Here is a 56871-nt window from a genome sequence, read left to right on the forward strand (position 1 = left end):
GCTAAGGATTTAACCAGGAGAGGAAAACCTGCTGGCTCTGTATTGCCCGAAGGTATTATTTTGAAGAAATACAAATAGCTAATAATGAGCAAAATGCTAAAAATAAAATTTGGATTACAACATAGAAGGGCAAGGGGTAAAAAATGAAATATTGACATTGAAAGCGAAGCAATCTAAAACTTATCTAAAATGAAAAACACCTGCTCAGCAAGAAAAGAAGCCCGAACCCTGCTGTTTAAATTGGGGTGCACCGGGGCAATATTTGCGGTGGTAAATAAAAACTTCGGACAGCGCGACAGTGAAGAGGAAAAGGCAACCGGACCCTTATGTGGCGAAGTTTTGCAAGAGAGCCATTTAATTCACCGGTTTTTTAATCCTACATAAACTAACATAACCAGCGGGCAATCGTATAGAGTACTATATATCAAAATCGGGGATTATGAAAACATTAGTACAAGTATTGACAGCGATCTTACTCAGTACAATCACTAGTACTGTGTTTGCACAAACCATTGGCATTAAAGCCGGATACACCTTATCGGATATGTTAATAAAAGAAGACGGGGAAATTATGAATGAAGCGCTGAATATGCGATCAGGCTTGCATTTTGGGCCAACTTTTGAGTGGGGAATTGGCGAAGGTGCCGGTATTGAAACCGCTCTATTGCTCACAACAAAAGGCATAAAAATGAACGAATCGGAGTCGTTCGAAAGTATAGCATATAGCATCAACTCGAAAGTAAACTTGTGGTACCTCGATATTCCGGTGTTTGGGAAATTGTATACCAACCTTAACGGCATAAAGGTTTACGGAATGTTTGGCCCGTACATTGGAATTGGCCTTAACGGAAAAACAAAAGTTGAGGAAACCAACGGCACAGAAAATTTCAGCGAGGAGTGGGACATTGTGTGGGGAGCAAACGAGGACGACGATTTGAAGCGCCTTGGGCTGGGTTTGGCTGTTGGTGGAGGTATCGAGGTCAGTTCGTTTGTAGTTGAATTTACGAGCCATTTTGGACTGAACAATATCTCGCCTCAAGCCGATGACGATGTTGTGGCCCGCAACCGTTCGTTTATGTTTTCGCTGGGCTACAAGTTTCGAAAATAAAGGTGAAACCAATTTTATTGAGAAAAATTCTATCAGACTATTTACCCTTTTTGTCTGTAGATATTCCTGCCTGCAGGCAGGTTCCCTTATAAAGGGAAAACAGCGTTAATGTAAAGTATATAAGCGGCCTGTAACCGGCTCTCATTATAAGGGGAGCTCTCGACAGAGTGAGGGGTAGATGGGAATATTAAAAGGTAGTCAGTCAGGGCTGCCGGTTATCAGCAAGTACAAAATGTAAAATATCCAATACCCAATCAGAAATTACCAATGTAAGAGTTTGTTGGAAATTGGGAATTGAAAATTCAGAATTGATTATTTGAGTAAGGTTCTCATTTTGCTCTGTCCTCCCCGGCGAAGTGCCTGTCCCGTTTGCAGCATCGGTAGAGAATTAGAGGAGGAGTGAATTTAATTTTTGCACCGTGGCTTTAGCCCGGTGATAAAAATGCACTTCAGGAAAGGGCTTTAGCCATTAACGACTAGTAAAGGCTAACAAAAACTTCGCATCCGAGTGGTATATTTCCACAAACCGGAAATTTACTAAGTTTGCACAAAATTACAACGATGAACATTTCAGGGAACTGGACATACAACGAAGATTTTGAATACGGAAACTCGGTAGGAGAGGTGGAGTTAACACAAAGCGGCAACGAGGTAAGCGGCGTATTTTCGTTTACCGAAGCGGTGGAAAACAACTACAGCATTCAGGTTACCGAAAAAGTAAAAGGCACTATCATTGACGGAAAACTGCTGCTGGAAAGCGTTGAAGTAAAAGCCCTGCAAAACGGCCGCGAAATCAGTTACCTACCCAATACTTTCGAAACGCACCGCATTACCGAAAACCAAATCATCGGCTCAACATTCGACAGCGAAAATGTGTGTGGCATTTTTGTGCTCGAACGAAAAGTTTGATTTTCACTTATTCTGCCCTAACTTGTAAGGAAATTAATCCTTATAAATGGCAAGACATGGGACTTGAAGATTTTTATAATCTAATTCGCCGGCAAGAGGAGATGGAAAAGCTTTATGCTGAGCGTTACGAGGGATTTAGCCGGGAGCTTCCTGCTGCTTTAACTTCTGTAGTATTCGATTACTGGCCTGAAATGGCTGAAAACCCGGTTAAATACAAGCCTTTGTTGTTCAATATTGGCGAAAAGTACATTCGCGAAATCTGGGAGGAATACAATAATTGTTACTCCTTAAACAGACGTAGCGGACCGATGGCCGATCTTCATCCGGTAGACACGATTGATAAATTAAAACTAAAATACGAAAAACGTTGCCAGGAATTAAAAAGAACTTACCCTGATGCAGGCGATGAATTTTGGGACGAGATTATCAAGGAAGATTATGAACGCGAAAAAAAGGATATTGTTTTTAAACTGGCAGTTCACGAGAAAATGAAAGCCGTATTTAATGCACATTATATCGATGATGTAATGGAATTTGAAAGCCATATTTTACGTTATTTCGAACGGGGAATGTACCTGATGTGTGCATTACGATATGTTGATGAGGTTTATTCGCTGAAGTAGAACCATTAGAATGCTTCAGTTGTTCTTCCCTCGCAATTGACAGTTCTGACAGGTATATTCCGGCAGCGGACAACGACCTTATTCATCCCTGCACAATACATTCCTGTCCGCTGCATTGATTCAATAAATAGCTCGTCATTACGATCCCGGTGAGTGAACGAATCGGGAGAAGTAATCTAATTTTAAGTCGCGGTATCATCATAACACTTCCTTGTGCATTAACGGACAACGAGGACAAAAAAAAGAGACGCGCACAAGGCAACGTCCCTCTTCAGATATATTAATCAACTCAAACACTATTCGTTATAACAATAGCTTCCGGGCAGGCAGAAGCCGCGTTTACTCCTCAACCGGTTCCGGTTTGCTTAATCGTTTGCGAACCGCCTGGTTGTTGTCGGCAATAATTTCGGCAACAGTGCGGGCAAAGGCACCAAAGGTTTCCACATCAACCACTTCCATGGCACGCAGATAGACCACAATTTTTTTGTTTACCAGTTCTAACACCTCCACTTTTATTTCCGAAGCGCTTTGTTGGGTGCTATCGTCGGCTTTTTCTTCTTCGTAGGCTATACGTGCTGTTTCGAAGGCCGTTTGTGCAAGCTGTAGCGCCGCAATTATTTCGGCACACCCCGACAGCAAGGCAATGGCATCCTGCAGTTTTGGCTGCGCCAGATCCTTAAGCATCGAGCTAACCAACGACGACTCAACAGCATAACTCTCTTTTGTTATTCCCATGCCATAACGTTCTATCACAGCGTTAACTTTCTCGGCTGCCGCCCGGATGGTGGCATCGGGGTGATGCAAAAATCCCGCAACCAGGTAGAATAACGAGCGCAATGGTTCATCGCGTTCTTCATCTTTTTCTTCCAGGTTGCTTTCGGCTGTAATGCGGTTAATCGATCCCGAAAGGCTAACCGACAGCGGCTCGAGGGCCGAAAACATAGCTGCCAAATGTACATCGGTGCTAAGGCTTGTGTTTTGGTATGCTCCAATAATACGCATACAGGCGGCGTCAACTTCTGTGACGCGACTTTTTGAGTTCAGTTTTTGAATCATTTTTTGTTGGATATTAGTGTTCGTAAAATGGTTACCATGAGCATCTGAAAAGGGTTCATCCTAAATTACAGGAGCTTAGTGGTAATTAATAATTGTCAATTTACGAGTTTTGAGAACTTTTGACGAAAAACGTTATTATGTTTTTCAACATAATACATGCTTGGCAGAATATAAAAGTAAGTTAAACATGCTTCTCGGGAGTATGCCCAAAACTAGAAACACGCGTTGAGGAGCCTTTGGGAGTATGCCCAAAGCAAGAAACCCACGTTAAGAACCCTTTGGGAGTATGCCCAAAGCAAGAAAACCACGTTGGGGAGCCTTTGGGAGTATTCCCAAAGCAAGAAAACCACGTTGGGGAGCCTTTGGGATTATGCCCAAAGCAAGAAACACGCGTTGGGGAGCCTTTGGGAGTATGCCCAAAGCAAGAAGCACACATTAGGGAACCTTCGGGAGTACTCCCAAAGCTAATGTTTTACAAAAATCTGTTATTTTTAAAGAATTAATACCCAAATTACCGGATACTTAAAGTTTTAACGCAGTGCAGACTAATAATGAAAACGTAATTTAAATAAACATAGAATGAAAAAATTAATTATTGGACTAATATTAATCTGGACAGGAGTGAATTTGTCCTACTCACAAAATTCCACTGCAGAACAGGAAGTTATTAATATCTCAAAAGAAAAATGGCAATGGATGGCTGACAAAAACGTGGAAAAACTAGCCAGGCTCTTTGATGATCGGTCAAAGTTCGTTCACATGAGTGGAACTTGGAATAAGGACAGAGAACTTGAAATCATTAAGACTGGAAGTATTTGGTACAAACAAGCCGATGTTCATGATGTAGTAGTGGAAATATTTGACAATACTGCTATCCTTTGGAATCGCATTACATTAGTTGCACATGTTAGAGGAGACGACGTTTCAAATGAATTTACAGTTACCGAAATTTATAAAAAAGGTAAAGAAGGATGGAAATTGTTAGACCTAACGTTTAGTAGTGTTCGAGACACTCATGAGATTGCAGCCAAAGTTAATCCTGAAAAACAAATTGTTGAACTCTCAAAGCAAAAATGGCAGTGGATGTCGGATAAGAATGTAGCAAAACTTAAGAATTTATTTCATGAGAATTCTGTTTTTGTACACATGGGAGGAAGTTGGGGAAAAGAACAGGAGATTAATATAATTGAAAGTGGTGGTATCCATTACAAAAATGCAGAAATTCATGAAGTTTCGGCTAATGTGATTGGAGACACGGCAATACTTTTGAATCGAATTACTTTGTTGGCAGTAGTCGGAGGAAATGAAGTTACAAATCCTTTTATGGTTACAGAAGTTTATAAAAAAGAAAATGATGAATGGAAATTAGCATCTTTATCATTTACAAAATTATTGAATTGATAAAAAAGCCAGCAGCTAACACGCGGTATTAGGCATGGCTGGGTTTGTGCGGATTCGACAAGTTGACGCTCTATACTACCCCTCGTTTGCAACGACTATGGTGTGTACACAACTTAAATATTCCCATTTTTCAAATGAATTTGCAACGATTTTTCGTTCGGAACAAGCTGACCAATTCGAATCAATTTTAGACGCCGAACGATTTTTTATCGATCTTTTACCCGGCGCTTTGTGTCTTCGTAAACTCAGCCATTCGCACCGGGCTATTGCCTGTCGCCCACTTCGGGGCTTTAAGCACCAAGGGTGCGTAATCAATAGCCCGGGGGAATCACCCGCAGGGAGCGCAGCCCCGGGGATAGGAGAGAAAAATGACAAAGGCGCAACTGCTTCCGGTTTTTGAAATACAACCCTACCTTGCGCCGCATATTAAAAAGTCGATTGTAAAGCAGAACCCCTAAAATAGTTGTGTGTACACCGTAGTTATAAACGCGGGGGAGATGGACTTATAATTTTCCAAAAACCAACGAATAAAAACCGTTCTTTATCAATCAATTTTCAACTCATCAAAAAAATGCAGAAATAGTTGCGTTTCCGCGGCTTGCCTATAAGCATGCATATTCGTTATAAGATTTTGAACATACAGACAAGTATTGGTGAGCTTATTTTTACAGGCTTTGCAAGATGTTGACTAATTTTGAAACCGAAGTTGACGCAAGTGTTGAACCGCATTAAAAATTTAAAATAAAAGATATGAAACGACTAAAACCGATTGTTGCAATAATACTCGCTCTTTGGGCATGGAGTACAAAAGGCGTATCTGCACAAAGCGGCGATCAGATGTTAGACGGTATTGGCGAAACCGGATTAATTGCCCGTTATACGCTGGAAGAAAATGCAAAAGACTGGTCGAGGAATAACCTGCATGGAAACATTCAGGGTTCCGGCTACGAATTTATCGATGATGAAATGTTCGGCAAGGTAATCGCATTGTCCGGCGACGGGAAAACTTATATAACCATCCCCGGCGAATTGCTGGCAGGCGAGGAGTCGCTGAGTATTTCGGCCTGGGTTTATTTGCGTTCGGCCGAAGGTGCTGCGCCACTTTTCGATTTTGGCAAAAACGGTAAATCGACTTTTAGTGCAGCTCCCGCCGGCGACAACGGTTTTATGGCACAGGTTGGTGCTTACAACACCAATTCGGAGGCAGCTGCATTAAATAAATGGAACCATGTGGTGGTGGTTATCAATGTTCCTGAAAAATCGTTTGCTACCTACCTCAATGCTGAAAAGGTTAGCGAGGTAAAAGATGTTGAGGTGGAGCTGAAGCAACTGTTCGATGGCCGGAAAGGCAACGATGATCAGTTTGTAATTGGGAAATCATTGGCTGCAAACAATGCTTCATTGGATGCAAAACTACACGATTTCCGTATCTACCGGATTCCTTTAAACGGAAGACAAATTGGATGGATCAACTTTAGCGCCTTGCATAAAGAGGAAGCCGAAGAGATGATGCGTAACCGACAAGAAGCAGAACTTCAGGAGTTTCCGGAAACAACTCCACAGTTGTATAACGTGTATTTAACCGAAGTTCCAACGATTGAAGTGGAAACCGAAGTGGGTTTTTTGCCGCGCTTGCCACGTTTTGTAAAAGGCGTTTACAGCAATAATTTCGATGGGCCCGAGGTACGTGTGCTCTGGCCGTCGCCCGAAGATAACAGCGTAGTACAAAAGCCCGGGAAATACACCGTAACAGGGCGGGTTGCCGGAACTGCTATTCAACCCAAAGCAATTGTTACGGTGGTTGAGCATAATCACGATCACGCTGCGCCACACCGCACACTGGAGGCTTTTAATTTGGATGAGGTACAGCTAACAGCAGATCTGCATAACCACGAAACAAAATTTATGGAGAACCGCGATAAATTCGTTAAAGGCTTGCTGGTAACCAATCCTGATAATTTCCTGTATATGTTTCGAAATGCTTTTGGTCAGGAACAACCTGCAGGTGCCGAGCCTCTGGGCGTTTGGGACAGCCAGGAAACAAAATTGCGCGGTCATGCCACAGGTCACTACCTCAGTGCTTTGGCACAGGCTTATTCAAGCGCTGCTTACGATCCTGCTATCCAGACCGGGTTTGCCCAAAAAATGGAGTACATGGTGAATACCTTGTATGAATTATCGCACCTATCGGGAACGCCTAAAACTGCAGGCGGTGAGTCGGTATCAGATCCTTTGGCCGTCCCTCCCGGACCGGGAAAAGTTGATTTTGATTCGGACTTGAGCGAAGACGGTATCCGCACCGACTACTGGAACTGGGGGAAAGGATTTATCAGTGCCTATCCGCCCGATCAGTTTATTATGCTGGAACACGGCGCAAAATACGGAACCGATAACGATAAGGTGTGGGCGCCTTATTACACTTTGCATAAAATATTGGCCGGTTTAATGGATATTTACGAAGTGAGTGGCAACAAGAAAGCACTTGACATTGTAGAAGGAATGGGAGACTGGGTACATGCTCGTTTAAGTGTGGTACCAACCGAAACGCTTATCAGCATATGGAACACCTACATTGCCGGAGAATTTGGCGGAATGAACGAAGCGCTGGCACGATTAAGCCGCTTAACGAATGAGCCTCGTTACCTTGAAACGGCGAAGTTATTCGATAATATCCGCGTATTTTTTGGCGATGCCGAACATTCACACGGATTGGCGAAAAACGTTGATATGTTCCGCGGATTGCATGCCAACCAGCACATTCCGCAAATTATGGGAGCACTGGAAATCTATCGCGATTCGAAGGACCCGGAATATTTCGATATTGCCGATAACTTCTGGAATAAAGCCACCGGCGATTACATGTACAGTATTGGTGGCGTTGCAGGTGCCCGTAATCCTGCGAATGCCGAGTGTTTCACTGCCCAACCGGCTACCTTGTACGAAAACGGTTTCTCGGTTGGCGGACAGAATGAAACCTGTGCAACGTATAACATGCTTAAATTAAGCCGCAACCTGTTCCTGTATAATCAGCAGGCCGAATTGATGGATTATTACGAGCGCGGGTTGTACAACCATATTCTGGCATCGGTTGATGAAGATAGTCCTGCAAACACCTACCACGTGCCGTTGCGCGCCGGTTCGGTTAAGCAGTTTAGCAATGCCGATATGGACGGTTTTACCTGTTGTAACGGAACAGCGCTCGAAAGCAACACAAAATTGCAGAACTCCATATATTTCCGTAGTGCAGATAACGATGCATTGTATGTAAACCTTTATGTGCCATCAATCCTGAAATGGACAGATAAGGATATTACGCTTACACAAACAACTGCTTATCCGAAGGAAGACCATACAACATTAACCATCAACGGTAGGGGTAAATTCGATTTGAATGTACGTGTGCCGCACTGGGCCACCAAAGGATTTTTTGTAACCGTAAATGGCAAGAAACAAGAGGTAAAAGCGGAACCGGGAACATATCTTACCATCAGTCGCAAATGGAAAGACGGCGATAAAGTGGAGTTGCGCATGCCATTTCACTTTTATTTAGAGCCGGTAATGGATCAGCAAAACGTTGCCAGTTTATTTTACGGACCTGTATTGTTGGCTGCCCAGGAAGACGGTCCACGCAAAGAATGGCGTAAAGTAACACTTGATGCAGACGACATTAGCAAATCGATTTCAGGTGACCCGCAGAAACTGGAGTTCGAAATTGATGGGGTGGTTTACAAACCGTTCTACGAAACCTACGGGCGTCATTCGGTTTATTTGGATGTAACTTTGAAATAGCCATACGCTGAGGGGTACAAACGCATTTATTGGAAAAATCCGATTCGTATAAAACAAAAACGAACCGGATTTTTTCTTTATGGCATTCGCCATTTTGTTGCATAGCCCTGCGGACTAGGCTTGATGACATTGCACCTTTGGCGCAAATTATTTTGTTTTAACTCGGAAACCACAAGGAATATCAAGCTCCAAAGGAGCGCAGTCACATAGCCTTGTCCGAAGGGCAAGGCAAGGTAGATGATAAAATGAAAATAAGCTCCAAAGGAGCGTAGTCACATAGCCTTGTCCGAAGGGCAAGGCAAATAGGATAATCCAAAATTAAGCGCCAAAGGTGCGTGGTGTTATACACATTTTGTATTTTAGAAAGAAAATAAAATGTTATGCCACAATCATTAGTCAAAAACTATGTCCATTTAACCTTTAGTACTAAAAACCGATATCCGTTAATTACCGAATCAATAAAAGCGGAATTATTCGATTATCTGGGAGGCGTTTGTAAAGAGTTGGAATCGCAGCCAATAATTGTTGGAGGAGTAAACGATCATGTTCATTTGTTGTTTAATCTATCGCGAAAAATTGCCCTTATGAGCCTTGTTGAGAAATTGAAAACACATTCTTCGAAGTGGATAAAAGGGAAGGGAGCCGAGTTTGCCGACTTTTATTGGCAACATGGCTACGGAGCTTTTTCCGTTAATCCGAAACAGGTTGAAATTGTTCGGGAGTATATTCAAAACCAGGAAATGCATCACAAAACAAGAGCATTTAAAGAGGAATACCGACAATTTCTGAAAGAGTATGCGGTTGAGTATGATGAACGATTTGTTTGGGATTGATCTGGTCTACTGCGCACCTTTGGCGCTTTATGGCTTTTGCCTTTAATGCGCATAGCCCTGCGGACTATGCTTGGTGACCTTGCACCTTTGGCGCAAATATGCATAGCCCTGCGGACTATGCTAAATGACCTTGCACCTTTGGCGCAAATCATATTCATAAATCTGAACCTTTAGACCAAATCAAGCTCCAACGGAGCGTAGTCATATAGCCATGTCCATCGGGCATGGCTAACGGTAAACGCATAAACAAGCGCCAAAGGTGCGTAGTCCGTTTATTGGGGCCACAGGAAGGAAAGATTAAATCCATTGGCACAAAAAAAGCCGCTTCAAACGAAGCGGCTTTTCTATATAGCTCGAATAAGCTCTATTCTTCTCCTTCTTCAGGTTTTGAATAATCCATAGCCGCCATACGCTGGTATGATGCGTAACGCCATTTTGCGTTATCTTCAGCAGCTGCGAACAATTCATCAGCTTCAGCAGGGAACGATTTCTTCAGTGAAGTATAACGAACCTCGCCGTTCAGGAAGTCCTGGAATTTGGTCCATTCCGGTGCTTTCGAATCCAATTGGAATGGGTTTTTACCCTCTTCTTCCAACAGCGGATTGTAGCGGAACAGGTGCCAGTATCCTGACTCAACAGCTTTTTTCTCCTCTTCCTGGGTACGTCCCATGCTCGAACGCAATCCGTGGTTGATACATGGAGAATAAGCGATAATGATAGAAGGACCCGGATAAGCCTCAGCTTCTTTCAGTGCTTTAAAGTACTGCGACTGGTTAGCTCCCATGGCTACTTGTGCAACGTAAACGTAACCATAGCTCATCATCATGGCGCCAAGGTCTTTTTTACGTACTTTTTTACCCGATGCGGCAAATTTAGCAACTGCTCCAACCGGAGTAGATTTCGACGACTGACCACCAGTGTTAGAGTAAACCTCGGTATCCATAACCAATACGTTTACATCTTCGCCGCTTGCCATTACGTGATCTAAACCACCGTAACCAATGTCGTAAGCCCATCCGTCGCCACCAAATACCCAAATCGATTTTTTAACCAGGTATTGTTTCAACGATAGGATGTCTTTTGCATATTGGCTGTCGCTTGCACCAATTGCGTCAAGAACTTTTTTAGAAGCAACTACAGAACCTTCGGCATTGTCTTTCTGCTCCAGCCATTCGCCAAATACTTCTTTTTCTGCATCAGAAGCACCATTTGAAAGGGCAGTAGTCATTATGTCGGCAATACGATCGCGTTGTGCGCTAACACCTTCAGCGAAACCAAAACCGTATTCGGCATTGTCTTCGAACAGTGAGTTAGCCCATGCCGGACCATGACCCGACTGTTTGTGTTTACAGTATGGAGTTGATGGAGCAGAACCACCATAGATTGAAGAACAACCTGTAGCGTTGGCAACCATCATTCTTTCGCCGTAAAGCTGAGTGATAAGTTTAATGTATGGCGTTTCACCACAACCTGCACAAGCTCCCGAGAACTCGAACAATGGCTGAGCGAACTGTGAGTTTTTAACTGATTTTGTTTTGTCAACAACAGTTTCTTTAACCGTAACTTTTTGGTCCATGTAGTCCCAACGACCAACTTCTGCCTGCTGTGTAGCAAGAGGCTTCATTACAAGGGATTTTACTTTAGAAGGACAAACATCGGCACAGTTACCACAACCTGTACAGTCAAGTGGCGATACCTGGATACGGAAATTCAATCCGCCAAATACTTTGGCCGGAGTTGCAGTTTTTGTTTCGGTTCCTGCAGGCGCTGCTTCAACCTCTTCTTCTGTCATCAGGAACGGACGAATAGCTGCGTGAGGACAAACGTAAGCACATTGGTTACACTGAATACAGTTTTCTACCTGCCATTCAGGAACGTTTACTGCGATACCGCGTTTTTCGTAAGCTGCTGTTCCCAATGGGAATTGACCATCTTCTGAACCTGCAAAAGTAGAAACAGGAAGATCGTCACCTTTTTGTGCGTTGATTACGTCAACCACTTTAGTAATGTATTCCGGACGATCGGCATCTACAGCTGCCTCTTCAGCAACAACGATGGCTGCCCATTCAGCAGGAACATCAACTTTAACTACGTTTTTACCACCGGCGTCAACCGCTGCGTAGTTCATGTTTACAATGTGCTCACCTTTTTTACCGTACGATTTTACAATGGCAGCTTTCATTTGCTCAACAGCCATTTCGTAAGGAATTACCTCAGTAATTTTAAAGAAAGCTGATTGCATAATGGTGTTGGTACGAGTTCCCAAACCAATCTCTTCACCCAGTTTAGTGCCGTTAATGATGTAGAAATTGATTTCGTTTTCGGCCAAATATTTCTTCATGGCATCAGGCAACTGTTTTTTGGTTTCTTCTGCGTCGTTGATAGAGTTCAGCAAGAAAGAACCACCTTTTTTCAGGCCTTTCAGCACGTCGTACATGTTTACGTATGCCGGAACGTGACAAGCAACAAAGTCAGGAGTTGTAACAAGGTAAGTTGATCGGATTGGTTTATCCCCGAAGCGTAAGTGTGAACATGTGAAACCTCCCGACTTTTTCGAGTCGTACTGGAAGTATCCCTGGCAATATTTATCTGTTGCGTCACCAATAATTTTAATCGAGTTTTTGTTTGCACCAACAGTACCGTCAGAACCCAAACCGTAGAATTTAGCCTGGTAAGTTCCTTCCGGAGTCATGTTGATTTCTTCTTTCAATGGAAGTGATTTGAATGTCACATCATCAACGATACCGATTGTGAAGTTGCCTTTTGGCTCTTTCATTTCAAGGTTTTCGTAAACCGAAAGAATTTGAGATGGCGTAGTGTCTTTTGAACCTAAACCGTAACGACCACCAACAATAACAGGAGCATTTTCTTTTCCGTAGAATTGCGATTGTACGTCAAGGAATAAAGGCTCTCCGGTTGATCCCGGCTCAGCAGCACGGTCTAATACTGCAATACGTTTTACTGAATCAGGCAATGCTTCAACAAAGTGTTTTGCCGAGAACGGACGGAACAAGTGTACCGACATTAAACCAACTTTTTTGCCTTGAGCAGTTAAGTAGTCGATCGTTTCTTTAATGGTTTCAGTAACCGAACCCATTGCAATAATGATGTTTTCAGCATCAGGGGCACCGTAATAAGTGAAAGGACGGTATTTTCTACCTGTGATTTCGCTAATCTGGTCCATGTAATCAGCTACGATATCAGGAACTGCATCGTAGAATTTGTTGGCTGATTCTTTTGCCTGGAAGAAAATATCAGGGTTTTGAGCAGTACCACGGGTTACAGGATTTTCAGGGTTTAACGCACGATTGCGGAATTCCTGAATGGCTTCCATGTCAACCAAAGGTACAATGTCTTCCTGAGCGATAGCTTCAATTTTCTGAATTTCGTGTGATGTACGGAATCCGTCGAAGAAAGCGAGGAAAGGAACTCTTGATTTCAGTGTAGCTAAGTGAGCAACACCTGCAAGGTCCATTTCTTCCTGTACCGAACCTGCAGCCAACATTGCAAAACCTGTTTGACGGGCAGCGTAAACGTCGCTGTGGTCGCCAAAAATTGATAATGCATGACCGGCCAGGGCACGTGCACTTACGTGAAATACGGTTGGTAATAACTCACCTGCAATTTTGTACATGTTAGGGATCATTAATAATAAACCCTGTGATGCAGTGTAAGTAGAAGTTAAGGCACCCGATTGCAATGCTCCGTGAACAGCACCGGCAGCACCGGCTTCACTTTGCATTTCTGCCAAACGTACAGGGCGACCAAACATATTTTTCTTTCCAAAAGCAGCCCATTCATCAACGTACTCTGCCATGGTTGACGACGGAGTGATAGGATAAATACAGGCGACTTCGCTGAACATGTAACTCATATACGCTGCTGCGTAATTACCGTCACATGTAACCATCTTTTTTTGTTTTGCCATCTTTATTCGTATTTAATTATTTAGTTTAAAATTGATATTTTTTGGTTGTATTTCTTGAGATTCCTCGCTTTGCTCGGAATGACAGTTTGCTGTGGATGAGTTATTGGGAGGGAAGTTTTGGCGGCCAAGCCGCCAAAACTTCCCTCCCAATAACCTTTTCACAACTATATTGTTGTCATTCTGAGCGAAATGCAATGAAGCGAAAGAATCTTTTCATAATCATCAAATTTTGTTTTCTAGTACAAAAATCCAAATAGCCACAACGGAATTTTATTTCCTTCGCCAACCTCAATTACATCAGAGGCAGCGTAAATTCCTTTTTCGGGTTTCAGTTTTCGTCCGCCAACATTGAACTTGTATTTTCCGTTGACACAAAAATCAGCAACCGGCGATTTCGCCAGCTCGCAGACATAACCTACCTGGTTATAAAAGAACGTTTGTCGAACCGTGGCTTTATCGAAGTTATTCGGAGCAATAGCGTTTAGCAGATTGGTGTTTTGCATATATACTTTGTCCGGCTTCTTCATCTGGTCATCATCACTTCCACCATTCTCATAAAGCAGGTTGATGAGTCGGGCGTGCTTCAGATATTTCAGGTAATTCATAATTGTTGCACGCGACGTTTCAACTGAACTTGCTAATTTACTAACATTTGGTGTAAAAGGCGTTTCAGAAGCGATGATGTGCAACAGCTTTCTGAGTTTTGGAAGGTATTTAAATTCAATCTGGTTAATGTACGGAACATCGATCTCAAGCGCCAGGTTGATATTCTTTAACAACTTGTCGATATAAAAATTCGGGTCGTGAATGTAGTAGGGGAAATAACCATGTCGCAAATATTCGTCGAAATACGCCAGCGGCCTGATTTCGTCAACCACTTTCTGAGCAATTTCAATGTGGTTGTTCAGTATTTCCTCCAGGGTGTATGTTCTAAAATTGCTTCCTGTTTCATGATTGAGGTACTCGCGAAACGATAATCCTTCCAGATGGTAAATGCTTGCCATTCCTTCCAAATCAGGATTATCTTCGGTAATACGCAATACCGGCGACGAGGTGAAAATAATTTTCAGGTCAGGAATTTCATCCAGACATTTACGCAAATCGGCCGACCAGTCGGGGTACTTTTGTATCTGATCGAGTAACAGTACTTTTCCTCCACGTTTGGCAAATTCGTCGGCAAATGAACTGATTTTGCGTTTGGTGAAATAAAAATTATTCAGGTTAAGATACAGTACATCGTTGCTGTCGGGGTGATGCGTTTTTATGTAGTCGAGCAAAAATGTTGTTTTTCCAACACTCCTGAATCCTTTGATACAGATAAGCCTTTGGTTCCAATCGATATTGTTCATCAGCTCTCTTTGGATGGTATCTTTTGAACCCTGAAGTAATGACTTATGTACTTGTTGAAAAAATTCCAATGTTTACGATTTTAGATTAAATTGAGTTTGTAGAATTTGTAATCTCTACATAGCAAATTTAATAAATTTATGTAATGTATGCATGTTTATTTTGTCAGTATAACCAAAATATTAAATGGTTAATATTGGATTAATCTGGGGCTAATTTACACTAAGCCAGAGAATCCCATAAAAGCCATTGCAAGAATACCCGCTGCAATTAACGCAATCGGGGTACCTTTTAATCCTTTTGGTACATTTTGCAGATCGAGGTGCTCGCGAATACCGGCAAAGATGATCAGTGCCAGCCCAAAACCAATGGCATGCGACGTTGAAAATATTACGCCTTCCAGAAGGTTAAATTCGTTTTGCACGGTAAGAATAGCAACACCTAAAATAGCACAGTTGGTGGTAATAAGCGGAAGGAAAATTCCCAGCGCCTGGTAAAGCGGAGGACTTACTTTTTTCAGAATGATCTCCACCATTTGCACCAACGATGCGATGACCAAAATAAAGGCTATGGTTTGCAAAAATCCTAATCCGAATTTTTCCAACACATAGTTTTGTATCAGGTAGGTTACAATTGTTGCCAAAATCATTACAAAGGCAACAGCGCCGGTCATACCAATTCCGGTCGATACTTTTTTGGAAACACCCAAAAACGGGCAAATTCCCAAAAACTGCATTAAAACAATGTTGTTTACAAGTATGGCGCCTATTACAATTACTAAATAGTTCATCTTCTATCCTCCTAATTCTTTTTCATTCGGTTGATCAATGCAATCAGGTATCCGAGAACAATAAATGCTCCGGGTGCCAGCACAAATACAAGTGTTACGTAGTTCTCGGGGTAAATGGTAATGTTGAATAATTTACCGCTTCCCAATATTTCTCTGATACTTCCGAGTAAAACAAGGGCGAAGGTAAATCCCAATCCAATTCCAAGTCCGTCGATGGCTGAAGAGACCACATTATTTTTTGAGGCGAAAGCTTCAGCACGACCCAGTACAATACAGTTTACCACGATTAACGGAATAAACAGTCCAAGGCTTTTGTACAAAGCAGGAACAAAAGCCTGCATCAACAGCTGAACTACCGTAACAAACGCAGCAATAATTACAATGAAACTCGGAATTCTGACTTTCTCGGGAATGGCATTTTTTACCAGCGACACTACAATGTTCGACATCAGCAAAACAAAAGTAGTGGCCAGTCCCATACCAAGTCCGTTAATTGCCGACGAGGTAACACCCAAAGTTGGGCACATTCCCAGCAGCAATACAAATACCGGATTTTCTTTTAAGAAGCCTTTTGAAAAGTTTTTCCACTGATTCATAACACGAAATTATTGTCCGGAATCTCCGGTGGTTTTATTGTTTTTATAAGTACTGTATGCTCTTGTTAATGCATCAAGAAATGCACGAGAGCTAATTGTAGAAGCGGTAATCGCATCAATGTCACCTCCATCTTTCGACACGGTAAAATTGGTCGTTTCAGGATTTTTGCCGATTACATATTGATTTGGTTTTTCAGGATTGCTGAACCAAACGCCCATTTTTGATCCTAAACCTGGTGTTTCGGCATGTTCCAAAACTGAATAACCCGAAAAGTTACCGTCTTTATCAATACCGGCCATAATGGAAATGAATCCGCTAAAACCGCTTTTTGTATAGGTTTTTATGGCTGTTCCTACCAATTCTCCGTTTTTATAGGCCGGGAAGAATTCCAATGAGTCTTGTCCTTCTCCGGGACTTAAAACCATTGTTTCTCCCAACTCGTCAAATTCGGGCAATACTGTTTTAATTGCCTCGGTTTGTGCTTTCAATTTTGCCACCTCGATCGGGCCTTTTGTAAAATCGTATACAAAACCCAAAACTGCTGCAGCAATACCTGTTACCAAAACAAGCGTAAGCACCATATTTATAAAACTCGATTCTCGTTTTGCCATTTTACTGTCCTCCAAATCGTTTAGGTTTAACATACATGTTGATCAGTGGCACAAACGCATTCATAATCAGAATTGCGAACGAAATACCTTCGGGATAAGCGCCAAACATACGAATGGAGATCGTGATCAAACCAATTCCAACGCCGTAGATCAATTGTCCTTTTCCGGTCATTGGTGAAGTAACCATATCGGTGGCCATAAAAATAGCTCCCAGCATTAAACCGCCGGTAATTACATGATAAACCGGGTTTACATACATTTCAGGGTTTATTAGCCAGAAAATACCTGATACCACCAAAACGGTAAGTATAATCGATACCGGCGTTTGCCAGGTAATCACTTTTTTCCACAGCATATACAAACCCCCAATAATCAGCAGTATTGCTGAAATTTCACCCATCGAACCATTGTTGAATCCAATGGCCATATCAGATAAATCAGGCAGCCCCTGAAGTTGCGAAACCGGAATGCCGTTTTTAATCCCTTCTTTAATTACTGCCAGTGGTGTAGCTGCCGAAACCGAATCAACACTCATCATGCGGGTTGCAGGCCACGATGTCATTTGCACCGGGAACGAGATCAACAGGAAAACCCTACCTACCAAAGCCGGGTTAAATACGTTTGATCCTAAACCTCCGAACGAAAGTTTGCCAACTCCCATGGCTGCAATTGCGCCAATAATTATAATCCACCACGGAAGGCTTACCGGCACATTAAAAGCCAAAAGCACACCGGTGATCAATGCCGATCCGTCGGTAATACTTGGTTTTACCTTCATTATATATTTTTGAATGAGGAATTCAATGGCCAGGCACGACAGGATTGAAATTAATCCAACCCGAACGGCATCGAGGCCAAACATATAAATACCCCAAAGCATGGCCGGAATCATCGCATAAACCACCCGAAGCATAATCTTCTGGGTTGATTCGCTCGAATGAACGTGCGGTGATGGTGAAACTGTTAATAATTTACTCATTACTCAGCTGTTTGTTTTTCTTTCTTTTTGACGTCATCCTGAACTTGTTTCAGGATCTGAAGTAGATTCCGAAACAAGTTCGGAATGACGATTGGTTTGATTTTTATTTTTTACGAGAACGAATCATCGCTCCAACTTTACCTTTTCCAAAACGGATATAATCAAGCAGCGGACGACTTGACGGACAGGTGTAACTGCATGAGCCACATTCGATACAATCCATTATACGTTCGTTTTCTGCACGATCGAAAATTTGCTTTTCACCTAAAGTCATCAGCAGGTATGGTTCCAGTCCCATTGGGCAAACCGACGTACAACGCGAGCAACGAATACAGGCTTGTATTTCTTCGCGTTTACTTTCTTCTTCCTGTATCAGAAGAAGTCCTGAAGTACCTTTTGTTACAGGAACATCGAGCGATGCAATGGCGCGTCCCATCATTGGGCCACCACTGATAATTTTACCTGTATTTTCAGGAACACCGCCGGCTGCTTCAATCAATTCCGATGTAGCAGTACCAACGCGCACCAAAAAGTTCGATGGTTTTTCAAGGCCTTTTCCGGTTACGGTAACTACGCGCTCAAACAATGGTTTGTTTTTCTGAATGGCTTCATAAACGGCAAAAGCAGTACCTACGTTGCTCACCACTGCACCAACTGCAATTGGCAGAGCGCCCGAAGGAACTTCTTTTCCTGTAACAGCATTGATGAGTTGTTTTTCACCTCCCTGCGGGTATTGAACTTTAAGTGGTTGAACGCTTACGCCTTTATAAGCGCTGCATTTTTCATTCAGCAGTTTAATCGCGTCGGGCTTGTTGTTTTCAATACCGATAACGGCTTTGTCAACGCCCATGGCTTTCATCAGCAACTGGATACCCACCATAATTTCGTCGGCTTTTTCCAACATTAAACGGTGGTCCGATGTCAGGTAAGGTTCGCACTCCACGCCGTTAATCAACAGCACTTCGGCTTTCATTCCTTTTGGCGGCACCAGTTTTACGTGGGTAGGGAAGGTTGCACCACCCAAACCTACGATTCCGGCTTCCTGAATCTTTTTCACGATTTCAGGTCCGTCAACTGAAATTTCTTTTACCAAATCTTCCGAGCGGTCAATTCCTTCAATCCATTCATCGCCATCAACAGCAATAAAAATACCTTGTTTGGGATAACCCGAACTGTCGGCTGAAAAGTCAACCTTGGTAACTTTTCCTGATACCGATGAATGGATATTTGTAGAAACAAAACTGCTGCTTTGCGCAATTACCTGACCTACTTTTACCTCGTCGCCTTTTTTTACTACCGGAGTAGCCGGCGCACCAATGTGCTGAGCTACCGGGATAAACACTGTTTTTGGAAGTGGCAGGACCTCGATTTTTTTATCTTTCGATAACTTATTTTCGGGAGGATGTACTCCGCCTATTTTGAACGTTTTCAACATCCTGTATTAATTTACTGGTTTAGTTTCTTTTTTTTCTACCGGTTTTACTTTCCGTGGAGGAAAGTTCTCTTCGATGATAGCACCTGTTGGGCAAACGGCCACACATTTGCGGCACAGTTTACACTTGTCGGAATCGATGTATGCCAGGTTGTTTTCCATGGTAATAGCGTCAAACGGACATTCTTTTACACATTTTCCACAACCGATACATGCAACGCTACAAGCTTTGCGTGCTACGCCACCTTTATCCTGGTTGCGGCACGATACCACCACTTTCCGGTTCTTTGGCATCTTTTTGCGCAACTCGATCAAGTCTTTCGGGCAAGCATCAACGCAGGCTCCGCAGGCCACACATTTATCGTCGATAATTTCCGGAATACCTGTTTCGGGATGCATAACAATGGCATCGAAATCGCAGGCATCATAACAATCGCCGTAACCCAAACAGCCATACTGGCAACCGGATTCGCCGCTGTAAACCGATGAAGCGATAGCGCAGGTAGTTGCTCCGTCGAAACTGCTTGTTTTTGGGCGGTGTTCGCAGGTGCCGTTACAACGAATGTAAGCCACACGCGGATCTTTCTTAACGGCTTCAAGACCAAGGATAGAAGCCACATTGTTCATGGTTTCGTTTCCACCAACCGGACAGTTTAAATCGCCCAATGCACTCGCTTTTACACAGGCTTCGGCAAAAGCTCTACAGCCTGCATATCCACAACCTCCGCAGTTAGCTCCCGGCAATGCTTCGTCAACATCGTCGATGCGCGGATCTTCAACAACTTTGAATTTCTGTGCCACAAAATATAGAATTACCGCTGCTGCGGCGCCAATTACGGCTAATGTGACAATTGTATATACAACCGTGATACTCATTTTATTCAGCGTTTTCTTCGAGTTCGAATTTCAATACTTTTTTTAATAAATGCCTAAAAAAATATAATGTTATATAGTATGGTACAAGAATGAATAAGGAGAGGAGCCCCGATTTTAGTTCGTCACCGGTAACTTCAAGGGCGATAATCAGGGTGCTCAAAACAACAAAAAACGGAACTACATAGCCCCAGGTAAGTGCGGTAAAACCTTTTGATTGTTTAAAAAGAATGGTAACCTCGTCGCCAATTTTGTAGTTGCCTTTATATTCAGTAACCTCAATTTCCTTGTCCTGGAAATCGGAAACCGAACATGCGCCTTGTGCGTGACAAGTTGAGCAGGCCGATTGGCTTACAATATTCACAGTAAGCGAGGCTTTTTTTATTGCCTTAACAAATCCTTTATGTCGAATTGTAGATTCCGTAGCTGTAAATTTTGCTATTTGCAGATGGCAAAACTATATAATAAATTGAATCTCGATATGACAAAAAAGCAATTTTTCTGAAAACAGGACTATTTATAAGTAGTCTAATTTAGATTGTCGAACGTTTCAATAATTGGTTCGAAAAAGTGCAGGAAAACGTTCTGAATTTAAGTTCAGATTTAAATTGTAAACTGGTCTTTAATGCTTGGTTTTGTGTTGTTAAAGTGTAGTTTGTTTATTGTCTGTTGATCTTGTTTTAGCTAAAAATGGAATAAAATCTACTCTTCCTTTTGGGCTTCATCTTTCAGCGAATCCACATCCCATGCACAATCAGTTTCGTGAATGGAATAGTTTTTTTCGGCCTGCAAGGTTTCTTTTACCTGTTCCTCAAAACGGCGGGTTTCCTGAATAAATTTGCCCTGATCTTCCAGCCAGTGGCGATAAAGTTCTTCGGTAACCTGGCTTTCGTGGTGTTTAAACATACGTGCTGCACGATAGGCTTCGTATTTTGAAAATCCCAGTTCTACGAGTGCTTTGCTGCCTAGTTCTGCTGCCGAATGAAAGTTTTCGCGTTCGGTATTGGTGATGTTCAGGTTGAGGTATTCAAATACATGGAAGATATCGTTGGCCCGCGCCAGTATTTTTACATGCGGGTATTTTTTATGCACAATTTCTGCAACTTTCAATGCATTTTCGTGTTCAGCCATACTAAGTATGAGCATGCGGGCTTTTTCAATTCCGGCTTTTTCGAGCATAGTGGGCCGGGTAATGTCTCCAAAATAAAGTTTGAAACCATACTTGCGCAGTGTTTCCACATTCGACGGATTATTGTCGAGAATCGTAACTTTAAACCCGTTTGCCAACAGAATCCGTCCAACGGTTAATCCAAAGCGGCCAAACCCCGCAAGTATTACCGGAGTTTCTTCTTCTTCAATTTCATCGTATTCCAGCTTGTTTTGCCAACGGGCTAATATCGGGCTTACTGCCTTGTCGTTAAAAATGAGTAATAAAGGAGAAATAGCCATCGACAGTGTTACTACCAGTAGCAGCATTCCTGATGTTTTATCGTCGAACAGTTTATTTTGTTTCGAGAAGGAGATGAGCACAAAAGCAAATTCGCTGGCTTGCGCCAACAAGAATGCAAAAAGGAACTCGAAACCTTTTTTCAATCGGAATATTCGTCCTAAAATCAACAAAACAACAAACTTTATAAAAATCAGTAGAAGTACAAATCCTATGATTACCCAGGGATTCTCAATCAATAAATTAAAATTTATACCGGCACCAACCGAAATGAAAAACAGTCCTAATAATAATCCTTTAAAAGGATCGATGGTAGTTTCCAGCTCGTGACGGTATTCGCTGTCGGCCAAAACCACTCCGGCAATAAAAGTTCCAAGTGCCGGCGAAAGGCCAATGGCATCCATGCCCAACGCAATGCCGATAACCATAAGCAGTGCCAGTGCTACAAATACCTCGTGCAACCCGGTTTCGGCCACCAAACGAAAGATGTGGCGGGCAGCAAAACGACCAATAATTACCAATACTACAATTGCTCCGATGATGATTAATAGTTGCAACCAGCCGGGCAGTTGAGCTACCTGGCCAATGCTTTTCATCGATGTATCGGAAAGTGTGGCAGGAGTGCCGAGTGTGGCAATTAGGGGCAATAATGCAAGAATTGGAATAACTGCCATATCCTGAAATAGCAATACCGAAAAGGCTGAGCGGCCAGCAATGTTACGCATAAGACCTTTTTCGCTTAACGTTTGTAAAACAATTGCTGTTGATGAAAGCGCAAGAATAAGCCCGATGGCAACCGCACGGTTGAGCTGAAAGTTAAAAAGCAGCGCTACGCCGGTAATTATTCCTGCCGTTATAAGAACTTGTAAACCACCAAGTCCGAAAATATTGCGCCGCATTTTCCATAAAAGTTTGGGTTCCAGTTCCAATCCAATTATAAATAGCATAAGTACAACACCAAACTCGGCAAAATGCATCACTTCGCCGGCTTCGTTTCCTACCAATCGTAATACAAACGGCCCGATAATAATTCCGGCGAGCAGGTAGCCCAGTACCGAACCAAGTCCCAGTTTTTTGGCAATCGGTACAGAAACAACTGCTGCACCAAGATAAATTAAGGCGTTTAAAAAGAATTCCTGATTATGCATTGTGCTCAATTATTTCGTTCATGTATTCCATTGTGTTCAGTTTCTCCGAATCGATCTCGTTATCGCGGAGCATTTTTATAACCTTACGATAGTCTTCGGCATATTTTTTTATGTCGTCTTTGTTTAAGGTATGCGAACCGTGCACCACAAAAGGAGGCAGATTTTTCATTCGGCAAAGATTAGCCGATTGAATAAAAGGTGCCAAAAACTCGTTTATTGTGTACCGGTTTTTCCCTTCGGCACTATATACTTCTTTTCGTCCGCCGGTTGAAATGCACGACATAGCCCATTTCCCTTCCAATGCCCGTCCGTGTGTGCCATAAGCAAAACCGTGTTGCAATACCAAATCCATCCATTCTTTAATTATAGCCGGTGCACTGTACCAGTAAAACGGATGATGCCAGATAATAATATCGTGTTCGGTCAACAGCTTTTGTTCAGCCGGTATATCCATAAAAAAATCGGGATACTTTTCATACAAATTATTAATGGTAACGCTTTTCAAATCTTTAATTGCTTCCATCAGCGTTTTGTTGATAAGCGACTTTTGAAAAGCAGGATGTGCAAAAAGTATTAATATTTTTTTCATTGGTTAAATCTGTTACATACTGTAAAACGATAATTAAAAATATCGAATAAATTTCAGAATGATAATGTTGTCAGGTACTAATATCAGCTTTTATCAGAAACTATAAAAGCATAAAACCCCGGAAAGCAAAAAAGTTTACGTTTTCCTGTTTCTATTTTTAATTTATCCATTTTGTTAAATTATGAATGCCATAATTGAGTGTTTCGTTAGTGTTGTTAATGTTATTTCACGCAAATGATATTAAAAAGTCATGAAACCGTTTCAGAAAACTTTGTAATTTTGCGCCTTGATTTAAAGGACAGATATGACAGAGATTAAGCTTAACACAATTCCTGAAGCCATTGCTGCTATTCAGAAAGGTGAAATGGTAATTGTTGTTGATGATGAAGATAGAGAGAATGAAGGTGATTTAATTGTTGCCTCGGAATTGATCACCACAGAAATCGTAAATTTTATGGCTTCGAAGGCTCGCGGACTCATTTGCGTTGCTTTAACAGAGGAGCGTTGTAAGCAGTTGGAGCTTGATTTGATGGTGGGGAAAAACACTTCGGCCAATGAAACGGCATTTACGGTTTCGGTTGATGCGATTCACCCTGAAGTAACAACGGGTATTTCTGCTGCCGACCGGGCAATTACCATTAAAATGCTGGTTAATAAAAAAACCCGTCCGGAACAATTGGGGCGTCCGGGGCATATTTTTCCTTTAAAAGCAATGGAACGGGGTGTGTTGCGCCGAACCGGGCACACCGAGGCTGCTGTTGACCTGGCTCGTTTAGCCGGTTTAAAACCTTCGGGTGTACTGGTTGAAATTATGAACGACGACGGCACAATGGCGCGTTTACCACAATTGTATGAGTTTGCACAAAAACATAATCTGAAGCTGATTACCATCAAGGATCTGATTTCGTTCCTCTTTCAAAGCGAAAGCCTTATTGAGCGGGGAGAAGAAGTGCCCTTGCCAACGGATTACGGCGATTTCAGAATCGTTCCTTTCCGTCAGAAATCGAACGGTGCCGAGCATGTTGCTTTAATAAAAGGCGAGTGGGAGCCCAACGAGCCGATTTTGGTTCGCGTGCATTCGTCGTGCATGACCGGCGATATTTTTGGATCGATGCGTTGCGAATGTGGCGACCAGCTGCATAGCTCGATGGAAATGATTGAAAAAGCCGGCAAAGGAGTTATTGTGTATATGATGCAGGAAGGTCGTGGTATTGGACTGCTGAATAAAATTGCTGCTTACAAATTGCAAGATCAGGGATTAGACACGGTTGACGCGAATATTCATCTTGGTTTTAAAGCCGATGAACGCGATTATGGAGTTGGTGCGCAGATATTGAGTAACCTTGGCGTAAGCAAAATGCGTTTGCTTACCAATAATCCGATTAAGCGTGTTGGTTTGGAAGGTTATGGTTTGGAAGTTACCGATATTGTTCCGATAGAGATTGCTCCAAACGAGCACAATCAGCGTTACATGAAAACAAAACGCGACCGAATGGGGCATCACCTCCGTAAGTTTAACTACGACAAATAGTAAATTGTAGTTGTTTGGCAATTGTAAATGATAAAAGCTAAAAGTTGTTCTTTTTAGTTGCAGGGTTATGGTAAACTAAAAAGCGGAATTGTACCAGATTTTAACAAAAATTATTTCCGTACATTTATTCAAATTTTAAAAACACAAAAAAATGGATGGAAAAACAAAAGCAATTGTTGCACACATTACCTGGATTGGTTGGGTAATTGCGCTTGTGGTTAATTCGAGTGAAAAGGATGAGCTGGCAAGTTTTTATATTCGGCAAATGCTGGGGTTATGGCTATTTTCTCTTGTGATTACTTTTATCCCGGTAATTAATATTGTTGGTTGGATTATTACTCTGGTGTTTTGGATCATTAGTTTAATTGGTGCAATTAACGGCGAACAAAAAGAAATTCCGTGGGTAGGCAGCTACTTTCAGGATTGGTTTAAAGCATTGTAATCAAAAAATACAGGAATAAAAAAAGACAGGTTTTTGGCCTGTCTTTTTTTTATGCTTATTCATCGTTTTTTTTCCGGTTTCTGTCGCGGTATTTACGGAACATGTATATGCGGAACTCGTATTCCGCTTTGTAAAGTTTTATCACTTTTAGCGGTGGTAGAATTTCCAGAAATTTTTCGTTGTATCTCTCCCGTACTTCCGCTTCTGTTTTTCCCAGTGCAACATGCTCATGAGTTAGTTTAATCAATTCCTTGTTCGACAGGTTTTCATCCACATTTCTCACTTTATCTTCCAGCTCGTGGCGTTTTTGCTGAAAATCAAACAGCTCTTTTTCCAACTCATTGTAAACCGGCCAGAATTTCTGAGCTTCTTCAGTAGTTAAATCCAGGTTGGTGGTAAAAAAAGCTACTTTTTCGTTGCGGTAGCGTTCCCAGCGGTCATCATCATTATCATTTTTTTGCGCAGTTGCCTGTGTCTGGGTTATAATCAACAATCCTAGTGTTAATATTGCAAATAGCTGTCTCATATTACTTTACTCTTCTGTATATTCAAAAATTTCGTAGGCGTTAAAATTGGAGCTTACGTAGGCAAGCAAATCATCGTCGCTGAATGTTTCGTCGTTATCATCGTTTTCCAGTAATGCGAAGAATGAAGTTTCGTCGAGTTCCTCCAAAATAGAATGCATTTGCCTGTCGGAGAAGTTGGTTGAAGCCGTTGTTTCAATAACCTGATCCTGTGGTATAAAGGTTTTTATTGGTATATATACCAGCATGAATATGATGGCGAAACTGGCAGCAAGACCAAGTGCAGGCTTTAAAAGATTGATAATCTTAAATTCCTTATTGTTGGCCACATGTTTTTCCGCTTCAATTTGCATTTGCATGCGTGCGGAAAAATCGTCGAAATAATGTTTCGGAGTTCCAAAAGGATTTTCCTTCTTCATTTTCGACAAATTAGGTGCTATGTTCTTTAATTCTTCCATTGCGGCATTTTTAACTATTGACTATATCTTAATTAAAAGGTTTAAAAACAAACTATTAATCCGTGCTTTTTAAGTACTCTTCAATCTTTTTGGCTGCATGATGATAGGATGCTTTAAGGGCTCCAACCGATGTGTCGAGGATTTCCGACATTTCATCGTATTTCAAATCATCAAAATACTTCATGTTAAACACTATGCGTTGCTTTTCGGGTAAAAGTAAAATTGCTTTTTGTAGTTTTAGCTGAATTTCATCTCCTTCAAAATAGGGGTCGGAAGTGAGATTATCCATTAAAAACTCGCTGGCATCGTTCATTGGCATAAAGTTCTTTTTCTTCTTCGAATTGATAAAAGTTATCGATTCGTTGGTGGCAATACGATATAACCAGGTAAAAAGGCTCGATTCTTCCCGAAAATTATCGATGCTGCGCCACACTTTTAAAAAGGTGTTTTGCAGAACATCGTCGGCATCGTCATGGTTCAACACAATTTTTCGGATATGCCAATACAATCGCTCCTGGTAGGTACCAACGAGTTGATGAAAAGCAAGATCGCGCTTGTTTCCATCCTTTAAATCGGCAATAATATTTTTATCTGTCCCTTGCATGAAGCTACCAATCAGACATCGTCTGCCGGCAAAGGTTTAAAAAAAAATCAGATTCTGAAGTTTAATCCTTCTTCTTTTAATTTGTTGTAAACATCAAGATCGAAAGAATACAGTTTTGCTGCCCGGTGTGCAACGTTGGTTTGTTTTTCGCCGGTATCGATTAACAGCCCCATATTTTGAATTTTCTTTCTGAAATTACGTGTATCGAGCGTGGTATCCAGAATAACTTCGTAAAGAGTTTGCAGTTCTGTTAGCGTAAATTTATCGGGTAGCATCTGAAATCCAACCGGATGATATTTTACCTCTGAACGTAGTTTTTTTAAGGCTTCTTCTATAATTACTTTATGGTCGAAAACCAATTTCGGAAGCTTGTCAATCCTGAACCAGTTTAACACTTTTGCCATTTCTGATTGGCGTAAATCGTGATATTCCGGGTTAATGATGGCATAGTAGGCTGTGGTTAAAACGCGCGAAAAAGGAACACGATTTACTTTCCCGAAAGTTTTTACCTGGTTGAGGTAAACATCTTCGAGGCCGGTAGTTTTCGATAGAATAAATTTGGCATATCCATCAATGTCTTCATCTTCGGGCAGGTGAGATCCAATTAAAGCCCAGTAGTCTTGCCCGCTATGTATTGGGTTTTTGGTAAAAAGGTCTTCAACCTCCTCGTAGTTATCTTTTTCGCTAAAAAAACGTTTGGCAACATCTGATTCCGATTGCCAAAGAAGTACGCATAGCTTGTTGTCTTTAAAGCCAAAAATTACACAGTCAATAGATAGGTGTCGTAGTATCATAAGTTAAATGTTTGCACAAATGTAGCTACTGATTTTTTAAAAAACCAATATCATGCTTGTAAAACATACAATAAGCCCTGTTTTATTGACGAAAAAGTATGCTGAAACACCAATTTTTAAATAGCAAAAATAAATTACCTTTGCACCGCAATTTTTAAATAAGTAAAATGGCTTTAAAATGTGGTATTGTTGGTTTGCCAAACGTCGGGAAATCAACACTGTTTAATTGTTTGTCGAGTGCAAAAGCACAATCGGCAAATTTCCCTTTTTGTACAATCGAACCCAATTTAGGGGTGATAACTGTACCCGACGAAAGACTAACAAAATTAGAGGAATTGGTAAAACCGCAACGTGTGGTGCCAACAACGGTTGAAATTGTTGATATCGCCGGGTTGGTTCGCGGGGCAAGTAAAGGAGAAGGATTAGGAAATAAATTCCTGGGTAATATTCGCGAAACCGATGCGATTATCCACGTATTGCGTTGTTTCGAGAACGAAAATATTACGCACGTTGATGAAACGATCAATCCGGTGCGCGATAAGGAAACCATTGATATTGAACTTCAGCTGAAAGACCTGGAGACGGTAGAAAGCCGTATTACTAAAGTTGAAAAACAGGCCCGTACCGGAAACGATCCGGAAGCCAAGCGTATGTTTCGCATCCTTTCGAAATACAAAGAGGTTTTGATGGAAGGAAAATCGGCACGTACGGTTGAGGTTGATCCATCGGATGCAGCAGCTGTAAAAAGCCTTGAATTGCTGACCAACAAACCGATATTGTATGTTTGTAATGTTGACGAGCCTGCCGTAATTAAAGGAAATGCACACGTTGAAGCCGTAAAAGAAGCCATTAAAGATGAGAATTCGGAAATGCTGATGATTGCAGCAGCAACCGAAGCCGATATTGCCGAGCTGGATGATTTTGAAGAACGCCAGATGTTTTTAGACGACCTTGGGTTAAAAGAAGCCGGAGTTAGCAAACTGATTAAATCAGCCTATAAATTGCTTCAGTTGGAAACGTATTTTACTGCCGGAGTAAAAGAAGTGCGTGCCTGGACTTACCACAAAGGAAGCAAAGCGCCACAGGCAGCTGGTGTTATCCACTCTGATTTTGAGAAAGGATTTATTCGTGCCGAGGTGATTAAATACAACGACTTTATAACTTTAGGATCGGAGCTGGCCTGTAAAGAAGCCGGAAAAATGTCGATTGAAGGAAAAGAGTACGTGGTAACCGATGGTGATATAATGCACTTTCGATTTAACGTGTAAGCCCCTCCCTGCCTCCCCAAGGGAGAGGTGTAGAAAAACAAAAAGGAGCGAAAATCATAGATTTTCGCTCCTTTTTGGTAAAAATCCTCCCTTTTTGGGAGGTTAGGAGGGGCGTTACTTTTGCGGTTGAACGTCGCTCATATCTTTTACAATACCGTTTTTGTCAACTTTAATTACAACATCTTTGGCAACTTCCAGTTGAATGGCTGTTTCCTCAATCTTTACAACTTTTCCGTAAATACCACCGGTTGTAACTACTTTGTCGCCTTTTTGTAAGCTTTCGCGAAACTTACGTGTTTCTTTCTGGCGTTTCATCTGCGGGCGGATCATAAAAAAGTAAAATACTACGATAATCAGCAACAGTGGTAAAAAGCTCATTAAAGGATTGGCTTCAGCGCCTTCTTGTGGCTGCATCATTAATAAAATCGAATTCAACATGTCTATAATTTTTAATATTTAATATCAATAAGGTCGTTATCAACCTGGGCAAAAATAGCTAAATGTTTTAATTCTTTGCTATTTCCAAGTACTTCAATTGTTTTGTATTCTCTTCCAACCAACCCGGCGGTGTTAAATTCAACTTCAATTAAAGTGCTTTCGCCAGGTTTTACTGCTTGTTTGTTAAAGTGTGTTGTTACGCAGCCACAATCGGTTTCAAGGCTTTCAATTACAAAATCGCTATCGCCGGTATTGGTTAAAACAAAGGTGTGCAACACAATTTCGCCGGCTTTTAACTGGCCAAAATTATGAACGGCTTCATCAACCGAAATTTCCGTTAGCGCCAGTTCTGCAGTTGTTTGTTCTTGTTTGTTACTACTGCTTTTATTGGCCTGGCACGAAACCAGGGCAATAACCAAAAATATGAAAGCCAGTTTGTGCATTATTCGCCAATCAGTCCGCGTCCTTCTTTGCTAATTTTTTCGGTGTTTTTTAGGTCTTTCAGCGTTTTGTCCAGAATACCGTTAATAAAGTTGCGGCTCTTTTCGGTGCTGTAAAACTTCGACAGCTCGATGTACTCATTCAAGGTCACTTTTGTTGGAATAGTGGGGAAATACAGGAACTCGGCAATGGCCAGCTGCATAATTAAAATGTCCATAAAGGCAATACGTTCCACATCCCAGTTGCGCGAGTGTTCCTTAATCAGTTCGCGCAATTCGTTGTGGTTGATAATGGCTTTGCGCAACAGGTCTTTGGTAAAATCGCGGTCTTCCTGGTCTTTAAACATCGGCATCAGCGATTGCTCCGAGTCCGACAGTTCATTAAATCGTTTCAGCGTTTTTGTAATCATCGAAATCACAAATTCCACATCATCGTTCCAGTAAATGCTTTGTTCTTCGAGCACCATGTACAGGTCTTCCGAAACCAGAATGATTTTATTAAAAAGCTTCTCGATAAACTTGCGGTCGTTCAGGTACGAGCGGTTTTTGTCGGCCATATACTCCTGATAAATATCCGACTCAATCATCATCAGGTACAGCTCTTTTATTAGCTCGGGATGATCTTGCCAATTCAGTTTTTTCTGATCGATGTAAGTGTTCAGTTTGTTGTTGTTACGCAACTGATCGATAACCTGGTTGGTGATAAACTTGGTATTCGGATTCAGGTCTTCGTGTGTGGGCTGATGTTTGTTTCTTCTGATTTCGATACGGCCCTCTGCATAATCTGCAATTTCGGGTACCAGCGCCAGCAGGTAGTGATAAAGGTCGTAAGCTTTTTGGATACAAAAGAAAAGTTCTTTCTCGGTGTTGTTGATCGATTTCTCGTCGGTGGAGTAGTAGGCGTACAATACTTGTAAAACCTTTGTGCGGATAATCCTTCTGCTAATCATTTTTAATGAACTTCGTATAATTTGGGTGCAAAATTACATCTTTTTTTGAATCGTCGTGCAGAAAAGAATGCAAATGAAGTACGTTATTTTAATGTGAAGTAGATGAACGCCGATGACGTTGATTTTGCTGATTGGCGCAGAGAAGAAATGGCTCGCGCATTATGCAGATTGGCGTAGAATGATTTGAACGCTGATGACGCCGATTTTGCAGATTTTCGCGGATAGAACAGTGATACTCTCACTTAAAGTGAGGGTATCACTATTTAAGCAGCCCCCGAACTTTAGACCTTCAAGGTTTTTAAAACCTTGAAGGTCTGAATCGCTGTCTCAATATTTTTAAGTCTTTCAGGCTGAGGAACGGTTTGTAAAATCGCTCCAGCGGTGTTTAAAGCATCGAACATCTGTAACAGTTATCCTTCCCCTGTTTTATTTTAAGATACAATGGGTATTATTTCCGGTAAAAAACAGGGTATTTGTTGTTAAACCGGTAGCCTAAGCCCAGCATCAGGAAATTAGGCAAGTGAGAATCTTTCACACTATAGCCAATGTGAACAAAAGAATTCCTGGTAATTTCTGTTTTCAGCGCTATCACCTGGTAGTAAGCTTTAAGATCGCCTTTGCCGTATAAGGCATTTTTACCCACTCCCAGTCCAACCGTAAAATAAGGCATTACATATTCGGCACGAACCGACAGTCCCAATGCCAGTTGCTGATTAAGTGGAGGTTTATAAAATACCTGACGAGGTTCCATCATGTAGTCTTCGGTGTAAACATTGGCACTCCCATCGTAAACGCCATCGAGCGACAGGCCCAGGCGAAGTTTGTAACCCAGGTTATACATCGGCGAAAAACAAAACCCCATTACCGGGTAAGCTTCCGGCGATGCAATTTGGGTATCCAAAAAATCAACTCCGGTGCGGCGCCACGAGCCAAATAATACAAGATCGTAGCTAATATGTTCTTTAAACACAGGAACCTTTGATTCCGACGGGAGATTGATTGCTTCCTTTTTCGGAATGAAACTGTATAAAACTCCTGCTTTTACACCAATTGTATTAAGTCCGGCATTGGGGAATTTAGTGTTGCCGTTAGAAAAATGAGTGACTGCCACTCCGGTGTTAAAATTCAGATTCTCGGCAAGCATCCAGCTAAAATAAAAGTTGGTGTTGATGTAGGCGTTTGCTTTTGATCCAATTACCGTGTTGTTGGGGTTGTTCTCATAATCATACGGTTTCCATCCAAGCGATAAACCAAAATTCCACTCGTAGTTTAACGATAGATTTTGCGAAATCTGACTCACCCGTGCTCCCTGAAACAGGTAAAATGAAAACGGGCTTCCCAGTTCATCGCTGTGGCTTAAGTTGTAGTGTGCCACGCCAATTCCCTGATAGGGTGTTCCGTAAATTTTGTCGGCAAGGGTGTTGGGGTAAAAACGAAAGGAATATTTTAAATGCGTTGAGAAAGAAGATTTGATGGGATGTGAGGTTTTGTTTGCCTCTTTAAAGTACGAATTTGCAGGCAATATGTAAGCCGGACGAATTTCAACTCCGATTCGGTGAATAATGGGGGTTGATAAAAAAAGTGAGTCGAATGCCCCGGGAATAGTATTGTAATGTTCAGAACGAGTATCTGCGGTTATTTTGCTGGTTGGAAGATATGTTGTTTGGGCATGAGCAATAACCGAAACGAAAAGCAAAAAATTAAAAATGAGAAGTTCCTTCCAATGTATTTTATTGCCCTTCATACTTTTTGTAAATCTGTAGATTAAATCCGAAAAGGAATTTAAGGGAGGTAAATATAGGTTTTTATTTGTTGAATATAATGGAATTTTTACTCGATTAGAAAGAAGAATTTTACAGATGGTGATCGTCTCCCACTCAGTGGTACTACCACTTTCTTTGTTCTGGTTTATAAAGCAAATGCGCCACAATCGCGCACCGGCAGGGGCTGGTTGATTGAACGCAGATAACGTTGATTTTACTGATTTTCGCAGTTAGAACGGTGATGCTCTCAGTTGGAGTGAGGGTATCATTATGTAAGCAGTCCCCGAACTATAGACCTTCAAGGTTTTTGAAACCTTGAAGGTCTAAAACGCTGTCTAAACAGCCCAAGGGATGTCATCTCCCCCAAAAGATGACATCCCTTGTTTGTCCGCAGTAGCAAAGCGGGCTTCCGCAACTGGCAAAAGTGTTTCCGCACCCCCGAGAACATTGTTATCACCTCAAAATTAATCGTCATCACCCCAAAAAAGGGCTTATCACCCGTTGGCCAGGTCTTATCACCCGTAAATTTGTCGTTATCACCCGGTAAAAGGGTGTTATCACTTACATTTTGTCGGTTATCACCGGAGAGATTTTACAAAATGGTAGTGATAGAAGGATATTTCGAGTGATAATCTACTTTTTGCAGGTTATAACTAAAGTTTCAGCGTAAAAAAAGCCGGAACAACGTTTCCGCTGTCCCGGCCAGTGTAAAACAATAACTACCCCTAATTATCACTCCCCGAGTTGTCTTTTGATTTTTTATGTTTATTCTTATAAATATTCCGGTAGCCTTTCAGTCGTGCTTCGTTTTTCCAGAAAACATAGCGGCCACAGTTTTTTATTTCGTTGGCAGCTTGTTGCATGTAGTTGTAGGCGCGGTCGCGGGTAATTTTCACCTGGCTGTCGATTTCCTTTTCGCCATTGGCTTGTGCCAGCACAATTGCCAGTTCGTCGGCAGTAGTAGCAGCCAGCTGAAGTAAGGTAACATCAAAATTAATTAATGCCAGTGGTGCTGGATTATCCTCGCCCAGAGCAGCCAGGTTACTCAAATCCTGTATCATATCGGCATCGCCCGTTCCGTCGGTTATGGCACTCACTTTTTTTAACAGGCGCTGGTTGTTGCGGAAGGCATACCGAAAATCGTGCAGCAGGCGATCGCGCAGTTCGTAAGCTTCGGGAGCACGCTCTTCCCATTCTTTTTGAGCATCCTGCGGTGTATGCTGTTCGCGTTGCCACATGGCCTCGGCTGTGCGGCAGGCACCGTTACGTACGGTTAACGAATCAATAGTGTCTTCGGGCAGGCCTGCACCCATTAGTTCGGCTTTATCGTCGAGGCACCATAAATAAAGGTTTTCGTTTTCCTGAATGGCGGCGTTAACGGGCATATCAGGTGTTTTTACTTCGTTGGCCGGAATAGCCATAAATGCATCGTAGCATGTTGTGTAATCTTGTTGGTCTGACATGGTATTTTGAATTTTGTTCGTATCGGGGATACGAGGTTAAACATAAAATATGCATGAATATAGGATGAATAATAAACTTATGCCAATTAAAATTTATGTTTTGTAGCATGCCGATGCATTGTGGGTTAGGAAGTTATAGTATTGATTTGTGTGAGACTATGTGTTTCCCGGTTTTTCAGCACTGCCATCCGTATCGCGGGTAAAAGTTGCATCGCTGAAAGAAACGGCACCGGTGTTGTCGGTAAAATCATCTTCCTCGTCATCGTCGGGTTCATCTTCCCAATCGAATTTCTCGCGGCGCACGATGTATTTGCGGTAGTAAAAGGCCAGCAATACGCCAAAAATAGCTCCCGATAAATGGCCTTCCCACGAAATCTCGGGACGGATGGGCAGCAGTCCCCAAACCAGTCCGCCGTAAAGAAAAACCACAATTGCTGAAAGTGTTAACAAACGCACATCGGAGCGGATAATTCCGCTAACAAAATGAAAGGCTGCCAGTGCATAAACAACTCCGCTGGCGCCAATGTGCCAGGCTTCGCGCCCCATAATCCAGGTACTGATACCCGATAAAATATACAGGAGAAAAAAGATGCGGTACGAAATGCGGCGATAAAAGTAAATGAGCATAAAACCCAGTATAAAAAACGGCAGCGAATTGGAAATTAAGTGGCTAAAATCGGAATGAATAAAAGGGGAGAAGAGAATTCCCTGCAATCCGTTTATGTGCCGCGGGAAAATGCCAAATTCCACAAAACTCAATCCGGCAGTTTGCTCGATGATTTTAACCAGCCATAACAGCAAAACAAAAACTGCCGGAAACAGGAGGCTGTGGAAAAAGATCTTCTTTTCCATCTCCGGATCCAGGTTTTTGGGGTTGCTCGGATAGTATCTGAATAATGGCATATATTGGTTTAAATATAGGATATTTCCGCTTGTATCAGTGTTAACTGATGTGATTTTGTTTTACCCCTCACCCTGTTGGGAGCTCCCCTTAGAAGGGGAGCAAGCATTGGACAAGCTTCTGAATAAAAAGTTAAGCCACAGGTCAATCTTTATTGATGTTTCCCCTTGTAAGTGGAAACCTTGCCTAGGGCAGGCAGGTGGCTACGGCCAAAGGAGTAAATAATAATCCATAACAAAGAACACTAAGTCACCAGGTTGGAGAAACCAATTCCAATGTTTTCTTTGTGCCTTAGTGTCTTTGTGTTTATCCTTTTTAGTTCAGCAACTCTTTTATCAACTCCACAAACGCATAAATCTCCTCCTCAGTGGTGTCAAACGAGGTCATCCAGCGCACTTCCGATTGTATTTCGTCCCAGGTGTAAAAGAAGAAACGTTCACGCAGCGGCTCAATAATTTCTTTCGGAACGATGGCAAAAACACCATTTGCCGAAACCGGTTGTGTAATTTTAATCTGCGGAATTTTTGCCACTTCAGCTTCCAGCAACTTCGCCATTTTATTCGAATGCGATGCTGTTTCTTTCCAAAGGTCATTTTCGAGGTATGCAATAAACTGGGCCCCCACAAAACGCATTTTCGAGTACAACTGCATGCTTTGTTTGCGCAGGTATTTGGTTTGTTTTGTCAGCTCCGGATTAAAGAACAGTACCGCTTCGCCCATCATCATGCCATTTTTTGTGCCTCCAAACGAAAGCACGTCAACACCGCAATCAATGGTAAACGCGCGAAAATCCATATCGAGTGCAACGGCAGCATTGGCAATCCGGGCACCGTCCATGTGTAAATACATATCGTGCTTATGCGCCAGATCGGCCAGTGTTTTTATTTCTTCGGGCGAATATATCGTTCCCATCTCGGTAACCTGCGAAATCGAAATTACCTTGGGCTGCGAATGATGTTCAAAATCAAAACCTTTTAAATGGGGGAGAATCGCTTCGGGCGTTACTTTTCCATTAACGGGCTCAACAGGAATGAGTTTGCAGCCTGTAAATTTCTCCGGTGCACCACATTCGTCTTCCTGAATATGCGCTGTTTCGGCACAAATTATCGAGTTAAAACTTTGGGTTAGCGTTGACAGGCTCAACACATTGGCACCGGTGCCGTTAAAAACAAAAAATACCTCGGTGGCGGCACCAAACTTTTCTTTAAAAATGTCGATGGCTTTCGCCGTGAAAGGGTCGTTGCCGTAACCCACAACGTGTCCCTGGTTGGCGTCTTCCATCGCTTTTAAAAGGGCCGGATGAACGCCTGAATTATTATCGCTTGCAAATCCTTTAAACATATGGTTGTTTATTTGTAATTTTACTTCAATTGAAGTACGAATTAAGTAAGAAAAAATCAAAATGAAGATGGATCAGCCAATTCCTTTAGCTCAAAAAATATATTTTCTTGGTATTCATCCCGAAAAAGGAGGCATTCGTTCGGGAGCCGCTTCTGCAATGCATTTTGTAGTTATCGGAACGCTGCTGATGGATTTGTACCTGCAGAAGAAAATTAAGTTTGAAGGGAAGCGGGTGATTGTACTTTCCACGAAATCGGATAACGAACTGCACCGGTTTGTTTTGGACAAAATGAGCCGGGCAAAATCACCCAAAAAGATTTCAACCTGGATAAGTAAGCTCAATTATTCGCAGAAATATATCCGAAGCGAAGTGCAAAAAGGATTGGTAGCCAAACGACTGATACGATTGGAAGAAAAACAATTTCTGTTTTTTAAATGGAAAAAGCCGGTGGTTTTGAACAAGCAGGTGATGTACCGGATGATTGCTGAAATTGATAAGCAGATTTTTAAAGGTACAACCGCTGAAGAGGAATTGATCTTTCTGTCGTTTTTAGAACCGGCGGCTATGCTACGCCTGGTTTACCAGGATCGGAGAAAACGGAAGCAGGCCAGGGCACGTCTAAAACAAATGAGCATTAACAACCGGGTGTCGGGTGCTGTTGCCGATGCTATTGCGGCATCGCAGGCCATTGCTGCTTCAGTGGCGGCAAGTGCGGCGGCCAGTGCGGCCACAAATCATTAACTGGTGGATGATGGAAAAGCTGAAAAAAATAATACTTTACATTGCCGGGCCGGGCGTCTTGTTTTTTGAACTGGTTGCCTTGTTCATTCATTTGTTCACGCCTGTTAACATGCGCCCGTGGCTAATCGGTGGACTGATTGTTTTTTTTGTGGTTTTTATTCCGCTTTACTGTTATGAGTATTTCAGGCAGGAATTTGGGAAAAAGGATAAGTCAATCAGCTTTAATAAAAACAAAAGCCGCACCGAGTGGCGTGGAGGCAATATACACGGAAAGGTGCCGACAAAAACCAAAGCTCCGGGTAAATACTTTAGCAAAAATTCTACTCGTTAAGCCAGTTAATAATTTTGTTGCTCAACGGACTTTTGGTTGGCCCCACGAAATCAACCACTTTGCCTTCTTCGTCGATCATAAACTTTTGGAAATTCCACCACACTTTTGCATCAAGCGTGCCATTTTCTTCGCTGTTCATTAACCATCGGTAAACCGGCGGCGGATTGTCCTTTATCGATATCTTTTCCATCAACGTAAAACTGATTTGGTATTGCGCGCAAAAGGTTTTTATGGTTTCGTTGTCGCCCGGTTCCTGTTTGCCAAAATCGTTACACGGAAAAGCAACAATCTCAAAATCATCGCCGCCATATTCTTCGTAAAGCTCCTGCAGTTTTTCGTACTGCGGCGTTAACATACATTCCGATGCCGTATTTACAATCAGCACTTTTTTGCCTTTCAAACTCGAAAAGTGCAGGGTGTCGCCATCAATTGTCCGGGCCGAGAAGTCGCACAATGTTTTATATTGAGCCACAACCGAAGTAGTGCAAAAGAGCAGAACGAAAAAGATATATTTTCTCATCTTAATTAAGGTTTTTACTATCAGACTGTTCTAAAAGTAAGGCTTTCGATGTTAATAAAAAAACGCGGCTAAAAAGGCATATTTAATTATCTTTGGACAACTTCTAAAGTGACTATGGAGAATTTTATTGTATCAGCACGAAAATACAGACCGGACTCGTTTCAGACGGTTGTTGCACAAGCATCGATTACCAACACGCTAAAAAATGCCATTAAGAGCAATCAGTTGGCGCATGCCTATTTGTTTTGCGGGCCGCGAGGTGTGGGGAAAACAACTTGTGCGCGTATTTTTGCCAAAACAATAAACTGCACGAACCTTACCGACGATACTGAGGCTTGCAACACATGCGAGTCGTGTACTTCGTTTAACAGCAGCCGTTCGTTTAATATTCATGAACTGGATGCCGCTTCGAATAACTCGGTTGACGATATCCGAAACCTGACCGATCAGGTGCGTGTGCCGCCGCAAATGGGGAAGTACAGCGTATATATTATCGATGAGGTTCACATGTTGTCGTCGCAGGCGTTTAATGCGTTTCTGAAAACGCTGGAAGAGCCGCCAAAACACGCCATTTTTATTTTGGCTACCACCGAAAAACATAAGATCATTCCAACCATTCTATCGCGTTGTCAGATCTTTGATTTTAACCGCATTGGCGTTGCTGATATTTCAGAGCACCTGGAATATGTGGCTAAAAGCGAAAGTGTTGAAGTAGAAGGCGAAGGGTTGAATATTATTGCGCAAAAAGCCGATGGTGCCATGCGTGATGCGCTTTCAATTTTCGACCAGATTGTAAGTTTCTCGGGGAAAAAGATCACTTACCAGGATGTAATTACCAACCTGAATGTGTTGGACTACGATTACTATTTCCGTTTGGTTGACGAGTTTCTGAAAAACAATGTTACCGAGGTGATGGTGATTTTCAACGATATCCTGAATCACGGTTTCGACGGGCATCATTTTATAACCGGGTTAAGTAGTCATTTCAGAGATTTGCTGGTTTGTAAAGATCCGGTAACCATACAACTGCTGGAAGTTGGGGGAGACATTAAAGAACGCTATCGTGCACAGGCTGCTGCTACCGAAAGCGACTTTTTGCTCGATGCGATGCAAATTGCCAATACCTGCGATATGCAGTACAAAACGAGCCAGAACAAACGTCTGCTTATTGAGCTGGCACTGATTCGGATAGCACAGCTAACCTTAAAAAAAAAATAGCTGAAGGTCAGGACGACATTCTTGAGTCTATTTTTTCGGGCATAAACCTGCCCGACGAGAAACTTGCAGCTCAGCCTAAAAGTCAGCCGGTAAATCAACCACAACAGAACTCTCAGCCGAAACAAGCTGTTGGTTCAGCACCCGCAGCAACTCCACCAAAAAGATTAGTAAAACGATCGGGCCGTGGGCTTGGTACCACATCGATAAAGAGAGCGTTGAAAGGCGATTTTGACGATGATAAAAAACAATTATCGGCAAAAGAACAGTTTAAACTGTACTCAAAAGCGGATGAAACAGAGCCGTTTACTGCCGCGCAGTTGGAGGAAAAGTGGAAAGCTTTCCTTCCACGCCTGGATGATCGTCCGAGTTTGAAGGCTACCTTGTCGATTTTACCAACAATTCAGGAAGACTGGACTTTGTTGCTGGAAGTGGATAACCGTATTCAGGATGAGTTGCTGGTAAATATTAAACCTGAATTGGTGTCGTATTTGCGAAAAGAATTACGCAACTCGAAGATTAACCTAAAAACGGTGGTTTCGGATATTGTGCGGGAGAAAGTAATTTACTCGGATATTGAAAAGTACCAGGAAATGGCCAAAAAGAATCCAAACCTGGCGCTGCTGAAACGAACTTTAAACCTGGATTTTTAATTTGAATATCCGTTCTATGTCAGAATTAATATTTAGCACGTCATGCTGAACTTGTTTCAGCATCTCTCGCATCTGCTAATGGTCTATTTGTAAGAAAGACCCTGAAACAAGTTCAGGGTGACGTTTTGGTTGTTACTAATTACCGACGTTCAATATTTTTAATGTCAGGTTAAAACATTTAAGAGAGAAGCGTCATGCTGAATTTATTTCAGCATCTTTTAAATAATGAAGATTCCGAAACAAGTTCGGGATGACGTAATTGATATCGACGACCTGGATTTAAAATCAAGGCGACAAGCGTTTGATTTTCCACTCGTTTTCAACTAATTCATAAACTATACGGTCGTGCAGGCGGCTTTCGCGACCCTGCCAAAATTCCATTTTTACCGGGCGAACCAGGTAGCCGCCCCAATTTTCCGGGCATTCAGGCTGTTCTCCCTGTAAGGCATTTTGTAAGGAGCGATATTGTTCTTCCAATTTACTTCGTGAAGTTAATGTGGCACTCTGAGCAGAGGCACATGCTGCAATCTGACTTTCCAAAGGGCGCGATTTGAAATACTGCACGGATGCCTCTCTTGAAACCTTTTCTGCGATTCCGTCAATGCGCACTTGCCGTTCCAGTTCGGGCCAAAAGAAGTGGATTCCAACCTTGTTGTTCTTTTCAATGGCTTTTCCTTTTTGGCTGTCGTAATTGGTGAAGAAGGTAAAACCGTCAACCGAAATATCTTTCAACAAAACAATACGCGATTGCGGGAAAGCACCGGCTTGTGCGGTAATCAGGCTCATTGCCGAAAAATCATTCACATTGGCACGTTGTGCGTCGTTCAGCCATTCTTTAAATTGATCGATAGGGGAAGCAGCCACACTTTGTTTGGTTAGTGCTGCGAATCGGTATTCTCTTCTTATGCTATCTAATTTCATTATTCTACGCGGTTTTCTATTGATTTCTGTTCGCTTTAGTAAAGCCTGAAATTGTATGTCAGCATAACCACAAACACCAAATTTTGTTTACACATTTTCGCTTCACTGAACCATTTATTTATGCTGTTGTTTTAAATAAAAGACAGCGAAGTCTTTATATGTGTTTTTGTAGATAACCTGTTTTTCAACCGACAGGCTGCGATACCGTATTTTAACTTTAAATTATAGCCGTATGAAAAAATTAGCTTTTGTTTTAGGAATTCTACTGAGTGTGAATTTTGCTTTTGCCGGAGACGGAAAACAGCTGGCAATTGGCGATAAAGCTGTTCATACCGATGTGAAAATGAAAGATGTATCAGGAGCTGAAATATCGTTGAGTGATGTCCGTAAGGAAAATGGACTTTTAGTAATGTTTTCGTGTAATACCTGTCCGTTTGTTGTGGCCTGGGAAGATCGTTTTAACGCGGTGAAAGAGTGGGCCGATAACAACGATGTTGGAATGATTGTGTTAAACTCGAATTATCAGAAACGCGATGGAGCCGACAGTTTCGACGAGATGAAGAAGAAGGCCAAAGCGGAAGGATATAATTTCAACTATGTGGTTGATAAGGACAGTAAAATTGCCAATGCTTTTGGCGGGCAAACAACGCCGCATGTTTTCTTGTTTGATGGCGACATGAAACTGGCCTACAAAGGGGCAATTGACGATAATTACAAAGATGCTGAAGGCGTTAAACAAGCGTATTTAAAAGACGCACTTGTAAGTTTAGGAAACGACAAAAACATTGCAATTGCCGAGACCAAACCGTTGGGATGTGGAATTAAGCGAAAAGTTGATTAAGTATAGTTTTGATTATAAATTGAAGAAGCTCTCATCTGTAATGGATGGGAGTTTTTTATTCAGTGAGACCCAAATTACAGGAGAGAAACGAACTGTAATTTTATGATCGAACTAATCCCGATAGCGTAGCGTATCGGGATAAATGAGTTAATACTCCGATGCTTGCATCGTAATTAACCTACATTCCATATTGCTGCCTCGTTAGCTTGCTGCTAGGTAGTTCATTTCTCAAAGAAACTGAAATTCACTTTTCCGTAGGTTCGCAGCTCTTTAAAACAGGTGTGCGACGAGAAATCGTATTCTTTCGGATGTTCCAGAATAAAAAGTCCGTCGGGGGCTAAAATATTGGTATTCAGCACCGCATCTGGAATTTCTTTAAACTTCGGGTGATCGAATGGCGGATCGGCAAAAATAATATTAAAGCTATCGGGTGTTTTTTGTACAAACTTAAATGCATCGGCCTTAAAAACCTTCGCGTTGCTTATTTTAAGGGCGTCTATTACTTCCAAAATGAATTTATAGTGTGGAAAGTGTGTTTCAACCAGAGTGGCGCTTAAACAGCCTCTGCTCAAAAATTCGTAGCCCATACTTCCGGTTCCCGAAAACAGATCGAGAATATTTTTATTCGAAAACTCATAACGGTTTTCAAGAATATTAAACAAGCCTTCTTTTGCAATGTCGGTTGTTGGCCGGGCTTTAAATTTTTTGCCCGGATGAAAAATCCTTCCTTTAAATTCGCCTCCGATTATTCTCATATGAACTACAAAAATAGACTAATATTTTTTGTGATAAGCGCTTTGTTGATAAAAGTCGGTACCGCAATTGCTGCATTTATCGCAGAGGATTGCGAAAAATGCTTTTGCAGTACATCCTCTAATCCGGCGTGGGCTTTTATATTTCCTGCAAACTGCACGGTAATTTCTTTGGCCGAAATACTAAACTGGCGCAAAACCGTAAGCACAAAATACACCACATCGTTGGGGTGTTTAAAACTAAAATTATTGATCAGCTTTAATTCGTTTTGGCCAAACAGGGCCATCGAAAAATGATTGGTACCAAAAAGCAGCAATAGTTTCGGAGTGGCTTCCGAAATGTTGGTCTGCTCAATTATCCGATGGAAAGGGTGAATGATTTGTGCTGAAGGTAAACGTTTATTTATTGTTTGTTGAAAACTTTCGGGAATGGCAAACAGTAATTCTCCGTTTACTCCGGCAATTTTGTTGTTCAGCCAGCTGGCCTGCTCGTTTTGCTCAAAAAGCAGGGGAGTAATATTTTGGACAATGTTATCCCGGTAGAATTGTTCCGGAATCAGGGTAAAATTTTGGGAATGGTAAACGAGGAAAATTTTGTGGAAGTTATTTTGAAGAATGGTTTCTTCTGCGAACAACGCTTCAAAATGCCTGGCCAATAAATTTGTGTTGCTTATCTTCAGTGCAATGTCTTTAAAATAGAGCAACTTCCTCTGGGTGGGGCAAACAATAGAAAAAGAAAATCCATTCAGGCTAGCCTGAATGGATAATATTTTTTCACCGGTAGTTTCCGGTTGAAACGTTTCTTCTACAAATTCATGCATGGTTTATTCCCAGTTACCCGCATTATTGTTAGTTTCTTCCAACGATCCAACTTTTAAACCCGGGTATTTTTCGTTGGTTCTGCGCTGATCGTTAAGGTTGATGGTTAATTGTTCATCTAAACCTCTTAATATAACGTTGTTATGTGCTTTTGCTTCAAAAACAGGAACCTTAATACCTGAACCGGTTGTAATGATGGTAGCTCCCAGGTGGAACTCAGTAGGCTCGCCCGGAACTGGAATGTAACGCAAACTATTGGCGTCGTAGTCACCACCAAAAAGTGCATCGATAACACCAACTCTTACTGTATCACGAATGATAAGTCCCATTTCAATCGCTTTTTTCTCAGTAATTTTGGCTTCGATCATACTATCAGTCAATTCACCGATAGCTCTTACGTTTCTAACCGAGTCGTTCGAAACGAAGCTGATTAAAGTATCCCAACTTCCTGTAAACTGACCATAAATATCTTTGTAGGCCAATTCAGCTTTACGAATATCTTTTAACTTTGCAACGGTTGCTTCGTAACGCGCATCTTTTGCTTTTTCGAAAGTAATAGGGCGCTGAATACTTTGGTAGATTAAATAGGTAAGCACAACGGCTACAAGGAAAAGTACAATCTGAATTACGGTTCTCATTTTTATTTTTTTATAAGTTCATTTTTCGTTTGCCTGCAAATTTAAAAAAAAAAACAAATTAGCTTCTTACACCCTATGTTATTTTAGCTGGTATGATCAAAAAACACTTAAAAGCCATACTAATCGAAAAACTTGGTTTTCCGCCAACAAATAGTCAAACGTGTTTAATCGATACTTTGGCTGAATTTATTTCCGGTGCCGAGCCTGATCGGATTATGCTGATAAAAGGCTATGCCGGAACAGGAAAAACAACCATGCTTTATTCGTTGACGCAATGTTTACTCTCCTTCAAAATTCGTTCCGTTTTAATGGCTCCAACCGGACGGGCGGCAAAAGTTATGGCTTCCTATTCAGGGATGCCCGCATTTACTATTCATAAAAAGATATACCGTCAGCAGTCGGCATCCGATGGAATGGGACGTTTTGTACTGAATAAAAATTTGTACAAGAATACTTATTTTATTGTTGACGAGGCTTCGATGATATCAAACGAAATGGTGGAGAATGCTGTTTTTGGCAGCGGACGTCTGCTTGATGATTTACTTCAGTACGTTTATTCGGGAGAGAATTGCCACCTGGTTTTAGTTGGCGATACCGCGCAGTTGCCGCCTGTTGGTTTAAGTATAAGTCCGGCCCTCGAAGCTTTTAGTTTGGAGCAATATGGCTTTTCGGTTTCCGAAGTGGAATTGAAAGAAGTGGTACGACAGGCAGAAGGTTCAGGCGTTTTATCCAATGCCACCGAAATGCGAAATATTATCGCCGAACAGCATTACGAAGGTTTTTTCCCGATCGAAACAAAAAGTTTCCCCGATGTTGAACGTATTTCGGGAGGAGAGTTGATCGAAACCATCTCGTCGTGTTACGATAAATATGGTTTTTTCGATACCACTGTGGTTACCCGCTCGAATAAACGCGCCAACCTTTTTAATAAAGGAATACGCGGTTCAATTCTTTACAAGGAGAATGAGATTGAGCGCGGCGATTTGGTGATGGTGGTAAAAAACAACTATTTCTGGCCCGGCGAGGATGATAAACTTGATTTTATTGCCAACGGCGATATTGCTGAAATCATATCAATTTACGGATACGAAGAATTGTATGGTTTCCGGTTTGCCGATGTGTGTTTGCGTTTTGTTGACTACGAAGATGTAGAACTCGACTGTAAAATCTTTTTGGAAACACTGAGTATTGAAACAGCATCTTTCTCGTCGGAGCGAAACCGGGAGTTATTCCATGCCGTTTCGGAAGATTATATTGATATCCGAAATAAGAAAGAGCGTTGGAAGAAGATTAAAGAGAATCCGTATTTTAATGCCTTGCAGGTAAAATATGCCTATGCGTTAACCTGCCATAAAGCGCAGGGTGGGCAATGGAAAGCAGTTTTTGTCGATCACGGATATTTGGTGGAAGATATGTTGGATACGGAATATTACCGTTGGTTATATACCGCTTTTACGCGCCCAACTGAAAAATTATACCTGGTGAATTTTGATAAAGGATTTTTTGAAGGGGAAGAAGATGTTTAGATTATGTATTTCTTTCCTTCAATGGCCAGTTCGGTGTTCTTGAAAACTTCGCGGGCTTCGGTTTTAAAATCATTAAGGTTTTTAAACCGGCTCGAAAAATGACCGATCAACAACTTTGAAGCCTTGCTCAGTTTTGCCATTTCTGCTGCCTGGCGGGCAGTGGAGTGGAGTGTTTTTTCGGCCAAATCTTTTAGCTCTTCCAAAAATGTAGCTTCGTGGTACAGCAAATCAACACCATTAATTATTTCTGCAATTGGCGGATGAAATGCCGTGTCGGTGCAAAAGGCATACGATTTTGGTTTGGGCGGGGGAGTTGTTAGTTTTTCATTTGGAATGATTCTTCCGTCTTCTGTTTCAAAATCGGCGCCGGCTTTAATATCCTTAATTTGTGCTAGCGGAATATTGTAAGCCTTTATCATTTCCTTTTTTATATTGGCTTGTTTGGGCTTCTCACGGAACAGGAAGCCTACAGTTGGAATGCTGTGTTTTACCGGAAACGATAGCACTTCGATATTTTTACTCTCGAATACAGTTTGTGGCTTTTTCAGGTTCAGCGGATGAAAAATGGGTTTAATGCTCATTTCTCCGCGAATAAAATCGAGTTGCGGCTGAATAAGTGTTTTTAACTCGGAAGGGGCATAAATGTGCACATCGCTTTTTACGCCCAGCAGATTCATAGTCGATAACAAACCAATTAAGCCATAATAATGGTCGCCATGTAAATGCGAAATAAAAATATGTCTGATTTTGCTGAAACTGATCTTGTTTCGGCGCAATTGTATTTGGGTGCCTTCGCCACAGTCGATTAAAAAACAACGCCCAGGTACTTCAAGTACCTGGGCTGTTGGATATCTGTTTGAAGTCGGTAATGCTGAATTACTTCCTAGTATGGTTAATTCGAAAGACATGCTGTTGTTACAGGTTTTCTTTCTTCTCCAACAATTCCTCTGCTTCTTCAACCGTATCTGTAATTAACAGAACGGTGTGAAGCATCGAAATCTTTACCAGGTTTTCTACATCGGGCTGCAAACCGCAAAGGATAAAAGTTCCTATTGCATCTTCGCATAACCGGTTGGCAACTAAAACTGATCTCAAACCTGAAGAATCGCAGTAAGTAACACTACTCAGGTCAAGAACGATGTTTTTTTCACCATTGTTATTAATAACTACCAGCTCCGATTTCAATTCGGGCGCATTATTGGTGTCTAATCTGTCAGTATTTACCTTTACTAAGGTGTACTTGTCGTTTTTTCGAATCTCGAATGCCATGCTTCAATTTACGAAAATCAAATTAAATTCACCAAGTGCTTATTTGTCTTTTTTCTCTTCTTGCTCCATTTGCTTTTTCAGCGCAGCCAAATCGCTTACGTCGCCAAGAGTAGTTTTTTCGATGTTATCGCTAACAGTTTTCATAGCGCGCTTGTTAGAGCTTTTCTGAGCTTTACGCTGCTCGCCTTCTGCTGCACGTTTCACATCTTCGAAAATACGTGAGTGAGAAACAATGATTCGTTTAGCCGACTTGTTGAACTCGATAACTTTGAAATCAAGTTTTTCGTCTTGCTTAACTGAAGTACCGTCTTCTTTCACCAGGTGACGTGGAGTTGCGAACCCTTCAACACCGTATGGAAGTGCAATTACAGCACCTTTGTCCATCAATTCAACCACAGTTCCTTCGTGAATTGAATCGGCAGTGAAAATTGTTTCGAATACATCCCATGGATTTTCTTCCAGTTGTTTGTGACCTAAACTCAAACGACGGTTGTCTTTGTCGATGTCAAGTACTACAACTTCAATTTCTTCACCAATTGCAGTGAATTCTGATGGGTGCTTGATTTTTTTCGTCCAGCTCAGGTCTGAAATGTGAATCAAACCGTCAACACCTTCAGTAATTTCTACAAATACACCGAAGTTAGTGAAGTTGCGCACTTTTGCAGCGTGCTTGCTTCCAACAGCGTATTCAGTATCAATTTTCGACCAAGGATCTTCTTTCAGTTGTTTAATACCCAACGACATTTTGCGTTCGTCGCGGTCCAGTGTAAGAATTGCTGCTTCAACTTCGTCGCCAACGCTTAAGAAGTCTTGTGCACTGCGCAGGTGCTGGCTCCAGCTCATTTCTGAAACGTGGATCAAACCTTCAACTCCAGGAGCAATCTCAACGAATGCACCGTAGTCGGCAATAACAACAACTTTACCTTTTACTTTGTCGCCAACTTTCAACTCTGAATCCAGGTTATCCCATGGGTGAGGAGTTAATTGTTTCAGACCAAGAGCGATACGTTTTTTGTCATCATCGAAATCAAGGATAACAACGTTCAGTTTCTGGTCTAATTCAACGATCTCGCTCGGGTGAGAAATACGACCCCAGCTCAGGTCAGTAATGTGGATCAATCCGTCGACACCACCAAGGTCCATAAATACACCGTATGAAGTAACGTTTTTAACGGTTCCTTCCAATACCTGACCTTTTTCAAGTTTAGCGATAATTTCTTTTTTCTGTTGCTCAAGCTCAGCTTCGATAAGAGCTTTGTGCGAAACAACAACGTTACGGTATTCGTGGTTGATTTTAACCACTTTGAATTCCATTGTTTTACCAACGTAAATATCGTAATCGCGGATAGGTTTAACATCAATTTGCGAACCTGGCAAGAATGCTTCAATACCAAATACGTCAACGATCATACCACCTTTAGTACGACATTTGATGTATCCTTTGATGATTTCATCGTTTTCAAGCGATTCGTTAACACGCTCCCAAGAACGGGTTGCACGCGCTTTTTTGTGCGAAAGGATCATCTGTCCTTTTTTATCTTCAAGACTTTCGATGTAAACATCTACTGCGTCGCCTACTTTCAACTCTGGATTGTAGCGGAATTCGTTCAAGCTAACAATACCGTCCGACTTGTAACCTATGTCAACAACTACTTCGCGTTTGTTTAACGAAATAACTTTACCTTCCAGAACTTCTTTTTCTGTAACGGTATTTAATGTGTCGTTGTAAAGATCTTCAAGGCTGCCACGTTCTTTTTCTGAATAGGCATCTCTTCCTTCTTCCAGGCTGTCCCAATCGAAATCAGCATCTGCTTCGGCTGTTGTTTCAACGGCCTTTTTTTCTTTTTTAGCTTCTGCTTTAGGAGCTTCCGCTTTTTCGTCAGCTGCAGTTTCTGCAACTACTTCTTTTTTTTCGTCCTGAACAGGAGTTTCTGCTACTTCTTGTTCAAGCTCTTTTTTCTTCTCTTCTGTCATGTAATTTTAATTAAATTAATGAGTTAGACTTTATATTTGTTAAAATTTGCGCGCGCAAAATTATAACTAAATTCAATTAAAACAAAAGATTCGTGTTATTTTATTGAAATAGAGCAAAATTGAGCCGTTTTTTAGCGCAAAACACCATATGCTTAACATAGTTTAGTTTTATGGCCTTATTTAGGATTGCATTCCGGGTTTCTTTTATTTACTTTTGAAGCCTGATAAAGTGAATCCTCTTTTCATCGTCATTTAATAGTTGGGAAGTAGGAAATCAGACAAGCTATAGAACGAATAAACCATTTAATATGAAGGGAATAATTTTAGCCGGCGGTTCAGGAACCCGTCTTTATCCAATTACACGATCTATTTCAAAACAAATTATACCGGTTTACGATAAACCAATGATTTATTACCCGCTATCGGTTTTAATGCTGGCCGGAATTCGTGAGATATTAATTATATCAACTCCCGAAGACATTGGTTTGTACGAGAAATTATTTGGCGACGGTTCGCAGTTGGGCTTAAAACTGTCGTATAAAATTCAGCCATCGCCCGATGGTTTGGCGCAGGCTTTTATACTTGGCGAAGAATTTATTGGCAACGATAACGTGAGTATGATTCTTGGCGACAATATATTTTATGGTTATAAATTCAGAAAAATTCTGGAGCAGGCTGCAACATTGGAGGACGGTGCAACGGTATTCGGGTATTACGTGAACGACCCGGAGCGATACGGAGTTGTTGAATTTGACGAGGCCGGAAAAGTAATCAGTATTGAAGAAAAACCCGACGAGCCTAAATCGAACTATGCCGTAACCGGACTTTATTTTTACTCGAACGATGTAGTTGAAAAGGCAAAACATCTAAAACCATCAAAACGCGGAGAGCTTGAAATTACAGATTTGAATCGTATATATCTTGAAGAAAACCGGTTGAAGGTTAAACTGCTCAGCCGCGGATTTGCCTGGTTGGATACCGGAACACACGACAGTTTGTTGCAGGCCTCGAATTTTATTTCAACAATTGAGCAGCGCCAGGGCCTGAAAGTTTCGTGTATTGAAGAAATTGCATGGAAAAAGGGCTACATCAGTACTGAACAGCTTATTGATCTGGCCAAGCCACTTAGTAAAAATCAATACGGCGAATACTTATTAAAAATCGTCAGCAAAAAAGCATTTACATTTTAATAACGAATGAATATAGTAGAGACAGGAATCCCCGGATTAGTTGTTATTGAGCCGCGGGTGTTTGAAGATGACAGAGGGTATTTTTTCGAAACTTTTCAGCAGGAAAGGTACCGCGAAGCAGGAATTGAAAGACCATTTATTCAAGATAACGAATCGCAATCGGTAAAAGGAGTCGTGCGGGGTTTGCACTTTCAATTGGGCGATGCAGCGCAGGCAAAACTGGTGCGCGTAATTCAGGGAAGTGTTTATGATGTAGCTGTTGACCTGCGTAAAGGATCGCCGACTTTTGGGAAGTGGTTTGGTGTGGAATTGAACGAAAATAATAAAAAACAGTTATATGTGCCGCGAGGCTTTGCTCATGGCTTTTCGGTTTTAAGTGAAACCGCTATTTTTACCTACAAATGCGACAACTTATACAACAGCGAAGCCGAAAGTTCAATTAACCCGTTTGATAAAACATTGGGAATCAATTGGCAGGTGAAAGAAGAGGAAGCCTTGGTTTCGGAAAAAGATAAAAATGCTCCGGCGTTTGAAAAGGCTCAAATGAATTTTGTGTATTAGCAACAATGAAGATATTAATAACAGGCGCTTACGGACAACTGGGTAACGAATTAAAAGTACTCAGTAAAAATTACCCCGGGTGGGAATTTGTTTATACCGATGTTGATTCGTTGGATATTACCAATGAAGAACAAGTAAAAAATTACTTTGCCGACAATAAATTTGGGATGGTAATTAATTGTGCTGCCTACACTGCGGTTGATAAAGCAGAGTCGGATTTTGAAACGGCACAAAAAGTAAATGCTTTAGCTCCAAAGCTGCTGGCAAAATATTCCAAAACTATTGGGGCAAAGCTGATTCATGTTTCAACCGATTATGTTTTTGGCGGCGATGCCCATCTTCCTTACAGCGAAACAGATGCCGTTGCACCAAACGGAGCATACGGCAAAACAAAGCTCGAAGGTGAGCAAAATTGCCAGGCGGAGAACCCGGAAACAGTAATAATCAGAACAGCCTGGTTGTATTCAACTTTTGGAAACAACTTTGTAAAAACAATGCTGCGCCTCGGTAAAGAAAAGGGTGAACTGGGAGTGGTTTTTGATCAGGTGGGATCGCCAACTTATGCCGCCGATCTGGCAGCAGCAATTTTAAAAGTGGCCGAAAGCGAGGAGTTTGTGCCGGGAGTTTACCACTATTCTAACGAAGGCGTAGCCAGCTGGTACGATTTTGCGTTGGCAATTTTCGAACTTTCAGGAGTCGATTGTAAAGTAAAACCAGTGCTTTCTGAAAATTTCCCGACACCGGCAAAACGACCGGCCTACAGTGTGCTGAATAAAGCAAAAATAAAAGAAACCTACAACCTGGAAGTTCCGTATTGGCGTGATAGTTTAAAAGTGTGCTTAGATAAACTTGCCTCAGATAAAATATAAAGAAAAGCTTATCTTTAAGTTTCTAAAAAAGATTGAAGATTGTAATGTTAACATGAATAAAATCAATTCTGAATTGAATAAATTCACTAAAGCGTTTTCAATGGATGAATTATTCGAAAAGTTAATCTTGATGGAGAAGCTTGATGCCGCAAGAGAGCAATCAGCAAGAGGTGATGTTGTTTCAGAGGCAGAACTTGACTCTGAAATAAAAAAAGGTTCAAATTATCTGTCAAAAAGTGTCAGATTCTCGAATTGATATTTTTACAATCCATCATTCAGCCAGAGACTTAATAAATAGGAAAATAAAACAGATATAAAATGGAAAATCAAGAATTAATGGAAGTAAGAGCGAAAGCGCAGGAATGGCTTTCGGATACTTACGATGAAGAAACAAGAGCCCAGGTTCAGGCACTTTTAGATGCCGAAGATCCGACAGAGCTGATTGATTCTTTTTACCGCAGCCTGGAGTTTGGAACCGGCGGTTTGCGCGGAATTATGGGCGTTGGAACCAACCGAATGAATATTTACACTGTTGGAGCAGCCACGCAGGGATTAAGTAATTATCTGAAGAAGAATTTTGCTGATCTGGATGAAATAAAAGTGGCAATTGGTCACGATTGCCGGAACAACAGCCGTTTGTTCTCCGAAACCAGTGCAAAGATTTTTGCCGCCAACGGAATTAAAGCTTATTTGTTTGAAGATTTACGTCCAACACCGGAGCTTTCGTTTGCGATTCGCGAGCGGGGTTGCCAAAGTGGTATTATTCTTACCGCATCGCACAACCCCAAAGAATACAATGGCTACAAAGCTTATTGGGAAGACGGTTCGCAGATTGTTGCGCCACACGACGTAAACATCGTTAACGAAGTGGCCAAAATTAAACCCGAAGATATTAAGTTCGACGGTTCCGACGACTTGATCGAGATATTGGGAGAGGAGATGGATAACAAATTTCTTGCTGAAGTGAAAAAAGTTTCCATTTCGCCCGACGTGGTTGAGCGCCACAAAGACATTAAAATTATTTATACACCAATTCACGGAACAGGAGTGAAACTGATTCCTGCTGCATTGCGCGAATTCGGTTTTACAAATATCATTAATATTCCGGAGCAGGATGTGGTGAGCGGCGATTTTCCTACAGTGGTTTCGCCGAACCCGGAAGAGCCTGCAGCCATGGAAATGGCAACAAAAAAAGCTGCCGAAATTGATGCCGACGTGGTTATGGCTTCCGATCCCGATTCTGACAGGATTGGTGTAGCCGTGAAAAACGATAAAGGCGAATACATCATTGTAAACGGTAACCAAACGGCGCTGCTTTTCTTCTACTACATTATCGTAAAAATGAAGGAAGCCGGCAAACTGAAAGGCAACGAGTTTGTGGTAAAAACCATTGTTTCAACCGAAATGATTGCCGAAGTGGCCCGCCGCAATAACATCGAATATTTTGATGTATATACCGGGTTTAAATTTATTGCCGAAGTAATTCGCGACAACGAAGGTGTGAAAAAATACATCGGTGGCGGCGAAGAAAGTTTTGGCTTTATGCCATCGGATTTTGTGCGCGACAAAGACGCCGTTTCGGCATGTGCTTTAATGGCCGAAATCACTGCATGGGCCATCGATCAGGGCAAAACATTGTACGAATTGTTGCAGGACATTTACCTGGAATACGGTTTCTCGCGCGAGAAAATGAAATACGTGGTTCGTAAAGGAAAGTCGGGTGCCGAAGAAATTCAGCAGATCATGACGAAATTCCGTAACGATCCGCCAAAAGAATTGGGCGGTTCGCCAATGGAGTGGGTAAAAGACTACTCAACCCTGATTGCGAAAAACCTGATTACCGGCGAGGAGAAGAAAATCGATCAGAAGGTTACTTCAAACGTACTGCAGTTCTTTACACAGGATGGAACAAAAATTTCGGTTCGCCCATCGGGAACAGAACCTAAAATTAAGTTCTATTTTGAGGTAGCTGGCGAACTGAAATCGCGTGAAGATTTTGATGCAGAAGAGCAAAAGGCTGATGCCAAAATCGATGCAATAATGGAAGAACTGGGATTGTAATTTGAATAAGCGCTTAGCGGTTTTGAACCGCTTAGCGCATTAATAATAAATACCTAAATCAATAAAAAATGAAACTAAAAATTTTAACTGTAGCCTTGCTTTTTGTTGCAGTGTGCGCAGTAGCTCAGGAAGAGAGACCGCAAATGGTACCTGAAATGACTGAAATCTGGGATCCTGAAGTGCCGGTAATTACACCCGGAGAAACTCCGGCAGATGCACCTTCGGATGCCATTGTTTTATTCGACGGTGTGGATATCGACCGCGAGTGGACAAACGGAGATGGTGGCCCGGTTGGCTGGAAAGTAGCCGACGGTTGTGTAACCGTTGAAAGAGGAGCCGGAATTATTCAGACAAAACGTGCTTTCGAAGATTTTCAGTTACACATAGAGTGGCGGTCGCCGGCTGAAGTGGTTGGTGAAAGCCAGGGACGTGGAAACAGTGGTGTTTTTCTTCAGAAACGCTACGAAGTGCAGGTGCTGGATAATTACAACAATCGTACTTATCGCAATGGCCAGGCCGGAAGTTTGTACAAACAATATGCGCCGCTGGTAAATGCCTGCAAAGGCCCGGGCGAGTGGCAGGTTTACGATATTATTTACACGGCTCCACGTTTTAACGACGATGGAACATACTTTACTCCGCCAACTGTAACAGTTTTACACAATGGTGTTTTGGTTCAGAATAATTCAAAATTGCGCGGACCAACAGAATACATTGGTATTCCGGAGTACAGTGTTGAAAAACATGGTGCCGATGTTATTCAGTTACAAGACCATGGAAATCCGGTGAGCTACCGCAATATCTGGATTCGGGAATTGTAACTACATACAATTTTGTAAACGAAAAAGGTCGTCTCATAACTATATTGAGACGACCTTTTTTTTATGCGTTTCTGAGAGCTTGTTATTAAAGCTCCAACACAAACTCTTCTTTCGGATTACGCACTTTTTTCATCGATGCTAACCAGTCACCTTCTGTATCACGATATCCCAAAGGAAGCATTGTTACACTTTTTAATCCTTTCGATTTTAAATCAAGCAGTTTGTCCAGTTCATCGGTTGAAAAACCTTCCATTGGCGTGCAATCTACTTTTTGCTCAGCGGCTTGCGCAATCGACAATCCAAAACCAATGTATGCCTGACGGGCAGTATGAATAAAGTTTTCTTCGGCCGATTGAGGAAGGTAAGTCGCTTTTAGCTTATCGGTGTATGAACCGAAACGTCCGCGAGGTAACCCGCGCTCATCGGTTGTTCTGTTGTAAATTTCATCAATTCGTTCTTCGGTATAACGATCCCAGGCGGCAAAAACCAACAAGTGCGAACACTCGGCAACGATTTCCTGTCCCCAGGCAATAGGTACGATTTTATCTTTTAATTCCTGGTTGGTGATTACTATTACCCGAAACTGCTGTAAACCTGATGATGTTGGAGCAAGGCGAGCTGCCTCCACAATTTTATCTACATCTTCCTGTGCTACTTTTTTTGTAGGGTCGTACTTTTTAGTGGCATATCTCCACTGTAAATTTTCTAATAATGACATTGTTTCTCTATTTATGACTTTAATAATTGAAGCCCTATTTGGCTCTGTTTAATATCTTTACTACTAATTCCTTTAGCTGCATTAAATCTTCATGGGTAATTCCCATGGCTTTTACAACCTTTTGCGGAACCTCTGCTGCTTTGGTTTGTAATTGTTTTCCGCTCTCGGTAAGTGAGATTTCCACTACGCGCTCATCTTTGCTGTTTCGTTTTCGCGAAATCAAACCTTTGGCAGACAGCCGCTTTAATAATGGAGTGAGTGTTCCGTTATCGAGATTTAATTTATTACCAATTTCATGTACCTTTTGCGGCTCATTTTCCCACAAGACCATCATTACGAGGTATTGCGGATAGGTAAGATCAATCTCTTCAAGAATCGGACGATACACATTAACGATTTCGCGCGATAAGGCGTAAACCGGAAAACATACCTGACTCTTTAATTTTAACTTTTCCTCCATTTATTAAAATTTGTGTTGTGCAAATGTAGTATGAAATAAAATCGTACGCGACATAAAAGAGTGAAATACAAATGATTTTAGAAAAGCTTAATATTTCATGAATATTGTAAGATTACCAAATGAAAGGGATCGGTTCTGTTGCCGAATAACGAATTAATGAATAACAGTACCCCGCACCCCTGCTCCCGCGCTGCCGCGCGATTGTATCGCGTGGTTTTCAACCAATAGCGAGGAATCCGGAGAAACTATTACCAAACATCAAATTAGTTCGATGACAGCCGTGCGCAGCGATTTGGAACAGGCAATAAAAGACCTGCTCGAAATCCTTCCGGGTTACTACCGCATGACCAACAACGAAGCGCTTGGGGCAGTGCTCCCTAAAATAAAAGAACTGATCGACCGCACGGTATAATCGCGGGTTGGTCGTTACTTTTCAGACCTTTAAGGTTTTCAAAACCTTGAAGGTCTTTCTTTTTTGAAAATGCGTAAAACGATGAAATATAGGCTCTAGCAGATCTTCGGCTATCAACTTTTTGAGTCGGGCAGGCCCGTGCAAAAATGCATCTGGAAACTTTAGTTCGAATAATTATCTACGTAATTTTGTGGGAAGTGATGTTCCGGTGCAGCAGATTCTTCGCTGCGCTCAGAATGACAGCAAACGGTCACAGTGTCTAGTATCCAGCACCTAGTATCTAGCATCGAGTACAGTAAGCGTTTCGAGTCACGAGTTATGGCAACTCAGGGATGTCATCTATATTTTTAACATATATAAAGATGACATCCTTTCAGTATCCAGCATCCAGCAACCAGATATCCAGAATCAAGCCTCCCGCATTTGATGACCGGAACAATTGCCTACTTCTTCAACTGATCCTTAAAAATCTTTTTGAATTTCTCCAGTTTAGGAGCTACCACAAACTGGCAATAGCCTTGCGTTTTATTACGCGCATAATAGTTAATGTGGTAATCTTCGGCGATATAAAACTTTTCAAATTCGGTAACTTCGGTAACAATTGGTCTGCTATAAACCTCTTCTTTTTCAAAAAGATTGATAACGCGTTCTGCCACTTCTTTTTGTTCTTCGTTATGGTAGAATATTGCGGAACGGTATTGCGGGCCAACATCGTTGCCTTGACGGTTCAACGTTGTAGGGTCGTGAGTCATAAAAAACACTTCCAGAATTTCGGAAAAGCTTACTACTTCCGTATCGAAAGTAATTTGTACCACTTCGGCGTGGCCGGTTGTTCCCTCGCAAACCTGCTTGTAACTGGGATTTTTTACGTGGCCGCCGCTGTAACCCGGTTTTACCTCAACAACTCCTTTTAACTCCAGATAAATGGCTTCGGTGCACCAAAAACAACCTCCGCCCAGTGTGGCTTTCTGCAAATCTTTACTCATACAACTGCTCGAATAAATTAATAATGTGAATATAAGTGCCAGTGTCTTCATTTCTTTTTAGGTATAAATCGTGAAAACGTTTTTTTCTCAAACTCCCAGGCAAAGCGGAATTGCCCAAAAACTGAGGCAATTAGTAAAAATAACACCTGGTAAGCCGGAACTACGGTTACGATGTAGAGTGGCACTTTTATCCAAAGGCTGGTAGCTTCGGTTAT

At 41.7% G+C, this 56871-nt stretch carries 60 protein-coding genes (1 of these 60 only partly in view); 24 read left to right on the forward strand and 36 right to left on the reverse strand.

Annotation, left to right across the window (positions count from 1 at the left end; genetic code table 11):
• Positions 1–189: 189 nt before the first annotated feature.
• The 4 genes from BMW53_RS16690 (at position 190) to BMW53_RS16705 (ending at position 2640) form a co-directional block, all read left to right on the forward strand.
• Positions 190–384 (forward strand): hypothetical protein, encoded by a 195-nt coding sequence (locus BMW53_RS16690; protein WP_038560836.1) that lies wholly within the window; start codon positions 190–192, stop codon positions 382–384.
• Between the two features lie 55 nt (positions 385–439).
• Positions 440–1108, forward strand: a complete 669-nt coding sequence (locus tag BMW53_RS16695; RefSeq protein ID WP_074781026.1) for a porin family protein — start codon at positions 440–442, stop codon at positions 1106–1108.
• A 561-nt stretch (positions 1109–1669) separates the two neighbouring features.
• A complete protein-coding gene (locus BMW53_RS16700; RefSeq protein WP_038560841.1) occupies positions 1670–2017 on the forward strand; it encodes a hypothetical protein in 348 nt (115 codons plus the stop codon).
• Between the two features lie 56 nt (positions 2018–2073).
• The gene (locus BMW53_RS16705; protein WP_074781029.1) at positions 2074–2640 is read left to right on the forward strand and encodes a hypothetical protein; all 567 of its coding nucleotides are present in this window, start codon (positions 2074–2076) and stop codon (positions 2638–2640) included.
• Positions 2641–2979: 339 nt separating this feature from the next.
• Here BMW53_RS16705 and BMW53_RS16710 read toward each other — a convergent pair whose 3' ends face one another.
• On the reverse strand, positions 2980–3696 hold the full coding sequence (locus BMW53_RS16710) for a DUF6261 family protein (RefSeq protein WP_038560847.1): 717 nt from the start codon (positions 3694–3696) through the stop codon (positions 2980–2982).
• Between the two features lie 286 nt (positions 3697–3982).
• Between BMW53_RS16710 and BMW53_RS20990 the strand changes: the two genes are divergently transcribed.
• The 4 genes from BMW53_RS20990 (at position 3983) to tnpA (ending at position 9719) form a co-directional block, all read left to right on the forward strand.
• A complete protein-coding gene (locus tag BMW53_RS20990) occupies positions 3983–4135 on the forward strand; it encodes a hypothetical protein (protein WP_175463516.1) in 153 nt (50 codons plus the stop codon).
• 140 nt (positions 4136–4275) lie between these two features.
• On the forward strand, positions 4276–5097 hold the full coding sequence (locus tag BMW53_RS21345; protein ID WP_081804881.1) for a nuclear transport factor 2 family protein: 822 nt from the start codon (positions 4276–4278) through the stop codon (positions 5095–5097).
• 750 nt (positions 5098–5847) lie between these two features.
• The gene (locus BMW53_RS16730; protein ID WP_038560852.1) at positions 5848–8886 is read left to right on the forward strand and encodes a beta-L-arabinofuranosidase domain-containing protein; all 3039 of its coding nucleotides are present in this window, start codon (positions 5848–5850) and stop codon (positions 8884–8886) included.
• Between the two features lie 380 nt (positions 8887–9266).
• Positions 9267–9719: an IS200/IS605 family transposase gene (gene tnpA, locus BMW53_RS16735; RefSeq protein ID WP_038560854.1), complete on the forward strand. Its 453-nt coding sequence runs from the start codon at positions 9267–9269 to the stop codon at positions 9717–9719.
• Positions 9720–10083: 364 nt separating this feature from the next.
• Here tnpA and nifJ read toward each other — a convergent pair whose 3' ends face one another.
• The 11 genes from nifJ to BMW53_RS16790 all read right to left on the reverse strand — a co-directional run bounded on the left by nifJ (position 10084) and on the right by BMW53_RS16790 (position 23460).
• Positions 10084–13647: a pyruvate:ferredoxin (flavodoxin) oxidoreductase gene (gene nifJ, locus BMW53_RS16740; RefSeq protein WP_038560857.1), complete on the reverse strand. Its 3564-nt coding sequence runs from the start codon at positions 13645–13647 to the stop codon at positions 10084–10086.
• 236 nt (positions 13648–13883) lie between these two features.
• Positions 13884–14996 carry an ATP-binding protein gene (locus BMW53_RS16745; RefSeq protein WP_245749064.1) on the reverse strand — a complete coding sequence of 371 codons (1113 nt, stop codon included), beginning with the start codon at positions 14994–14996 and terminating at the stop codon, positions 13884–13886.
• A gap of 215 nt (positions 14997–15211) precedes the next feature.
• A complete protein-coding gene (rsxA, locus tag BMW53_RS16750; protein ID WP_038560862.1) occupies positions 15212–15784 on the reverse strand; it encodes an electron transport complex subunit RsxA in 573 nt (190 codons plus the stop codon).
• Between the two features lie 11 nt (positions 15785–15795).
• Positions 15796–16380: an electron transport complex subunit RsxE gene (gene rsxE, locus BMW53_RS16755; protein WP_038560863.1), complete on the reverse strand. Its 585-nt coding sequence runs from the start codon at positions 16378–16380 to the stop codon at positions 15796–15798.
• 9 nt (positions 16381–16389) lie between these two features.
• Positions 16390–17007 carry an RnfABCDGE type electron transport complex subunit G gene (locus BMW53_RS16760; RefSeq protein ID WP_217642974.1) on the reverse strand — a complete coding sequence of 206 codons (618 nt, stop codon included), beginning with the start codon at positions 17005–17007 and terminating at the stop codon, positions 16390–16392.
• The gene (locus tag BMW53_RS16765) at positions 16994–17971 is read right to left on the reverse strand and encodes an RnfABCDGE type electron transport complex subunit D (protein WP_038560867.1); all 978 of its coding nucleotides are present in this window, start codon (positions 17969–17971) and stop codon (positions 16994–16996) included. Before BMW53_RS16765 ends, BMW53_RS16760 begins: the two co-directional genes overlap by 14 nt.
• 103 nt (positions 17972–18074) lie before the next feature.
• Positions 18075–19406, reverse strand: a complete 1332-nt coding sequence (rsxC, locus tag BMW53_RS16770) for an electron transport complex subunit RsxC (protein ID WP_038560870.1) — start codon at positions 19404–19406, stop codon at positions 18075–18077.
• 6 nt (positions 19407–19412) lie between these two features.
• The gene (locus tag BMW53_RS16775) at positions 19413–20279 is read right to left on the reverse strand and encodes a Fe-S cluster domain-containing protein (RefSeq protein ID WP_038560873.1); all 867 of its coding nucleotides are present in this window, start codon (positions 20277–20279) and stop codon (positions 19413–19415) included.
• 1 nt (position 20280) lies between these two features.
• Positions 20281–20724: a SoxR reducing system RseC family protein gene (locus BMW53_RS16780; protein WP_038560876.1), complete on the reverse strand. Its 444-nt coding sequence runs from the start codon at positions 20722–20724 to the stop codon at positions 20281–20283.
• Positions 20725–20978: 254 nt separating this feature from the next.
• Entirely contained in the window at positions 20979–22871 is a 1893-nt protein-coding gene (locus BMW53_RS16785; protein WP_038560881.1) for a monovalent cation:proton antiporter-2 (CPA2) family protein, read from the reverse strand.
• Positions 22864–23460, reverse strand: a complete 597-nt coding sequence (locus BMW53_RS16790) for an NAD(P)H-dependent oxidoreductase (RefSeq protein ID WP_038560884.1) — start codon at positions 23458–23460, stop codon at positions 22864–22866. Before BMW53_RS16790 ends, BMW53_RS16785 begins: the two co-directional genes overlap by 8 nt.
• A 304-nt stretch (positions 23461–23764) precedes the next feature.
• On the opposite strand from BMW53_RS16790, the gene BMW53_RS16795 reads away from it, so the two are divergent.
• Together BMW53_RS16795 and BMW53_RS16800 are read left to right on the forward strand one after the other, a co-directional pair.
• On the forward strand, positions 23765–24991 hold the full coding sequence (locus BMW53_RS16795) for a bifunctional 3,4-dihydroxy-2-butanone-4-phosphate synthase/GTP cyclohydrolase II (RefSeq protein ID WP_038560889.1): 1227 nt from the start codon (positions 23765–23767) through the stop codon (positions 24989–24991).
• Positions 24992–25142: 151 nt separating this feature from the next.
• Positions 25143–25433 (forward strand): hypothetical protein, encoded by a 291-nt coding sequence (locus BMW53_RS16800; RefSeq protein ID WP_038560893.1) that lies wholly within the window; start codon positions 25143–25145, stop codon positions 25431–25433.
• Between the two features lie 55 nt (positions 25434–25488).
• Here BMW53_RS16800 and BMW53_RS16805 read toward each other — a convergent pair whose 3' ends face one another.
• Genes BMW53_RS16805 through BMW53_RS16820 form a run of 4 tightly spaced genes read right to left on the reverse strand, consistent with a single transcriptional unit; the run spans position 25489 to position 27813 of the window.
• The gene (locus tag BMW53_RS16805; RefSeq protein WP_074781031.1) at positions 25489–25959 is read right to left on the reverse strand and encodes a hypothetical protein; all 471 of its coding nucleotides are present in this window, start codon (positions 25957–25959) and stop codon (positions 25489–25491) included.
• 6 nt (positions 25960–25965) lie between these two features.
• The gene (locus BMW53_RS16810) at positions 25966–26415 is read right to left on the reverse strand and encodes a hypothetical protein (protein ID WP_051567943.1); all 450 of its coding nucleotides are present in this window, start codon (positions 26413–26415) and stop codon (positions 25966–25968) included.
• 55 nt (positions 26416–26470) lie between these two features.
• The gene (locus BMW53_RS16815) at positions 26471–27019 is read right to left on the reverse strand and encodes an RNA polymerase sigma factor (protein WP_038560899.1); all 549 of its coding nucleotides are present in this window, start codon (positions 27017–27019) and stop codon (positions 26471–26473) included.
• Between the two features lie 47 nt (positions 27020–27066).
• A complete protein-coding gene (locus BMW53_RS16820; RefSeq protein WP_038560902.1) occupies positions 27067–27813 on the reverse strand; it encodes an NUDIX hydrolase in 747 nt (248 codons plus the stop codon).
• Positions 27814–27980: 167 nt separating this feature from the next.
• On the opposite strand from BMW53_RS16820, the gene ychF reads away from it, so the two are divergent.
• Complete coding sequence (gene ychF / locus BMW53_RS16825) at positions 27981–29081, forward strand: redox-regulated ATPase YchF (protein ID WP_038560904.1); 1101 nt, start codon at positions 27981–27983, stop codon at positions 29079–29081.
• A 114-nt stretch (positions 29082–29195) separates the two neighbouring features.
• Here ychF and yajC read toward each other — a convergent pair whose 3' ends face one another.
• The 7 genes from yajC to BMW53_RS16860 form a co-directional block, all read right to left on the reverse strand.
• Positions 29196–29519, reverse strand: a complete 324-nt coding sequence (yajC, locus tag BMW53_RS16830) for a preprotein translocase subunit YajC (protein ID WP_074781035.1) — start codon at positions 29517–29519, stop codon at positions 29196–29198.
• A gap of 11 nt (positions 29520–29530) precedes the next feature.
• The gene (locus tag BMW53_RS16835) at positions 29531–29962 is read right to left on the reverse strand and encodes a DUF1573 domain-containing protein (RefSeq protein WP_051567944.1); all 432 of its coding nucleotides are present in this window, start codon (positions 29960–29962) and stop codon (positions 29531–29533) included.
• Positions 29962–30909 (reverse strand): transcription antitermination factor NusB, encoded by a 948-nt coding sequence (nusB, locus tag BMW53_RS16840; RefSeq protein ID WP_038560907.1) that lies wholly within the window; start codon positions 30907–30909, stop codon positions 29962–29964. The genes BMW53_RS16835 and nusB overlap by 1 nt, the downstream gene beginning before the upstream one ends.
• A gap of 448 nt (positions 30910–31357) precedes the next feature.
• Complete coding sequence (locus tag BMW53_RS16845; protein ID WP_038560910.1) at positions 31358–32653, reverse strand: acyloxyacyl hydrolase; 1296 nt, start codon at positions 32651–32653, stop codon at positions 31358–31360.
• A gap of 744 nt (positions 32654–33397) precedes the next feature.
• A complete protein-coding gene (locus BMW53_RS16850; protein ID WP_038560913.1) occupies positions 33398–34135 on the reverse strand; it encodes a hypothetical protein in 738 nt (245 codons plus the stop codon).
• A 156-nt stretch (positions 34136–34291) separates the two neighbouring features.
• Complete coding sequence (locus BMW53_RS16855) at positions 34292–35038, reverse strand: rhomboid family intramembrane serine protease (protein ID WP_051567945.1); 747 nt, start codon at positions 35036–35038, stop codon at positions 34292–34294.
• 313 nt (positions 35039–35351) lie between these two features.
• Positions 35352–36377: a threonine aldolase family protein gene (locus tag BMW53_RS16860; RefSeq protein WP_038565130.1), complete on the reverse strand. Its 1026-nt coding sequence runs from the start codon at positions 36375–36377 to the stop codon at positions 35352–35354.
• Positions 36378–36438: 61 nt separating this feature from the next.
• Between BMW53_RS16860 and BMW53_RS16865 the strand changes: the two genes are divergently transcribed.
• Both BMW53_RS16865 and BMW53_RS16870 read left to right on the forward strand, forming a co-directional pair.
• A complete protein-coding gene (locus BMW53_RS16865) occupies positions 36439–37119 on the forward strand; it encodes a GOLPH3/VPS74 family protein (protein WP_038560917.1) in 681 nt (226 codons plus the stop codon).
• Positions 37120–37129: 10 nt separating this feature from the next.
• Positions 37130–37450, forward strand: coding sequence for a hypothetical protein (locus BMW53_RS16870; protein WP_139178223.1), 321 nt, complete (start codon positions 37130–37132; stop codon positions 37448–37450).
• On the opposite strand, the gene BMW53_RS16875 is transcribed toward BMW53_RS16870, so the two are convergent.
• On the reverse strand, positions 37440–37970 hold the full coding sequence (locus BMW53_RS16875) for a glutathione peroxidase (protein ID WP_038560926.1): 531 nt from the start codon (positions 37968–37970) through the stop codon (positions 37440–37442). The genes BMW53_RS16870 and BMW53_RS16875 overlap by 11 nt on opposite strands.
• Before the next feature lie 114 nt (positions 37971–38084).
• Here BMW53_RS16875 and BMW53_RS20690 point away from each other — a divergent pair, with 114 nt between their 5' ends.
• Positions 38085–39188, forward strand: coding sequence for a DNA polymerase III subunit gamma/tau (locus BMW53_RS20690; protein ID WP_083404963.1), 1104 nt, complete (start codon positions 38085–38087; stop codon positions 39186–39188).
• A gap of 75 nt (positions 39189–39263) precedes the next feature.
• Here the strand turns inward: BMW53_RS20690 and BMW53_RS21425 are convergent, their stop codons facing one another.
• The gene (locus BMW53_RS21425; RefSeq protein ID WP_256999001.1) at positions 39264–39389 is read right to left on the reverse strand and encodes a hypothetical protein; all 126 of its coding nucleotides are present in this window, start codon (positions 39387–39389) and stop codon (positions 39264–39266) included.
• A 14-nt stretch (positions 39390–39403) separates the two neighbouring features.
• Here BMW53_RS21425 and BMW53_RS20695 point away from each other — a divergent pair, with 14 nt between their 5' ends.
• On the forward strand, positions 39404–39838 hold the full coding sequence (locus BMW53_RS20695) for a DUF8439 domain-containing protein (RefSeq protein ID WP_081804883.1): 435 nt from the start codon (positions 39404–39406) through the stop codon (positions 39836–39838).
• A 285-nt stretch (positions 39839–40123) separates the two neighbouring features.
• Here the strand turns inward: BMW53_RS20695 and pdxH are convergent, their stop codons facing one another.
• The gene (pdxH, locus tag BMW53_RS16885) at positions 40124–40759 is read right to left on the reverse strand and encodes a pyridoxamine 5'-phosphate oxidase (protein ID WP_038560930.1); all 636 of its coding nucleotides are present in this window, start codon (positions 40757–40759) and stop codon (positions 40124–40126) included.
• Positions 40760–40991: 232 nt separating this feature from the next.
• Here pdxH and BMW53_RS16890 point away from each other — a divergent pair, with 232 nt between their 5' ends.
• Positions 40992–41600 (forward strand): redoxin domain-containing protein, encoded by a 609-nt coding sequence (locus tag BMW53_RS16890; protein WP_038560935.1) that lies wholly within the window; start codon positions 40992–40994, stop codon positions 41598–41600.
• 221 nt (positions 41601–41821) lie between these two features.
• Here BMW53_RS16890 and rsmD read toward each other — a convergent pair whose 3' ends face one another.
• The 3 genes from rsmD to BMW53_RS16905 are packed head-to-tail and all read right to left on the reverse strand — an operon-like array spanning position 41822 to position 43809.
• Positions 41822–42355: a 16S rRNA (guanine(966)-N(2))-methyltransferase RsmD gene (gene rsmD / locus BMW53_RS16895; RefSeq protein WP_038560939.1), complete on the reverse strand. Its 534-nt coding sequence runs from the start codon at positions 42353–42355 to the stop codon at positions 41822–41824.
• 5 nt (positions 42356–42360) lie between these two features.
• A complete protein-coding gene (locus BMW53_RS16900; protein WP_038560942.1) occupies positions 42361–43173 on the reverse strand; it encodes a DUF3822 family protein in 813 nt (270 codons plus the stop codon).
• A gap of 3 nt (positions 43174–43176) precedes the next feature.
• Positions 43177–43809 (reverse strand): hypothetical protein, encoded by a 633-nt coding sequence (locus BMW53_RS16905; protein WP_038560945.1) that lies wholly within the window; start codon positions 43807–43809, stop codon positions 43177–43179.
• Between the two features lie 92 nt (positions 43810–43901).
• Here BMW53_RS16905 and BMW53_RS16910 point away from each other — a divergent pair, with 92 nt between their 5' ends.
• Positions 43902–45335, forward strand: a complete 1434-nt coding sequence (locus tag BMW53_RS16910; RefSeq protein ID WP_038560948.1) for an ATP-dependent DNA helicase — start codon at positions 43902–43904, stop codon at positions 45333–45335.
• On the opposite strand, the gene BMW53_RS16915 is transcribed toward BMW53_RS16910, so the two are convergent.
• The 3 genes from BMW53_RS16915 to rpsA are packed head-to-tail and all read right to left on the reverse strand — an operon-like array spanning position 45332 to position 48578.
• The gene (locus tag BMW53_RS16915) at positions 45332–46243 is read right to left on the reverse strand and encodes a ribonuclease Z (protein ID WP_038560951.1); all 912 of its coding nucleotides are present in this window, start codon (positions 46241–46243) and stop codon (positions 45332–45334) included. The two genes, BMW53_RS16910 and BMW53_RS16915, sit on opposite strands and share 4 nt — an antisense overlap.
• 7 nt (positions 46244–46250) lie before the next feature.
• Positions 46251–46604: an STAS domain-containing protein gene (locus BMW53_RS16920; protein WP_038560953.1), complete on the reverse strand. Its 354-nt coding sequence runs from the start codon at positions 46602–46604 to the stop codon at positions 46251–46253.
• A gap of 39 nt (positions 46605–46643) precedes the next feature.
• Positions 46644–48578, reverse strand: coding sequence for a 30S ribosomal protein S1 (gene rpsA / locus BMW53_RS16925; RefSeq protein ID WP_038560956.1), 1935 nt, complete (start codon positions 48576–48578; stop codon positions 46644–46646).
• Between the two features lie 308 nt (positions 48579–48886).
• Here rpsA and rfbA point away from each other — a divergent pair, with 308 nt between their 5' ends.
• The 6 genes from rfbA to BMW53_RS16955 all read left to right on the forward strand — a co-directional run bounded on the left by rfbA (position 48887) and on the right by BMW53_RS16955 (position 54080).
• Positions 48887–49768, forward strand: coding sequence for a glucose-1-phosphate thymidylyltransferase RfbA (rfbA, locus tag BMW53_RS16930; protein WP_038560959.1), 882 nt, complete (start codon positions 48887–48889; stop codon positions 49766–49768).
• Positions 49769–49774: 6 nt separating this feature from the next.
• Positions 49775–50329 carry a dTDP-4-dehydrorhamnose 3,5-epimerase gene (gene rfbC / locus BMW53_RS16935; protein WP_038560962.1) on the forward strand — a complete coding sequence of 185 codons (555 nt, stop codon included), beginning with the start codon at positions 49775–49777 and terminating at the stop codon, positions 50327–50329.
• 5 nt (positions 50330–50334) lie between these two features.
• Positions 50335–51198, forward strand: coding sequence for a dTDP-4-dehydrorhamnose reductase (rfbD, locus tag BMW53_RS16940; RefSeq protein ID WP_038560965.1), 864 nt, complete (start codon positions 50335–50337; stop codon positions 51196–51198).
• 100 nt (positions 51199–51298) lie between these two features.
• Complete coding sequence (locus tag BMW53_RS21005; RefSeq protein ID WP_157470833.1) at positions 51299–51454, forward strand: hypothetical protein; 156 nt, start codon at positions 51299–51301, stop codon at positions 51452–51454.
• 62 nt (positions 51455–51516) lie between these two features.
• Positions 51517–53259: a phospho-sugar mutase gene (locus BMW53_RS16950; RefSeq protein ID WP_038560971.1), complete on the forward strand. Its 1743-nt coding sequence runs from the start codon at positions 51517–51519 to the stop codon at positions 53257–53259.
• Positions 53260–53327: 68 nt separating this feature from the next.
• Positions 53328–54080, forward strand: coding sequence for a 3-keto-disaccharide hydrolase (locus BMW53_RS16955; RefSeq protein ID WP_038560974.1), 753 nt, complete (start codon positions 53328–53330; stop codon positions 54078–54080).
• Between the two features lie 85 nt (positions 54081–54165).
• Here BMW53_RS16955 and BMW53_RS16960 read toward each other — a convergent pair whose 3' ends face one another.
• Positions 54166–54798 carry an NAD(P)H-dependent oxidoreductase gene (locus BMW53_RS16960; RefSeq protein ID WP_038560977.1) on the reverse strand — a complete coding sequence of 211 codons (633 nt, stop codon included), beginning with the start codon at positions 54796–54798 and terminating at the stop codon, positions 54166–54168.
• Positions 54799–54832: 34 nt separating this feature from the next.
• Entirely contained in the window at positions 54833–55258 is a 426-nt protein-coding gene (locus BMW53_RS16965; protein ID WP_038560980.1) for a MarR family winged helix-turn-helix transcriptional regulator, read from the reverse strand.
• A gap of 271 nt (positions 55259–55529) precedes the next feature.
• Between BMW53_RS16965 and BMW53_RS21010 the strand changes: the two genes are divergently transcribed.
• Positions 55530–55670, forward strand: coding sequence for a hypothetical protein (locus BMW53_RS21010; RefSeq protein WP_157470836.1), 141 nt, complete (start codon positions 55530–55532; stop codon positions 55668–55670).
• Positions 55671–56113: 443 nt separating this feature from the next.
• Here BMW53_RS21010 and msrA read toward each other — a convergent pair whose 3' ends face one another.
• A complete protein-coding gene (gene msrA / locus BMW53_RS16970; protein WP_074781041.1) occupies positions 56114–56707 on the reverse strand; it encodes a peptide-methionine (S)-S-oxide reductase MsrA in 594 nt (197 codons plus the stop codon).
• On the reverse strand, positions 56704–56871 hold the 3' portion of the coding sequence (locus BMW53_RS16975) for a DUF6787 family protein (RefSeq protein ID WP_038560986.1). The gene runs 129 nt beyond the window's last position; 168 of the gene's 297 nt are visible here — the last part of the coding sequence; its start codon lies beyond the right edge, outside the window; it ends in the stop codon at positions 56704–56706. Before BMW53_RS16975 ends, msrA begins: the two co-directional genes overlap by 4 nt.

The organism is Draconibacterium orientale (genome assembly GCF_900111425.1).
Taxonomy (GTDB): domain Bacteria; phylum Bacteroidota; class Bacteroidia; order Bacteroidales; family Prolixibacteraceae; genus Draconibacterium; species Draconibacterium orientale.

Bases quoted from the DNA above. Each gene is read 5' to 3' on its own strand.
- tnpA (WP_038560854.1), top strand. From the start codon at position 9,267: ATGCCACAATCATTAGTCAAAAACTATGTCCATTTAACCTTTAGTACT.
- msrA (WP_074781041.1), bottom strand. From the start codon at position 56,707: ATGAAGACACTGGCACTTATATTCACATTATTAATTTATTCGAGCAGT.
- ychF (WP_038560904.1), top strand. From the start codon at position 27,981: ATGGCTTTAAAATGTGGTATTGTTGGTTTGCCAAACGTCGGGAAATCA.
- BMW53_RS16960 (WP_038560977.1), bottom strand. From the start codon at position 54,798: ATGTCATTATTAGAAAATTTACAGTGGAGATATGCCACTAAAAAGTAC.
- BMW53_RS16695 (WP_074781026.1), top strand. From the start codon at position 440: ATGAAAACATTAGTACAAGTATTGACAGCGATCTTACTCAGTACAATC.
- BMW53_RS16860 (WP_038565130.1), bottom strand. From the start codon at position 36,377: ATGTTTAAAGGATTTGCAAGCGATAATAATTCAGGCGTTCATCCGGCC.
- rsxE (WP_038560863.1), bottom strand. From the start codon at position 16,380: ATGAATCAGTGGAAAAACTTTTCAAAAGGCTTCTTAAAAGAAAATCCG.
- BMW53_RS16890 (WP_038560935.1), top strand. From the start codon at position 40,992: ATGAAAAAATTAGCTTTTGTTTTAGGAATTCTACTGAGTGTGAATTTT.
- BMW53_RS16795 (WP_038560889.1), top strand. From the start codon at position 23,765: ATGACAGAGATTAAGCTTAACACAATTCCTGAAGCCATTGCTGCTATT.
- BMW53_RS16775 (WP_038560873.1), bottom strand. From the start codon at position 20,279: ATGAGTATCACGGTTGTATATACAATTGTCACATTAGCCGTAATTGGC.
- rsxC (WP_038560870.1), bottom strand. From the start codon at position 19,406: ATGTTGAAAACGTTCAAAATAGGCGGAGTACATCCTCCCGAAAATAAG.
- BMW53_RS16820 (WP_038560902.1), bottom strand. From the start codon at position 27,813: ATGATACTACGACACCTATCTATTGACTGTGTAATTTTTGGCTTTAAA.
- BMW53_RS21425 (WP_256999001.1), bottom strand. From the start codon at position 39,389: ATGTGGTACCAAGCCCACGGCCCGATCGTTTTACTAATCTTTTTGGTG.
- BMW53_RS16745 (WP_245749064.1), bottom strand. From the start codon at position 14,996: ATGAACAATATCGATTGGAACCAAAGGCTTATCTGTATCAAAGGATTC.
- BMW53_RS16900 (WP_038560942.1), bottom strand. From the start codon at position 43,173: ATGCATGAATTTGTAGAAGAAACGTTTCAACCGGAAACTACCGGTGAA.
- BMW53_RS16810 (WP_051567943.1), bottom strand. From the start codon at position 26,415: ATGGAAGAATTAAAGAACATAGCACCTAATTTGTCGAAAATGAAGAAG.
- BMW53_RS16730 (WP_038560852.1), top strand. From the start codon at position 5,848: ATGAAACGACTAAAACCGATTGTTGCAATAATACTCGCTCTTTGGGCA.
- BMW53_RS16965 (WP_038560980.1), bottom strand. From the start codon at position 55,258: ATGGAGGAAAAGTTAAAATTAAAGAGTCAGGTATGTTTTCCGGTTTAC.
- BMW53_RS21010 (WP_157470836.1), top strand. From the start codon at position 55,530: ATGACAGCCGTGCGCAGCGATTTGGAACAGGCAATAAAAGACCTGCTC.
- nusB (WP_038560907.1), bottom strand. From the start codon at position 30,909: ATGATTAGCAGAAGGATTATCCGCACAAAGGTTTTACAAGTATTGTAC.
- rpsA (WP_038560956.1), bottom strand. From the start codon at position 48,578: ATGACAGAAGAGAAGAAAAAAGAGCTTGAACAAGAAGTAGCAGAAACT.
- BMW53_RS16870 (WP_139178223.1), top strand. From the start codon at position 37,130: ATGGAAAAGCTGAAAAAAATAATACTTTACATTGCCGGGCCGGGCGTC.
- nifJ (WP_038560857.1), bottom strand. From the start codon at position 13,647: ATGGCAAAACAAAAAAAGATGGTTACATGTGACGGTAATTACGCAGCA.
- BMW53_RS16835 (WP_051567944.1), bottom strand. From the start codon at position 29,962: ATGCACAAACTGGCTTTCATATTTTTGGTTATTGCCCTGGTTTCGTGC.
- BMW53_RS16705 (WP_074781029.1), top strand. From the start codon at position 2,074: ATGGGACTTGAAGATTTTTATAATCTAATTCGCCGGCAAGAGGAGATG.
- BMW53_RS21005 (WP_157470833.1), top strand. From the start codon at position 51,299: ATGGATGAATTATTCGAAAAGTTAATCTTGATGGAGAAGCTTGATGCC.
- BMW53_RS16765 (WP_038560867.1), bottom strand. From the start codon at position 17,971: ATGAGTAAATTATTAACAGTTTCACCATCACCGCACGTTCATTCGAGC.
- BMW53_RS20990 (WP_175463516.1), top strand. From the start codon at position 3,983: ATGCCCAAAGCAAGAAAACCACGTTGGGGAGCCTTTGGGAGTATTCCC.
- BMW53_RS16950 (WP_038560971.1), top strand. From the start codon at position 51,517: ATGGAAAATCAAGAATTAATGGAAGTAAGAGCGAAAGCGCAGGAATGG.
- BMW53_RS16700 (WP_038560841.1), top strand. From the start codon at position 1,670: ATGAACATTTCAGGGAACTGGACATACAACGAAGATTTTGAATACGGA.
- rfbD (WP_038560965.1), top strand. From the start codon at position 50,335: ATGAAGATATTAATAACAGGCGCTTACGGACAACTGGGTAACGAATTA.
- BMW53_RS16710 (WP_038560847.1), bottom strand. From the start codon at position 3,696: ATGATTCAAAAACTGAACTCAAAAAGTCGCGTCACAGAAGTTGACGCC.
- rsxA (WP_038560862.1), bottom strand. From the start codon at position 15,784: ATGAACTATTTAGTAATTGTAATAGGCGCCATACTTGTAAACAACATT.
- BMW53_RS16905 (WP_038560945.1), bottom strand. From the start codon at position 43,809: ATGAGAACCGTAATTCAGATTGTACTTTTCCTTGTAGCCGTTGTGCTT.
- BMW53_RS16955 (WP_038560974.1), top strand. From the start codon at position 53,328: ATGAAACTAAAAATTTTAACTGTAGCCTTGCTTTTTGTTGCAGTGTGC.
- rfbC (WP_038560962.1), top strand. From the start codon at position 49,775: ATGAATATAGTAGAGACAGGAATCCCCGGATTAGTTGTTATTGAGCCG.
- BMW53_RS16855 (WP_051567945.1), bottom strand. From the start codon at position 35,038: ATGCCATTATTCAGATACTATCCGAGCAACCCCAAAAACCTGGATCCG.
- rsmD (WP_038560939.1), bottom strand. From the start codon at position 42,355: ATGAGAATAATCGGAGGCGAATTTAAAGGAAGGATTTTTCATCCGGGC.
- BMW53_RS16815 (WP_038560899.1), bottom strand. From the start codon at position 27,019: ATGCAAGGGACAGATAAAAATATTATTGCCGATTTAAAGGATGGAAAC.
- BMW53_RS16845 (WP_038560910.1), bottom strand. From the start codon at position 32,653: ATGAAGGGCAATAAAATACATTGGAAGGAACTTCTCATTTTTAATTTT.
- yajC (WP_074781035.1), bottom strand. From the start codon at position 29,519: ATGTTGAATTCGATTTTATTAATGATGCAGCCACAAGAAGGCGCTGAA.
- BMW53_RS16785 (WP_038560881.1), bottom strand. From the start codon at position 22,871: ATGCATAATCAGGAATTCTTTTTAAACGCCTTAATTTATCTTGGTGCA.
- BMW53_RS16805 (WP_074781031.1), bottom strand. From the start codon at position 25,959: ATGAGACAGCTATTTGCAATATTAACACTAGGATTGTTGATTATAACC.
- BMW53_RS16910 (WP_038560948.1), top strand. From the start codon at position 43,902: ATGATCAAAAAACACTTAAAAGCCATACTAATCGAAAAACTTGGTTTT.
- BMW53_RS16690 (WP_038560836.1), top strand. From the start codon at position 190: ATGAAAAACACCTGCTCAGCAAGAAAAGAAGCCCGAACCCTGCTGTTT.
- BMW53_RS16800 (WP_038560893.1), top strand. From the start codon at position 25,143: ATGGATGGAAAAACAAAAGCAATTGTTGCACACATTACCTGGATTGGT.
- BMW53_RS21345 (WP_081804881.1), top strand. From the start codon at position 4,276: ATGAAAAAATTAATTATTGGACTAATATTAATCTGGACAGGAGTGAAT.
- BMW53_RS16790 (WP_038560884.1), bottom strand. From the start codon at position 23,460: ATGAAAAAAATATTAATACTTTTTGCACATCCTGCTTTTCAAAAGTCG.
- BMW53_RS16865 (WP_038560917.1), top strand. From the start codon at position 36,439: ATGAAGATGGATCAGCCAATTCCTTTAGCTCAAAAAATATATTTTCTT.
- BMW53_RS16875 (WP_038560926.1), bottom strand. From the start codon at position 37,970: ATGAGAAAATATATCTTTTTCGTTCTGCTCTTTTGCACTACTTCGGTT.
- rfbA (WP_038560959.1), top strand. From the start codon at position 48,887: ATGAAGGGAATAATTTTAGCCGGCGGTTCAGGAACCCGTCTTTATCCA.
- BMW53_RS16850 (WP_038560913.1), bottom strand. From the start codon at position 34,135: ATGTCAGACCAACAAGATTACACAACATGCTACGATGCATTTATGGCT.
- BMW53_RS16920 (WP_038560953.1), bottom strand. From the start codon at position 46,604: ATGGCATTCGAGATTCGAAAAAACGACAAGTACACCTTAGTAAAGGTA.
- pdxH (WP_038560930.1), bottom strand. From the start codon at position 40,759: ATGAAATTAGATAGCATAAGAAGAGAATACCGATTCGCAGCACTAACC.
- BMW53_RS16915 (WP_038560951.1), bottom strand. From the start codon at position 46,243: ATGTCTTTCGAATTAACCATACTAGGAAGTAATTCAGCATTACCGACT.
- BMW53_RS20690 (WP_083404963.1), top strand. From the start codon at position 38,085: ATGGAGAATTTTATTGTATCAGCACGAAAATACAGACCGGACTCGTTT.